At 38.7% G+C, this 57671-nt stretch carries 63 protein-coding genes and 1 pseudogene (1 of these 64 running past the window's edge); 50 read left to right on the forward strand and 14 right to left on the reverse strand.

Annotation, left to right across the window (positions count from 1 at the left end; translation table 11 throughout):
• A pseudogene (locus tag RIB54_RS15780) lies at positions 1-600 on the reverse strand (hypothetical protein); the annotation flags it as partial.
• 162 nt (positions 601-762) lie between these two features.
• Between RIB54_RS15780 and RIB54_RS15785 the strand changes: the two are divergent.
• From RIB54_RS15785 to RIB54_RS15800, 4 genes are read left to right on the forward strand one after another with little or no spacing between them, the layout of a single operon-like run.
• Positions 763-1002: a hypothetical protein gene (locus RIB54_RS15785; protein WP_350101790.1), complete on the forward strand. Its 240-nt coding sequence runs from the start codon at positions 763-765 to the stop codon at positions 1000-1002.
• The gene (locus tag RIB54_RS15790; protein ID WP_350071144.1) at positions 999-1673 is read left to right on the forward strand and encodes a hypothetical protein; all 675 of its coding nucleotides are present in this window, start codon (positions 999-1001) and stop codon (positions 1671-1673) included. Before RIB54_RS15785 ends, RIB54_RS15790 begins: the two co-directional genes overlap by 4 nt.
• Positions 1674-1720: 47 nt before the next feature.
• On the forward strand, positions 1721-3412 hold the full coding sequence (locus RIB54_RS15795) for a 1-acyl-sn-glycerol-3-phosphate acyltransferase (protein ID WP_350071142.1): 1692 nt from the start codon (positions 1721-1723) through the stop codon (positions 3410-3412).
• A complete protein-coding gene (locus RIB54_RS15800) occupies positions 3390-4445 on the forward strand; it encodes an NAD(P)H-dependent glycerol-3-phosphate dehydrogenase (protein ID WP_350071139.1) in 1056 nt (351 codons plus the stop codon). The genes RIB54_RS15795 and RIB54_RS15800 overlap by 23 nt, the downstream gene beginning before the upstream one ends.
• Here the strand turns inward: RIB54_RS15800 and RIB54_RS15805 are convergent.
• The 6 genes from RIB54_RS15805 to rsmA form a co-directional block, all read right to left on the reverse strand.
• Positions 4442-4834, reverse strand: coding sequence for an HIT family protein (locus RIB54_RS15805; protein ID WP_350101791.1), 393 nt, complete (start codon positions 4832-4834; stop codon positions 4442-4444). The two genes, RIB54_RS15800 and RIB54_RS15805, sit on opposite strands and share 4 nt — an antisense overlap.
• Positions 4834-5307 carry a transcription elongation factor GreA gene (greA, locus tag RIB54_RS15810; RefSeq protein ID WP_350071133.1) on the reverse strand — a complete coding sequence of 158 codons (474 nt, stop codon included), beginning with the start codon at positions 5305-5307 and terminating at the stop codon, positions 4834-4836. The genes RIB54_RS15805 and greA overlap by 1 nt, the downstream gene beginning before the upstream one ends.
• Positions 5308-5418: 111 nt before the next feature.
• Complete coding sequence (locus tag RIB54_RS15815) at positions 5419-6261, reverse strand: pentapeptide repeat-containing protein (RefSeq protein ID WP_350071130.1); 843 nt, start codon at positions 6259-6261, stop codon at positions 5419-5421.
• A 102-nt stretch (positions 6262-6363) separates the two neighbouring features.
• Positions 6364-7296, reverse strand: a complete 933-nt coding sequence (locus RIB54_RS15820) for an NAD(P)-dependent oxidoreductase (RefSeq protein WP_350101792.1) — start codon at positions 7294-7296, stop codon at positions 6364-6366.
• Positions 7297-7308: 12 nt separating this feature from the next.
• Positions 7309-8667, reverse strand: a complete 1359-nt coding sequence (mgtE, locus tag RIB54_RS15825) for a magnesium transporter (protein WP_350101793.1) — start codon at positions 8665-8667, stop codon at positions 7309-7311.
• Positions 8655-9431: a 16S rRNA (adenine(1518)-N(6)/adenine(1519)-N(6))-dimethyltransferase RsmA gene (gene rsmA / locus RIB54_RS15830; protein WP_350101794.1), complete on the reverse strand. Its 777-nt coding sequence runs from the start codon at positions 9429-9431 to the stop codon at positions 8655-8657. Before rsmA ends, mgtE begins: the two co-directional genes overlap by 13 nt.
• A 93-nt stretch (positions 9432-9524) precedes the next feature.
• On the opposite strand from rsmA, the gene pdxA reads away from it, so the two are divergent.
• The 12 genes from pdxA (at position 9525) to RIB54_RS15890 (ending at position 18601) form a co-directional block, all read left to right on the forward strand.
• Positions 9525-10553: a 4-hydroxythreonine-4-phosphate dehydrogenase PdxA gene (pdxA, locus tag RIB54_RS15835; RefSeq protein WP_350101795.1), complete on the forward strand. Its 1029-nt coding sequence runs from the start codon at positions 9525-9527 to the stop codon at positions 10551-10553.
• A gap of 90 nt (positions 10554-10643) precedes the next feature.
• Positions 10644-11030: a TerB family tellurite resistance protein gene (locus tag RIB54_RS15840; protein ID WP_350071117.1), complete on the forward strand. Its 387-nt coding sequence runs from the start codon at positions 10644-10646 to the stop codon at positions 11028-11030.
• A gap of 87 nt (positions 11031-11117) precedes the next feature.
• On the forward strand, positions 11118-11639 hold the full coding sequence (locus tag RIB54_RS15845; RefSeq protein ID WP_350101796.1) for a YceD family protein: 522 nt from the start codon (positions 11118-11120) through the stop codon (positions 11637-11639).
• Between the two features lie 24 nt (positions 11640-11663).
• Entirely contained in the window at positions 11664-11855 is a 192-nt protein-coding gene (rpmF, locus tag RIB54_RS15850; RefSeq protein WP_155183536.1) for a 50S ribosomal protein L32, read from the forward strand.
• 10 nt (positions 11856-11865) lie between these two features.
• Positions 11866-12807, forward strand: a complete 942-nt coding sequence (gene plsX / locus RIB54_RS15855) for a phosphate acyltransferase PlsX (protein ID WP_350071111.1) — start codon at positions 11866-11868, stop codon at positions 12805-12807.
• A gap of 10 nt (positions 12808-12817) precedes the next feature.
• On the forward strand, positions 12818-13816 hold the full coding sequence (locus RIB54_RS15860; protein WP_350101797.1) for a beta-ketoacyl-ACP synthase III: 999 nt from the start codon (positions 12818-12820) through the stop codon (positions 13814-13816).
• A 50-nt stretch (positions 13817-13866) separates the two neighbouring features.
• Positions 13867-14433, forward strand: a complete 567-nt coding sequence (gene efp / locus RIB54_RS15865) for an elongation factor P (RefSeq protein ID WP_350071105.1) — start codon at positions 13867-13869, stop codon at positions 14431-14433.
• A gap of 73 nt (positions 14434-14506) precedes the next feature.
• Positions 14507-14983, forward strand: coding sequence for an acetyl-CoA carboxylase biotin carboxyl carrier protein (accB, locus tag RIB54_RS15870; RefSeq protein WP_350101798.1), 477 nt, complete (start codon positions 14507-14509; stop codon positions 14981-14983).
• A 58-nt stretch (positions 14984-15041) separates the two neighbouring features.
• Positions 15042-16394: an acetyl-CoA carboxylase biotin carboxylase subunit gene (gene accC / locus RIB54_RS15875; RefSeq protein ID WP_350071099.1), complete on the forward strand. Its 1353-nt coding sequence runs from the start codon at positions 15042-15044 to the stop codon at positions 16392-16394.
• Positions 16395-16499: 105 nt separating this feature from the next.
• Positions 16500-17153: a hypothetical protein gene (locus tag RIB54_RS15880; RefSeq protein WP_350101799.1), complete on the forward strand. Its 654-nt coding sequence runs from the start codon at positions 16500-16502 to the stop codon at positions 17151-17153.
• Positions 17143-17583 (forward strand): GNAT family N-acetyltransferase, encoded by a 441-nt coding sequence (locus RIB54_RS15885; RefSeq protein WP_350101800.1) that lies wholly within the window; start codon positions 17143-17145, stop codon positions 17581-17583. Before RIB54_RS15880 ends, RIB54_RS15885 begins: the two co-directional genes overlap by 11 nt.
• Before the next feature lie 73 nt (positions 17584-17656).
• Positions 17657-18601 carry a hypothetical protein gene (locus RIB54_RS15890; protein ID WP_350101801.1) on the forward strand — a complete coding sequence of 315 codons (945 nt, stop codon included), beginning with the start codon at positions 17657-17659 and terminating at the stop codon, positions 18599-18601.
• Here the strand turns inward: RIB54_RS15890 and RIB54_RS15895 are convergent, their stop codons facing one another.
• Positions 18602-19171 (reverse strand): DUF3109 family protein, encoded by a 570-nt coding sequence (locus RIB54_RS15895; RefSeq protein WP_350101802.1) that lies wholly within the window; start codon positions 19169-19171, stop codon positions 18602-18604.
• 166 nt (positions 19172-19337) lie between these two features.
• On the opposite strand from RIB54_RS15895, the gene RIB54_RS15900 reads away from it, so the two are divergent.
• The 26 genes from RIB54_RS15900 (at position 19338) to RIB54_RS16025 (ending at position 47153) form a co-directional block, all read left to right on the forward strand.
• Positions 19338-21590, forward strand: coding sequence for an ATP-dependent helicase (locus RIB54_RS15900; protein ID WP_350101803.1), 2253 nt, complete (start codon positions 19338-19340; stop codon positions 21588-21590).
• Between the two features lie 15 nt (positions 21591-21605).
• The gene (locus RIB54_RS15905; RefSeq protein WP_350070625.1) at positions 21606-22286 is read left to right on the forward strand and encodes a DUF4290 domain-containing protein; all 681 of its coding nucleotides are present in this window, start codon (positions 21606-21608) and stop codon (positions 22284-22286) included.
• Positions 22287-23597, forward strand: a complete 1311-nt coding sequence (gene murA, locus RIB54_RS15910) for a UDP-N-acetylglucosamine 1-carboxyvinyltransferase (RefSeq protein ID WP_350101804.1) — start codon at positions 22287-22289, stop codon at positions 23595-23597. It begins immediately after the preceding gene.
• A 66-nt stretch (positions 23598-23663) separates the two neighbouring features.
• On the forward strand, positions 23664-24482 hold the full coding sequence (locus RIB54_RS15915) for a mechanosensitive ion channel family protein (RefSeq protein ID WP_350070631.1): 819 nt from the start codon (positions 23664-23666) through the stop codon (positions 24480-24482).
• An 81-nt stretch (positions 24483-24563) separates the two neighbouring features.
• On the forward strand, positions 24564-26810 hold the full coding sequence (locus tag RIB54_RS15920) for a M28 family peptidase (protein WP_350101805.1): 2247 nt from the start codon (positions 24564-24566) through the stop codon (positions 26808-26810).
• Positions 26811-26889: 79 nt separating this feature from the next.
• Complete coding sequence (locus RIB54_RS15925; RefSeq protein WP_350101806.1) at positions 26890-27426, forward strand: YfiT family bacillithiol transferase; 537 nt, start codon at positions 26890-26892, stop codon at positions 27424-27426.
• Between the two features lie 9 nt (positions 27427-27435).
• Positions 27436-28983, forward strand: coding sequence for a sensor histidine kinase (locus RIB54_RS15930; protein WP_350101807.1), 1548 nt, complete (start codon positions 27436-27438; stop codon positions 28981-28983).
• A gap of 6 nt (positions 28984-28989) precedes the next feature.
• Positions 28990-29673 carry a response regulator transcription factor gene (locus RIB54_RS15935; protein ID WP_350070642.1) on the forward strand — a complete coding sequence of 228 codons (684 nt, stop codon included), beginning with the start codon at positions 28990-28992 and terminating at the stop codon, positions 29671-29673.
• A 127-nt stretch (positions 29674-29800) separates the two neighbouring features.
• Positions 29801-30241 (forward strand): hypothetical protein, encoded by a 441-nt coding sequence (locus RIB54_RS15940; RefSeq protein WP_350101808.1) that lies wholly within the window; start codon positions 29801-29803, stop codon positions 30239-30241.
• Positions 30242-30316: 75 nt separating this feature from the next.
• Positions 30317-31258: a beta galactosidase jelly roll domain-containing protein gene (locus RIB54_RS15945; protein ID WP_350101809.1), complete on the forward strand. Its 942-nt coding sequence runs from the start codon at positions 30317-30319 to the stop codon at positions 31256-31258.
• 70 nt (positions 31259-31328) lie between these two features.
• Positions 31329-33107 carry a tetratricopeptide repeat protein gene (locus RIB54_RS15950; RefSeq protein ID WP_350101810.1) on the forward strand — a complete coding sequence of 593 codons (1779 nt, stop codon included), beginning with the start codon at positions 31329-31331 and terminating at the stop codon, positions 33105-33107.
• Between the two features lie 64 nt (positions 33108-33171).
• Positions 33172-33951 carry a sterol desaturase family protein gene (locus RIB54_RS15955; RefSeq protein WP_350101811.1) on the forward strand — a complete coding sequence of 260 codons (780 nt, stop codon included), beginning with the start codon at positions 33172-33174 and terminating at the stop codon, positions 33949-33951.
• Positions 33948-34361, forward strand: coding sequence for a hypothetical protein (locus RIB54_RS15960; RefSeq protein ID WP_350070657.1), 414 nt, complete (start codon positions 33948-33950; stop codon positions 34359-34361). The genes RIB54_RS15955 and RIB54_RS15960 overlap by 4 nt, the downstream gene beginning before the upstream one ends.
• A 25-nt stretch (positions 34362-34386) precedes the next feature.
• Positions 34387-35223, forward strand: a complete 837-nt coding sequence (locus RIB54_RS15965; protein WP_350070660.1) for an alpha/beta hydrolase family protein — start codon at positions 34387-34389, stop codon at positions 35221-35223.
• Positions 35224-35260: 37 nt separating this feature from the next.
• Positions 35261-35701, forward strand: coding sequence for a peptide-methionine (R)-S-oxide reductase MsrB (gene msrB / locus RIB54_RS15970; RefSeq protein ID WP_350101812.1), 441 nt, complete (start codon positions 35261-35263; stop codon positions 35699-35701).
• Between the two features lie 5 nt (positions 35702-35706).
• Positions 35707-36603, forward strand: a complete 897-nt coding sequence (locus RIB54_RS15975) for a cation diffusion facilitator family transporter (RefSeq protein ID WP_350101813.1) — start codon at positions 35707-35709, stop codon at positions 36601-36603.
• 162 nt (positions 36604-36765) lie between these two features.
• Positions 36766-37404: a sulfite exporter TauE/SafE family protein gene (locus tag RIB54_RS15980; RefSeq protein ID WP_350101814.1), complete on the forward strand. Its 639-nt coding sequence runs from the start codon at positions 36766-36768 to the stop codon at positions 37402-37404.
• A gap of 18 nt (positions 37405-37422) precedes the next feature.
• On the forward strand, positions 37423-38295 hold the full coding sequence (locus RIB54_RS15985; protein ID WP_350101815.1) for a pirin family protein: 873 nt from the start codon (positions 37423-37425) through the stop codon (positions 38293-38295).
• 98 nt (positions 38296-38393) lie between these two features.
• Positions 38394-38786 (forward strand): hypothetical protein, encoded by a 393-nt coding sequence (locus RIB54_RS15990; RefSeq protein ID WP_350101816.1) that lies wholly within the window; start codon positions 38394-38396, stop codon positions 38784-38786.
• Between the two features lie 75 nt (positions 38787-38861).
• A complete protein-coding gene (locus RIB54_RS15995; RefSeq protein WP_350101817.1) occupies positions 38862-39320 on the forward strand; it encodes a DinB family protein in 459 nt (152 codons plus the stop codon).
• A 153-nt stretch (positions 39321-39473) separates the two neighbouring features.
• A complete protein-coding gene (locus tag RIB54_RS16000) occupies positions 39474-39929 on the forward strand; it encodes a MaoC family dehydratase (RefSeq protein ID WP_350101818.1) in 456 nt (151 codons plus the stop codon).
• 1 nt (position 39930) lies between these two features.
• Positions 39931-40902, forward strand: coding sequence for a GSCFA domain-containing protein (locus RIB54_RS16005; RefSeq protein WP_350101819.1), 972 nt, complete (start codon positions 39931-39933; stop codon positions 40900-40902).
• A gap of 209 nt (positions 40903-41111) precedes the next feature.
• Entirely contained in the window at positions 41112-43211 is a 2100-nt protein-coding gene (locus RIB54_RS16010; RefSeq protein WP_350101820.1) for a thioredoxin domain-containing protein, read from the forward strand.
• A 5-nt stretch (positions 43212-43216) separates the two neighbouring features.
• Positions 43217-45727, forward strand: coding sequence for a replication restart helicase PriA (gene priA / locus RIB54_RS16015; protein WP_350101821.1), 2511 nt, complete (start codon positions 43217-43219; stop codon positions 45725-45727).
• A 132-nt stretch (positions 45728-45859) separates the two neighbouring features.
• Positions 45860-46471, forward strand: coding sequence for a hypothetical protein (locus tag RIB54_RS16020; protein ID WP_350101822.1), 612 nt, complete (start codon positions 45860-45862; stop codon positions 46469-46471).
• Positions 46446-47153, forward strand: a complete 708-nt coding sequence (locus tag RIB54_RS16025; RefSeq protein WP_350101823.1) for a DUF6048 family protein — start codon at positions 46446-46448, stop codon at positions 47151-47153. Before RIB54_RS16020 ends, RIB54_RS16025 begins: the two co-directional genes overlap by 26 nt.
• 6 nt (positions 47154-47159) lie before the next feature.
• On the opposite strand, the gene surE is transcribed toward RIB54_RS16025, so the two are convergent.
• From surE to RIB54_RS16040, 3 genes are read right to left on the reverse strand one after another with little or no spacing between them, the layout of a single operon-like run.
• Positions 47160-47930, reverse strand: a complete 771-nt coding sequence (gene surE, locus RIB54_RS16030; RefSeq protein ID WP_350101824.1) for a 5'/3'-nucleotidase SurE — start codon at positions 47928-47930, stop codon at positions 47160-47162.
• Positions 47927-48565 (reverse strand): hypothetical protein, encoded by a 639-nt coding sequence (locus RIB54_RS16035; protein ID WP_350063294.1) that lies wholly within the window; start codon positions 48563-48565, stop codon positions 47927-47929. Before RIB54_RS16035 ends, surE begins: the two co-directional genes overlap by 4 nt.
• A gap of 3 nt (positions 48566-48568) precedes the next feature.
• Positions 48569-49786: a bifunctional 3,4-dihydroxy-2-butanone-4-phosphate synthase/GTP cyclohydrolase II gene (locus RIB54_RS16040; protein ID WP_350101897.1), complete on the reverse strand. Its 1218-nt coding sequence runs from the start codon at positions 49784-49786 to the stop codon at positions 48569-48571.
• Positions 49787-49943: 157 nt separating this feature from the next.
• On the opposite strand from RIB54_RS16040, the gene RIB54_RS16045 reads away from it, so the two are divergent.
• From RIB54_RS16045 to ppgK, 5 genes are all read left to right on the forward strand, one after another.
• Entirely contained in the window at positions 49944-50525 is a 582-nt protein-coding gene (locus tag RIB54_RS16045; protein WP_350101825.1) for a YdeI/OmpD-associated family protein, read from the forward strand.
• Between the two features lie 87 nt (positions 50526-50612).
• A complete protein-coding gene (locus tag RIB54_RS16050) occupies positions 50613-51125 on the forward strand; it encodes a nuclear transport factor 2 family protein (protein ID WP_350101826.1) in 513 nt (170 codons plus the stop codon).
• A gap of 29 nt (positions 51126-51154) precedes the next feature.
• Positions 51155-51616: a nuclear transport factor 2 family protein gene (locus RIB54_RS16055; RefSeq protein ID WP_350101827.1), complete on the forward strand. Its 462-nt coding sequence runs from the start codon at positions 51155-51157 to the stop codon at positions 51614-51616.
• Complete coding sequence (locus tag RIB54_RS16060) at positions 51616-51993, forward strand: nuclear transport factor 2 family protein (RefSeq protein WP_350101828.1); 378 nt, start codon at positions 51616-51618, stop codon at positions 51991-51993. Before RIB54_RS16055 ends, RIB54_RS16060 begins: the two co-directional genes overlap by 1 nt.
• A 38-nt stretch (positions 51994-52031) precedes the next feature.
• Positions 52032-52778: a polyphosphate--glucose phosphotransferase gene (ppgK, locus tag RIB54_RS16065; RefSeq protein WP_350063300.1), complete on the forward strand. Its 747-nt coding sequence runs from the start codon at positions 52032-52034 to the stop codon at positions 52776-52778.
• A 94-nt stretch (positions 52779-52872) separates the two neighbouring features.
• Here the strand turns inward: ppgK and RIB54_RS16070 are convergent, their stop codons facing one another.
• Together RIB54_RS16070 and RIB54_RS16075 are read right to left on the reverse strand one after the other, a co-directional pair.
• Positions 52873-55506, reverse strand: a complete 2634-nt coding sequence (locus tag RIB54_RS16070; protein ID WP_350101829.1) for an ABC transporter permease — start codon at positions 55504-55506, stop codon at positions 52873-52875.
• Positions 55507-55509: 3 nt separating this feature from the next.
• Positions 55510-55833, reverse strand: a complete 324-nt coding sequence (locus RIB54_RS16075) for a PadR family transcriptional regulator (protein ID WP_350101830.1) — start codon at positions 55831-55833, stop codon at positions 55510-55512.
• A gap of 176 nt (positions 55834-56009) precedes the next feature.
• Here RIB54_RS16075 and RIB54_RS16080 point away from each other — a divergent pair, with 176 nt between their 5' ends.
• From RIB54_RS16080 to RIB54_RS16090, 3 genes are read left to right on the forward strand one after another with little or no spacing between them, the layout of a single operon-like run.
• A complete protein-coding gene (locus tag RIB54_RS16080) occupies positions 56010-56225 on the forward strand; it encodes a hypothetical protein (protein ID WP_350063303.1) in 216 nt (71 codons plus the stop codon).
• Positions 56226-56227: 2 nt separating this feature from the next.
• On the forward strand, positions 56228-56773 hold the full coding sequence (locus tag RIB54_RS16085; RefSeq protein WP_350101831.1) for a GNAT family N-acetyltransferase: 546 nt from the start codon (positions 56228-56230) through the stop codon (positions 56771-56773).
• Positions 56763-57233, forward strand: a complete 471-nt coding sequence (locus tag RIB54_RS16090; protein WP_350101832.1) for a hypothetical protein — start codon at positions 56763-56765, stop codon at positions 57231-57233. Before RIB54_RS16085 ends, RIB54_RS16090 begins: the two co-directional genes overlap by 11 nt.
• 328 nt (positions 57234-57561) lie before the next feature.
• Here the strand turns inward: RIB54_RS16090 and RIB54_RS16095 are convergent, their stop codons facing one another.
• A protein-coding gene (locus RIB54_RS16095; protein ID WP_350101833.1) for a tetratricopeptide repeat protein crosses the window boundary here: on the reverse strand, positions 57562-57671 show its 3' portion. 382 nt of this gene lie beyond the right edge of the window; 110 of the gene's 492 nt are visible here — the last part of the coding sequence; the start codon falls outside the window, past its right edge — the gene reads right to left on this strand; the stop codon is at positions 57562-57564.

Genomic DNA, 57671 nt, shown 5'->3' on the forward strand with positions numbered 1-57671 from the left:
GTCACCATCAGGGTCATAGGCGCCAGGATTATGGTAAAAGGCCACGTTAGGGCATGCCCTGTCAATTGGTGGAATGAGTAGCACAGGCGTGTTGTTGCAGCCTAAAAAACTATCTATATTGATTTCCGTCTCTATGTAAAAAGGTGTATCAATTGAATTACCATTTTCTATATTTAACACACCGTCATTACGATTTGATTCCACATAGCTAATAGTAAACTTGCCCGTAGAGCCATAAGTATGTCGAATAGTAAATGCAACTTTAGAGACATCCAAACCCAAATCCTCGTTAAAGGTTTCACTTCTTGTGGTGCCATCTTCGTTATAAAAAAGATGAGTGTTATTTGGAATTTCATTGGGTAAGCGAAAAAATTCATCCGGATCATTTTCATCACCAAACCTTAGCTCACCACTTCCAAATTTTGCATTACCAGTTTTGCTATCTGTATAGACAATAATTGTAATATCAAAAGCTAACCCACTGCAGTTGACCCTTTTAACAATAATTTCACCTGCACGTAAATGGGTGGCATTTACCTGGGTCGAAATGCCCAAAGCAGCAAGCAGCACAGCCGCAAAAATTAATCTAATGTGTCTCAATCTTTTTTTCTTATAATTCTAATTATAATACTTGTCTGATTTCTGATTCGATATTTGACTACTAAAAATAATCAATAAGTCACAAACGACCTTTATTTTTCCTGAGTATAGCAAAAATCATGCTCAATGATAACTATTTTTGATACTTCATAAATTTCAAGAATGAGAGTAATCAAAGAAATCAATAAACCCAACTATCGGATAACCGTTTTCAACTGGAACGGCAAATATCTTATCAAATTTGAACAGGGTGATTTGGAACAAACCTTCAAAATTTCTGAATTCGATGTGGCCAATGAGGAAGACATTTATGCTTTGTTAACCGATGATTTTAACAATGAGGTGGTGAAAAATTTCAGATCAATGAATGATATAATCAATAAGCATTTCGAACCGTTATGACCTTCAATCAAGATGAAGAATTAATTGCAAAATGCTTTTTAGATAAAGAAGGTGATGATAAAAACATAAGCTATCTAACTTCAACAAGCCTGCATGTTATTTTAAATAATAAGACTTATTCATTTTTCAACTACTGGATAAAGAATATTGGATTCAAACAGAAGAAATTCCTCATTCCAATAGTGTTGGGTGGAATAGCCGGGCCATTAGCTGCATTGGGCCTGTTTCAATACTACTTAAACCACTGGGTAATGTTGAGCATCATGATGGCAGCCATATTCTCTATCTATTATGGCATTGAAGGTGGACTGGCACTTTGCATTGAAACTCCCATCAAGGAATATGATTTATTTATAAAGAAAACAACTCCACAACTAAAGGCATTTATTGCATTTGTTAGCAGCTCTTTATCAGGTAATGAAATTGGGTTTTACTTTAAGATCGGCAATCAAGACTGGGATGAAGCCAATAGTTTAGGATATTATGTGCCCCCATCAAGGGGTATTATACTTAGTAATAGCAAGCCTTCTAAAGAAGAAGGAAAAGTAATTTTAGAAATATTACCTAAGGAATTGACTTTTGAGATTAAATATAAGCTTGATAAGAATGAAAAATTAGTGCCTGTGGTCTATGAAAAAATTCCTTTAGGTCAAATAAAAAAAATCGGTTAACCCTATTCACTTCTTTCTGTTATCTTTGACGTTCTAACTTATTCTAGATGAAGCCTAAAGGCACCGAAAAGAAAAAGAAAAAAACCTTCAAACCCATTCTTTCTGGCACTCAGGAGTGGCCTGTTGTTCAATTAAGCAAAAACAGAAAGCTGTTTATTGAGAAGGTTGTAGATGAAGCCTTTTCAAAAATTATAGCCGCTAATCCTAAAAGAAACGAACTTAGAGAGGAACTAGAAACTACACTCTATCGAGAACAGCTCAGGATCAGGCAAAACCCCTGGAAGGTTGATCCCGAGGATGAGAAAAGGTTTTGGAATAAAATAAAAGATGAACTAGTAGACCTAGTAGGCAATGGCAACCATCGCGAAAAGGAAGAAGAGCTTCTAAAAAAGATTTTACATCGGTATGCAGATGAAATAGCAGGGAATTTCAGAAAAAGCAGGTATCGACTCGCAAGGGAAATTATAAAATTTGGCTTTGCCCGACTGCTAAATGCCACAAGGGTAAAAAGGTTTGGAGCATTTTTCAGAAATGAATATTCTTTAAATGACAAAATACAGATAGTAGGAAAAGCCAAACAAGTTAGGAAGCTTGCTAAGATTGGTACCGTAGTAATGGTACCTACTCATTTCAGCAATCTTGATTCTATTCTTATAGGGTGGATAATTCATGTTTTAGGCTTACCGGCCTTTATTTACGGTGCAGGCCTTAACCTGTTTAACATTAAGATATTAGCCTATTTTATGAATAGCCTTGGGGCTTATAAAGTAGATAGAAGAAAGAAGAATCCTATTTATTTAGAAGCATTGAAAACCTATTCCAATCTTGCTATTCAGGAAGGTGCCCATAGCCTTTTCTTTCCAGGAGGTACACGATCCAGATCCGGACAAATTGAATCTTCACTTAAACTGGGTTTATTAGGTACGGCAATGGAAGCCCAACGTAAGATTTTTATGGATCACCCTAATAAGGACGGAAAGAAGATATTTATAGTACCCGTTACCATAAACTACAATTTTGTGCTTGAGGCTCCCATCTTGATCAATGAATATTTGGCAAGTAAGGGGCAGGAAAGATACTATGTAGAAAGTGATGCCTATTCTTCTTCTTATAACATGATCAAGTTTATGATCAAATTCTTCACCAAAGGCTCTGATATATCTGTTTCTATTGGTCGTGGCATGGATCTGCTCGGAAACTACGTTGACGACAAAGGAAATAGTATCGACAAGCATGGCAGGTTTATTGATACACGTGACTACTTTATGAGCAATGGGCAGCTCACTGCTGATCTTCAAAGGGAAGAGGAATATACTGTTCGTCTCTCAAAAACAATAGTTAAAGAATATCATAGAATTAACAGGGTCTTCGCCAGTCATCTGGTGGCATTTGTGGCGTTCCAAATTTGGAGGAAAAGGTTTGAAAAGCTCGACCTTTATGACTTTTTAAGGCTACCAGAGGAAGATCTTTACATAAGTTACGATGAATTTTATAAGTCATTTAGTAAAATAAGACAAGAGGTTTTCAAGCTTAAGAAAAAGAAGAAAGTTAATATAGCGGCACATTTAAAAAACCCTATAGATGAAGCCATAAAATTTGGTATTGACAATGTTGGCATGTATCACAGCAGAAGGCCGCTGCTCTTGAACAAAAACAAACAAATCATCACCAAAGATTTAAGTACGCTGTATTATTATCACAACAGAATGGATGGTTATGACCTCGAAAAATACATCTAAAAAGCCCGTTGGGGTTATTGGTGCCGGGAGTTTTGGTATGGCCATAGCGAACATACTTGCACAAAATAGTGAGGTATTGCTCTATGCTAGAGACCCGGAAGTTATTAATAAAATTGCGACAAATAAGGAGCATCGTGGTCAAAAAGTGCATACCAACATTACTGCTACTGGCGACTTAAGTTACATTGCAAATACGTGCGATATACTTTTCCCAATTGTGCCTTCGTCTGCATTTCGGGAGATGATGCAGCAGCTTTCACCCTACCTTCATCCATACCACATTCTTATCCATGGCACAAAAGGTTTGGATATAGAATTAGGAGAAGGGGAAACCTTGGACAACATAAAAATATTGAATAGAGAGAATGTAAAAACCATGAGTGAGGTCATCATGGACGAAAGTGTTGTGATAAGAGTAGGGTGTCTTGCGGGACCAAATTTAGCCAAAGAGCTGGCTGCGGGACAACCGGCCGCTACGGTTGTTGCCAGTCATTATAATGAGGTAATAGAAGCTGGCCAACATTTATTAAGGAATGACTTTTTTCAGGTTTATGGCAATCAGGATTTGATCGGTATTGAACTTGCAGGTGTACTCAAAAACATTATTGCCATAGCTTCTGGAATACTCAGTGGACTTAACCTTGGAGAAAATGCCAAGGGTCTTTTGATTAGTCGCGGTATGATTGAGATGATTTACTTAGGCAAAGCCATGGGAGGAGATGTTGAAGCCTTTGTAGGGCTGGCAGGAATAGGAGATTTGGTAGCTACATGCAACAGTACACTTAGTCGTAACTTTACTGTTGGAAATAGACTCGCCAAAGGGGAAACTCTAACTGACATCATCGCTAGCATGGATGAAGTTGCTGAAGGAGTTAACACCATTAAAATAGCCAAAAAGATAATTGACTACCATAAAGTAAGAGCTCCAATAACTGAAGCCCTTTATGAGGTTTTATTTGAAGGTCTTCCTGTAGAAAAGGCAATCCAGCTCTTAATGAGATATCCTTACAATGTAGATATTGATTTCCTTTAAAACGCAGCTTTGATTTTCTCAGCTACATCAGCCAGTTCATTAGCTGACGGATTTAGTTTTGGCCTTGAAAAATTGATATCATCCATAATATTTAATGGCACCAAATGAACGTGGGTGTGAGGCACCTCTAAGCCAATTACTGCCACTCCCACCCTCTTGCATGGTACAGCAGCCTTCACAGCTTTGGACACTTTTTTAGCAAAAGTTATTAAGCCCTGCAACTCCGAATCTTCGAGGTCAAAAATGTAGTCAACTTCCTTCTTTGGAACTACAAGGCAATGTCCCAACACTAATGGATTAATATCTAAGAAACTTATAAAGTTATCATCCTCGGCTATGATATAGCCTGGAATTTCCCTATTAATAATTTTGGTAAATATTGAGCTCATCAGATTCCTATTTCAATGATTTCAAATTCTATATCTCCGCCCGGTGTTTGAATTTTAGCTTTGTCTCCAGCCTTTTTGCCCAACAAACCTTTACCAATAGGCGACTGTACAGAAATTTTACTTGCTTTTAAATCTGCTTCCTCTTCAGAAACCAGTGTATATGAGAAAGTAGCTCCGTTCTTATTATTCTTGATTTTTACCTTTGAAAGTATTGATACTTTAGAAGTGTCAATTGTACTTTCATCCAATACTCTGGCATTTCCCACAACTTCTTCAAGTTGAGCAATTTTAGCTTCTAAATGTCCCTGGGCATCTTTTGCAGCATCATACTCCGCATTCTCACTCAAATCGCCCTTATCTCTTGCTTCCGCTATTTGCTTAGCTATATTCGATCTTCCCTTAGTCTTCAGCTCATTAAGCTCATTCTTCAACTTATCTAAACCTTCTTTGGTATAGTATGCAATGTTTCCCATAAAAATATATTTCGCTATAAAAACAAATAAACGGCCACAGAGTAACCGTTTTTTCTATTATTTATCCATTTGAATTACAAATGTAATTGATTCTGACTGAATGCCAAAAACCTATTTGCCTACAAGCTCTGGAATATTAGTCTTGATTTGATTTAGTATTTCTTCATCAAACTGTGCCAAATACAACGTTTTGGCCTTGGTCAATTGTTCCAAGGTAAGTCCTTTTGCCCCTCTCAAATCTGCTTTATATAAACTGGCATTTTCAAAATCAGCTCCAGTCAGATAACAACCTCTTAGGTTCGATTCCATCAAAAAGGCATTCTTAAAATTAGACTTAATTAAGAAGGCATTTTCCAGTTGAGCCTTGATTAAATAAGCGTCTTTAAAATTGGCACCACTGGCATAGGCTCCTTTCAAATTGGCCTGATTTAAATTTGAATTTTCAAGATTGGTCTGATTCAGTCTTGTATTTTGCAAGTTAGTCTCTATTAAAAAGGCATTGGAAATATCTGACGAATTTAAATTGGAACCACCAAGATTAACATAATTCAAATTTGTTCTTGAAAGATGGCAGTTAACCAGGTTAATTTCATTAATGCCATGTCTGTTAAGCCTTTTAATATTACCTACTGTTCTAAAAGCCGCTTCTTCAGATTCCCACAATCGGAAGTCATCAATCTCATCTTTATAAGTCCTTATTCGCTGGCGTACCTCACCATTTTTATTTAACCAAAAGATGAGGATACCAATAACTGCAATATCGAAAAGCATACCGTGAGCCTCTGCCATAACCTGAGCAAAGAATAGGTCAAAATCCTCAAGGTAGTATTTCAGACTGAAGCTAAGTACGATAACGGCAAGTATAGCAAGGACAATAGAAGAAGTGAGAATAGGTTTCTCTATAATCGAGTTGATGTACTCCTCTAACTTCTTTTTCTTATTCTCCTTAATCATTAGTGTTTATCCGGAACGGCCAATAATCTATATTACTAAAAATGAAGAACATATTAAAGCGTAATTTAAATTATGAACTACATATAATTTACTTTCAATCATTTAAGCAGAAATTTCAGTTTTCAATTTGTCCACCAAAACCTCATTTATTCGTTGATAAGATTCATATGACCATCCTGCTACATGTGGTGTCAGGATCACATTATCAAAGGAACTTAGCTTATCGAATGTTATTTTTTGATTTTCAGTAAAGGTATTCAATTTTTCATTCTCAATTACATCAAGTGCCGCTCCCAACATTCTTTTAGAAGATAAGTGATGTATGATTGCCTCTAAAGATGCAACTTCCCCACGTGATGTGTTTATGAACCATATTGGTTTTTTAAATTTTGATAGAAATTCATCATCTATCATAAATCTGGTTTCTTCTGTCAACGGAACATGAACACTTAGAACATCAGCTTCCTCAAATATCTCACTTAGTTCCACCTGCTCTATTCCTTCACAACTTATACCATTCTTATATTTATCGTAAACTATTACCCGGCACCCAAAATGGACGATTTTACTTGCAAAGGCTTCCCCCATAAACCCATAGCCTATTAGGCCTATTGTCTTACCTAGAATCTCATGACCACGGTTTCCTTCTCTATCCCATAGCATTGCTTTTACTTCTTTGTCAGACTTTACAATATTATTTAGAAGTGAAAAAAGCAAACCAACAGTATGCTCAGCCAAGGCATTTCTATTACCTTCCGGTGCATTAACAATTTTTATCGCCCTTGATTCTATGTAATCCACGTCCAAATTGTCAATGCCAGCACCAGCCCTACAGATATATTTTAAATTATCTGCGTACTTCAGTAACTCCTTATTGACAAACACCTTGCTTCTAACCACAACCCCGTCATAACCAGCTAATTTTTGAGCAACATCCTCTTTTTTAATATTAGGCTTATAATCACCTTTAATTCCAATGCTGTTAAGTAATGGAATAAGACTGCTGTGCATCTCATCTATTATTAGGAAATTCAAAATTTGAAGTGTTTAAAGTAGTAGATGAACAATATAAAAATAAATAGCCAGACCAAGCAGGTCATTAGTTGTAGTTATAAACGGGCCAGAAGCCAAAGCTGGGTTAAATCCCAGTTTATTAAGCAGTAGCGGTGTAACCGTTCCAAGAAATGAAGCTATTAAAACAACAAAAAAAAGGGCAAGTGAAACAACAAACGACAATGTATTCGGCCCTCCAGTAATTATATTAAACCCGTAAACCAAACTTGCCAGCACAAGTCCATTAATTAGGGCAACCAAAAACACTTTAAGGAGTCTTCTTATCATCCCACCGCTAAAAGCTGATGGGTTAGCTAGACTTTGAACAACAATGGAAGAAGATTGAATTCCAACATTTCCACCTGTTGCCTGAATAAGTGGAATGAAAAATGCTATAGCAGTGATTCTTAATAATTCCTTCTCAAAAACACCTATAAACTTAGCACTAATAAAACCACCCAACACCCCAACGATAAGCCATGGTAGTCTTGCTTTTGTTAAATCCCAAATGCTGTCATCTTCTTCAACATCACCGGCAATACCTGACATCATCTGTCTTTCTTCGTCAGCCTGCTCAGTAATAACATCTACAATATCATCAATAGTAATTCGTCCCAGCAATTTATTCTGAACATTTACAACAGGTACCGCCTCAAGGTCATATTTACGCATGATCTGAGCAACCTCTTCTTCTGACAAATAGGTTTCAACAGTTACCAGGTCCGATTCATAAATATCAGATATCAAAGTATTGTCTTCAGCCAGAATAATCCGTTTCAACGAAACTCTTCCCAACAAACAGTCCTTATCATCAACAACATATACGGAGTATAACTTCTGCACATGCTCTGCCTGCTTTCTGATTTGCTCAATACACTGAATAACAGTCCAGTTAACATTTGCTTTGACAAGCTCTTTGGCCATTAGACCACCGGCAACATCCTCGTCATAACGAAGCAGATCCAAGATATTAGCCTCCTTCTCTGAGTTGTCAATACCTGCCAGAACCTCTTCCCTTTCTTTAATTGGGAGTTCATTAAGAATATCAACAGCATCATCAGAATCAAGGTGATTGACTATCTCAGATATTTCCTGAGTTTGGAAAGACCGAAGGAACTTCTCCCTTACATCTTCATCAAGATCATTGATTATCTCTGCTCTTAATTCAGGGGTTAAAACATCTAATACATACTTAGAGTCTTCAGAATTAAACTCATAAAGCAATGTGGAAATGTCAGCAGGCTTGATACCCTCCAGAGATTGTACAATGAAGTTAACATCCTTCTCACTAAGTGCCTGTTGAAAGCGCTCACGAAATTCGTTAGTTAGTTCAAATTGAATTAATTGCTCCACTTTGTTATTTCATTGGTAAGGCCTACAAATTCATTAACAGATAATGTCTCAGCCCTTCTATTCAGTAATTCCAGCTCAGTAATCTGTAGGGGCAAACTTAGAGGTTTTAATGCGTTGCGCAATGTTTTACGTCTGCTTTGAAACCCTTGCTTAATAACCTTCTTAAACAGCACTTCATCACAGTCTAATTTCGCAACATTATTGCGCCTTAGGCGTATTACACCCGACCTGACTTTAGGCGGTGGGTCGAATACATGTGCCTCTACATCGAAAAGATAATCGAAATCATAATAAGCCTGAAGTAACACACTTAAGATGCCATAATCTTTATTGCCAGGAGGCGAAGCCAGCCTTTTGGCTACCTCATATTGTAGCATGCAAACAACAGTATTAACCCTGTTTTTATTTTCCAGTACTTTAAAAAAAATTTGAGATGAAATATTGTAAGGAAAATTGCCAATTATATCAAACTTATCAGTTTTAATATAGTCAAGTTTTTTATGTAAGAAGTCTCCATAATGTATGCGGGATGAAAGATGAGGGAACTTCTTGATTAAAAAATCTATAGACTCCTTATCCAGGTCAATAAGAGTCAGTTGATCTGGATAGCTTTCAATAAGGTATTTTGTAAGCACTCCAGTACCAGGTCCTATTTCCAGGATATCTGCTTTAGGATCTGTATCAGAAAGCGCCCTGACAATATCTGAAGCAATCAGTTCATCAGTCAAAAAATGTTGTCCCAGATGTTTCTTGGCTCTTACCATCCATTTTCATTAATTAGAAAATACTTTAACTTGCACCACTATTAAGAGAAGTGAAAAAGCTTTACAAAATAGCCAGTAAAGTTATTAAAAATAATGAGCAGTCATTCAACAGCTATGGATAAACCCAAAATAGGTATAACGATAGGAGATATTAACGGGATTGGCCCCGAGGTGATAATCAAAGCCTTAAATGACAATCGTATTCTTAATTATATGACACCTGTCATTTATGGTTCTACCAAGGCCATTTCATATTACAGAAAAGCATTTGATTTAGATGATTTCAATTACACACATTACAGAGATAATAAATTCACCAACAGCAAAATAAATATTGTCAATTGTTGGGATGAAATGATAGAAATCAATGCGGGCAGCGTGACACCTGAGGTTGGTACAGCTTCCTTTAAAGCTTTGCAAAAAGCTGTAGAGCATTTGAAAGAGGGACTTATTGATGCAGTAGTTACAGCGCCTATAAATAAGAATAATATTCAGTCCGAAGATTTTAAATTTGCCGGTCACACAGAGTACTTCACCGAAAACTTTAATGGCAAAGACAGTCTAATGTTCCTGGCAAGCGAAGACCTTAAAGTTGGTGTCGTTACGGGTCACATTCCACTAAAAGATGTTAGTCAAAGCATTACCAAGGAATTGATCATTAAAAAACTAAAAATCATGGAGGAGTCACTTCGTCTTGATTTTGGGATTTCTAAGCCAAGGATAGCTGTTTTAGGGCTCAACCCCCATGCCGGTGAAGAAGGGCTTTTAGGATCTGAAGATGGCAACGTGATAAAGCCTGCCCTTGACGAGCTGAAAAATAAAGGTAAGCTAATTTTTGGCCCATATCCGGCAGATGGCTTTTTTGGCAAAGGAGAATATAAAAAGTTTGATGCGGTATTAGCAATGTATCATGATCAGGGTTTAATACCATTCAAGACCCTGGCATTTAATAATGGTGTGAACTTTACCGCAGGCTTATCTATTATAAGAACATCTCCGGATCATGGCACCGCTTATGACATAGCTGGAAAGAATGTAGCCAATGAAAGCTCCATGAGAGAGGCTATATTTATGGCATATGATATTTTCAAAAACCGCTCAGAGCAGAAAAAAGAGAGCTGAGGCGCTATTATTTACCATATATATGCTATTCTTACCGCTATTACTAAATTATTTACAAATCTTTTAACTTTACCCACAAGGTTTAGAGAAATGGATATAATCACCCGGAAACAACTTAATATACTCATACAGCTTGCTGTTTCGGACAAGCATTTTTCAAATCTTGAACGTGACAGAATATATGAGATAGCTCGTAAAAAAGGTTTTCCCCAAAGTGATGTAAAGGAGCTTATACTACATCCAGAGCCTATAGGCACGTTTGGCGCATTGTCCGACAATCAAAAATTTGAATACCTTTTTGCCTGCATTGATCTAATGTTAATTGATCAAAAGATATTTGATGCAGAATTAAATTTCTGTAAAGACATAGCCATAAAGCTTGGCTTTAAGAAAGACGTTGTTGAGTTTATGAGAGACGAGATTTACAAACATCAAAGGGATGATCTTCAGAAGATGGTATTAAATGAATACACTTAATACCCATTACATTCAAAAAGCTTAGAAGTTATCTTTTAATATTCAGATTTATCTTATTAACTTTGCACCCTAATTTGGAGAGAGGCTATGCGTGTGCTAGACAGATTCAACATTGACATCTACAAACTTAGTAATGCTACTCATCAATACGATTTCGAATTTGATGATACATTGTTTGGCGAATTTGAAGACAGTTTTGTTGATAAAGGAAAAGGCAAAGTAAAAGTAACTCTTGAAAAAAACGAATCGTTCATAAAGTTGACGATGACAATAGATGGAAGCATCGAACTCCAGTGCGACAGAAGCCTGGATTTGTTTGACTTTCCTCTACATATTGAAACAAGTATCATCTTCAAGTACGGAGAAGAAGAGCAGGAATTAGATGACGAGATTGTAATTATTACTCGTGATCGACAACGCATAAATCTGGCTCAGTACATATACGAATTCATTGGCCTTGAAGTACCAATGAAGAAGTTGCACCCAAGATTTGAAGATGAAACTGGTGACGATGAATTGATATACAGTAGCGAAAAAGACAATGATGAAGGTGAAAACAAAAGTACTGATATCGATCCTCGTTGGGAAAAATTAAAAAAATTGAAATAAAAAATTAAATTAAAATAGAATACGATGGCTCATCCTAAGCGAAAAATCTCAAAATCGAGAAGAGACAAAAGAAGAACTCATTACAAAGCTGAGGCTAAGACTCTTGCTGTTTGCCCTACAACCGGGGAGTTTCACTTACCACACAGAGCATTCTGGTTAGAAGGAAAACTTTACTACAAAGGTAAAGTTGTAATGGAGAAAGAAGTTCTAGCATAAGCTTTAGCTTATGAAGATTGCACTAGATGCAATGGGCGGTGACTTTGCCCCTGACTGTACTGTTCAGGGAGCGGCTCTTGCTGCCCAAGAATTACCAGATGGCACCTCTATCGTTCTGGTAGGCCAAGAAGATGTTATAAACGCCAAGCTCAAAGAGTATAATATCACCTCTGATAAATTAGAAGTTTATCATGCGGATGAAATTATTGAGATGGGTGAGCACCCAACAAAGGCATTATCACAAAAACCCAACTCCAGCATAGGTGTTGGGTTTGGTTTGTTAAGGGCTGGGGCAGTAAAAGCATTTTCAAGTGCTGGAAATACTGGCGCTATGCATGTTGGCGCTATGTTTACCATAAGGGCTGTCGAAGGCGTAATTCGCCCTGGTATTGCGGGGTTTATGCCTAAGGAAGATGGCGGTTTTGGTGTAATTATGGATGTAGGTGCTAATGCCGACTGCAAACCAGATGTGCTGTTGCAGTTCGGGCAGATAGGTGCACTATATGCTAAACACGTATTCGAAATTGACAACCCTAAAGTTGGGCTAATGAACTTAGGAGAAGAGGAACAGAAAGGAACTCTTCTGACTCAAGCCGCTTATCAACTTTTCAAGATAACCAAAGGCATAAATTTCATTGGAAACATTGAGGGTCGTGATTTATTCAACGACAAAGCTGATGTTATTGTGTGTGACGGGTTTACAGGAAATGTCATTCTCAAAATGGCCGAATCATTTTTTGATCTACTTCAGGCCAGAAAAATAAAAGATTCTTATTTCGACAGGTTTAATTATGAAGCTATTGGCGGAAGTCCTATCTTGGGCGTCAATGGCAACGTGGTCATTGGTCATGGAGTTTCTAGCCCTATGGCAATTAAGAATATGCTTTTGCTATCATTAAAAATGGCAGAATCGAATATTCACCTGAAGATTAAAGAAAAATTTGAAGAATAAAATTTAAACTATGGCTAAAATAAAAGCCGCAATCACGGGTGTGCATGGCTATGTACCCGAATATGTTCTTACTAACCAGGAGTTAGAGACAATGGTCGAAACTAACGATGAATGGATCACTTCAAGAACAGGAATCAAAGAAAGAAGAATATTAAAAGGCGAAGGTAAAGGCACATCAATCATAGGGATTGAGGCTGCAAAAGGTCTTCTTGAAAAAACCAATACCAATCCTGAGGATATAGACTTGGTAATCTTCGCTACCATAACACCCGACATGGTGTTCCCAGCTACTGCCAATCTGGTCTCAGCAGCTATAGGTGCTACCAATGCATTTAGTTTTGATATGGGGGCAGCATGTTCAGGTTTTATATATGCATTAACAACGGGCACTCAATTTATTGAGTCGGGCACGTACAAAAAAGTTTTGGTGCTTGGTGCAGATAAAATGTCTTCTATCATAGACTACACTGACAGAACAACCTGTATCATTTTTGGTGATGGTGGTGGAGCTGTCTTATTAGAACCTAGCACCGATGAGAACGGTATTATAGATGCTATTCACAAAAGTGACGGTACAGGGGCTGAATTTTTAAAAATGAAAGCCGGGGGAAGCGCATATCCAGCTACTCACGAAACTGTAGACGCCAAAGAGCACTATGCACGTCAGGACGGTGCCACTGTTTTCAAATTTGCAGTAACCAATATGGCCGATTACGCTGCCAAAATAATGGAGCGCAATCAGCTAACAGCCGATGATGTGGATTGGTTAGTCCCCCATCAGGCCAATAAGAGAATAATAGACGCCACAGCGAGTAGAATGGGCGTTACAGAAGATAAAGTAATGATGAACATTGATAAGTATGGAAATACTACCAGTGGCACCATTCCTTTATTATTGTGGGATTATGAGAAAAAGTTGAAAAAGGGTGATAACCTTGTTCTTGCCGCCTTTGGAGGTGGTTTTACATGGGGATCGATCTACCTCAAATGGGCTTACGATGCCAAGTAGCAATTGTATTTGTTAAACGTATTAGTAACTTTATTTTTAAATTATAACTCATGGCAACAACAGCCGATTTTAAAAACGGTCTATGTTTAGAATATAACCACGACTTGTATACTATCGTGGAGTTTCAACATGTAAAACCAGGTAAAGGGCCTGCTTTTGTTAGAACAAAATTAAAAAGCCTTACATCAGGCAAAGTAATAGAGAATACTTTCTCAGCAGGGCACAAAGTTGTGACTGCTCGAATAGAAAGAAGACCTCACCAATATTTATACAAAGACGAGCTGGGCTACCATCTAATGGACAGCAGTACTTTTGAACAAACATTTGTTCCTGAAGGCGCAATTGAAAACGCTGACTTAATGAAAGAAGGTCAGGCAGTTGATGTGCTTTATCATGCTGAAAAGGAAGAGGTAATTGGTAGTGAACTTCCCCAATTTGTGGAACTGGTAGTAACCTATACAGAGCCAGGATTAAAAGGTGATACTGCAACAAATGCTACTAAAAAAGCTACATTAGAGACGGAGGCGGAAATAAATGTGCCATTATTTATCAATGAAGGTGACAAAATTAAAATTGAAACTACATCACGCTCTTATTACGAGAGAGTGAAAGAATAATATTGCTAACCACAAGGTCAGTTAATTAGACGCAACAAAATATTGAACGAACCTTATTAAACTTGAACACAAAATGAAAACAAAGGAAATAAGAGATCTCATAGACTTTATATCTGCTACAGGTCTTAACGAAGTAAAGATTGAAACAGAAGAGCTAAAACTATCTATAAAAAGAGAGCCTGATGTACAAAACAGAATCGTTGAGGCAAGTGTAGCTCCGGCTGCAGCTCCGGCACCAGTTGCGGCAGCACCCGCAAACCCGACTCCTACCGCAGCTCCAGCTCCTGCTGAAGCATCTGCATCAAGCAAATATGTTGAGGTTAAATCCCCAATGATTGGAACATTCTACAGATCTCCCAACCCTGACTCCCCTTCATTTGTTAATGTTGGCGATAAGATTGAAAAAGGACAGCCGGTATGTATCATCGAGGCTATGAAGCTTTTCAATGAAATAGAGTCAGAAGTGTCGGGGACAATTGTGAAAGTTGTTGCTGAAAATGCTTCTCCAGTTGAGTATGATCAAGTACTATTCTTGGTTGACCCTTCATAATTTTTCGATCTGAAAAAGATCCTATTTAAACATCGGTAACCTTTAAATTCGAAAGATTGTGTTTAAAAAAATATTAATAGCCAATAGAGGCGAAATTGCACTTAGGATAATCCGTACCTGTCGTGAGATGGGCATCAAAACAGTAGCTGTATACTCTACTGCCGACAAGGAAAGTTTGCACGTTAGGTTTGCAGACGAAGCAGTCTGCATAGGTAAAGCTCCCAGTAAGGATTCATACCTGAACATTCCTAATTTAATTGCAGCAGCCGAAATAACCAATGCTGATGCGATACATCCTGGCTATGGTTTTCTATCTGAAAATGCTGAATTCAGTGCTGTCTGTGCTGAATACAATATCAAATTCATCGGTGCCAGCCCTGATATGATCGATAAAATGGGTGACAAGGCCACAGCCAAAGCAACCATGAAAAAGGCAGGTGTGCCTACTATACCTGGTTCGGAAGGGCTTTTAAAGTCTATTGAAGAAGGAAAGAAGATCGCTGCCAAAATCAAGTATCCCGTTATACTAAAAGCAACTGCCGGTGGCGGTGGCCGAGGTATGCGTATCGTGAAAGATGAAGCAGGATTTGAGAAGGCATGGAATGATGCTAAACAAGAGTCTGGTGCAGCTTTTGGAAATGACGGATTGTATCTTGAGAAGTTCGTTGAAGAACCAAGACACGTTGAAATACAAATTGTTGGTGACAGAAGAGGTAAAGCTTGTCATTTATCTGAGAGGGATTGCTCTATCCAAAGAAGGCATCAAAAGTTGCTTGAGGAAACACCATCGCCAGTGATGGATACTTTTAAGAAGTTAAGAGATAAAATGGGTGAAGCTGCTGTTAAGGCTGCTGAAGCTATTAAATATGAAGGTGCTGGTACTGTAGAATTCCTTGTTGATAAAAATGGTGACTTCTACTTTATGGAAATGAATACACGTATTCAGGTTGAGCACCCTATCACCGAAGAGGTTACTGATTATGATCTTATTAAAGAGCAAATTAAAGTAGCTGCAGGCATCACTATTTCTGGAAAAAACTACACACCAAACTTATATGCTATGGAGTGTCGAATCAATGCTGAAGATCCTGCAAATGGATTCAGACCTTCTCCAGGAAAAATTACCAACCTCCATATGCCGGGTGGTCACGGTGTAAGAATTGACAGCCATGTTTACGCTGGATACACCATTCCTCCAAATTACGATTCAATGATTGCCAAGCTTATTGTAAGTGGCCAATCAAGAGAAGAAGTAATTACAAGGATGAAAAGGGCCTTGAGTGAGTTCGTTATTGAAGGTATAAAAACAACCATTCCTTTTCACTTGAAGTTAATGGACGACAAGAAATTCCAGTCTGGCCAGTTTACTACATCCTTTATGGAAACTTTCGATATGAGTGGAATTGAGTAAGCATACTTAAAATTATATTCAAAAGCCCTGACTCTGCATCAGGGCTTTTTTGTTATACATCAATACATTGGCGATATATTGCCAATTTTGTAATTTGCCGGTTGTATGAAATATCTCGTTGCACTTCTTTTAGGCTTACCCGTAATGCTCAATGCACAAGCTCCTGATAGGTATTTGTTTGCTGGCGTAAATGCAAATACCTACAAAGGTGATATGGGTGATTTTAATCAATGGAACGCTGGATTTCATGCAGGTATTCAATTCAACAAAAAGAAAAAATTAAACGGAGCAATACAGTTAACTTTTGGCTCTGTTAGTGATCAGCAAAATGTTGAAGAAAATACGCAGATATCACAACCTGCAGGGCCTAACAACTATTTTAAAAGCACCTTTTTTGCTATCAATTATGAGGTTCACTATAATATTATTAAAACCTCAAAATGGCTGCTCTACATCAGCCAGGGTGCTGGATTTATAAGATATACTCCAAAGGACGAATCTGGTAAAAAATTGGAAGATCAGCCAGGCACCAGAGCAGAACAGGAAAGCTATAGAAGCTCTTCTTTGATGCTGCCTTCATCTATTGGTGGAGCTTACTTTCTTAAAAATGAAGTTGGTATAGGCATTCAAACAACTTTCTACAATCCTTTAACTGATTATCTGGACAATATATCTGAACTAGGAGATTCAGGTAATGACAATATATTGAACCTGAAATTTAGCATTTACCTCCCCCTCGCTTTGGCAAATGAAAATTAGACCCTACTCTCCGGATGACAAGCAAATACTGGTAGAACTCCTAAAGCTTAATATTCCTGACTACTTTGCCCCCGAAGAGCTCAATGATTTTGAAGAATATTTAGAGAACCATCTGGAATATTATTATGTAGTAGAAGATAGTCATCATATTGTAGGTGCGGGTGGCATAAACACTACTGACAGAGCAGATACCGTTCGCATTTCATGGGATTTTTTTCATCCTGAATCCCAGGGACATGGTTTTGGTTCTGAATTGTTGAACTACAGAATTGAAACAATAAAAAAGATGAATACCGTGAAGGTCATAGAAGTCAGGACATCCCAATTAGCTTATAAATTCTACCAAAAGTCCGGGTTTGAACTAATGGAAATCAAAAAAGACTTTTGGGCTGCAGGATTTGATCTTTACAAGATGAAACTTTCCACATAGAGATTTACTTTTATTTATCGTTGAACCAACTTATATTGAAAGCGTTAAGTCTGTAATATTCAGGGTTTTATTGATGGAAAATATATCTGCATGGTTAGGAAGGATTAGTCGTTTTGGAGTTAAATCTGAAAATGAAGACGACATTAGCCGTAGGGTTGTATTTTCAAATGTTATTTTCATTTCGCTGCCTGTAGTCTATATCATTTTCATGATTATAGATTTAGAATCGTATTTGATTCCTATTTCACAACTACGCTTCGATCAATTTGTAGTTCCCATTGTAATTTTAATTTGTTTCTGTGGTCTTTATCTTAATAAAAAAGGAATAACTACATTAAGCAGGGTCCTATTTATCATTGTCTGGCCATTACTATTACACCTTATCCCCATCAAACTTCTTTTTTCTCCCTCCGATTATATGTTAGCCTATCCTTTCGGAATAGTTTTTCATGGACTACTCATCCAGCTAATGTTTTCATTTAAACATGAGAAGGTGCTTTTTTCTTTGTTTATGCTTATCAATGCTATAGGAATGATATCCTTTCCTGCATTGCTTGTTTATTTTGACTCTGACAATGACATACCACGGGCTATTGTCAATTACAGATACTACTTCTTCGATGGAATCCTCTATTGGCTATTGTTCAACTTAGTGATATTCTACATTATGCATATTATAGAATCCAATATTCAAAGGATTAATGATGCCAAACTTCTTATAGAAAATCAAAAAGAGGAACTAGATTCTATCAATCAAAACCTTGAGATGCTCATTGAACAGCGCACAAAATCACTGCTGGAGCAAAATAATAAATTACAAAAGCATGCCTTTTTTAATGCGCACTTGTTAAGAGGTCCTTTCTGTAGGATCAAGGGGTTGGTTAACCTTCAAGAGTTGAGTTCAGAAAAAGATGATCTGGATGCTATAAAAGTAAGACTTGAAGAATCATTAGCTGAACTCGATAGTCGACTGCATGAAATTCAAAGGATGGTGGAAACAAATAGTTCGGACATTTAACTAATCCTTCTCTGACTCAATCAACTGCACCAACTCATTATACCACACTTGGCCATATTTTCTGATCAAAGGCTCTTTCAAAAATTTGTAGACCTCTACTCCAAGTTCCTTTCCAAAACCACAGGCCGGACTACAGATATCCCAGCGGTCATAATTTAACGCTTCAAACTCATCATATTTTCTCGCTCTGATCGGGTAAAGGTGACAACTGATAGGTTTTTTAAAATCAGTTTTACCATCAAGATAAGCTTGCTCTATACCGCATTTCAAAATCCCTCTGTTATCGTATATGGCATAAGCACATTCCTTACCACCAATCGTTGTGGTTGAATACTCTCCGTCTTCATCCAGGACGTATTTTCCCTGTTCATTAATTGCCGCTTTGCCTTCTTCAGAAAGGTAAGGCGCCACGGCATCATAAATCTTGTCAAGAATAGGTAATTCATCATTCTCTAAAGGAGCTCCCAGATCACCCTCAACACAACAGGCACCCTTACATTTCTCCAGGTTGCAAACAAAAAACTGCTCCTTGATATCATCAGACAATATTACTTTCCCATGCTCGATCATAACTGCAAAAGTAGGCCTTTTAAATCAATGTTTTAAACCTCGAAGTAACAGGTCTATTGCGAATGATTTTTTCCATTTTAAAATCTCCTCTCCTTTAGAACTTAGTCCATTTATGAATTAACTTTACCCTCTTGAAATACAGAAGGATTGGGATTAATTTGATAGGATGGATTATTTAGATAGCCTTAACGAACCTCAGCGAGAAGGCGTTGTCAATACCGAAGGCCCCACCATGCTTATTGCCGGTGCGGGATCAGGAAAAACAAGAGTACTTACTTTCAGAATTGCCTATTTGATACAACAAAAAGGTGTTGATCCATTCAACATTTTGGCACTTACATTTACCAATAAGGCCGCCAAAGAAATGCGTGATAGAATTGAAAGTGTAGTTGGTTCAGACGCTCGTAATTTATGGATGGGAACCTTCCACTCAGTATTTGCCCGAATCTTAAGAGCTGAAGCTGATAAAATAGGCTACCCAAGCAACTTTACTATCTATGATGCTGATGATTCAAAATCACTCATCAAAACAATAGTTAAAGAACTTAACCTTGACGACAAGGTCTACAAGGCTAATGTTGTTTTCAATAGAATTTCTGGAGCTAAAAACAGGCTGATTTCATGGCGCGAGTATAACAACAACCCAATCTATCTGGCTGACGATGAAAGCAATATGAAGCCAGAGTTGGGCAAGATTTATCAGATTTATTGTCAGCGGTGCTTCAAAGCCGGGGCTATGGATTTTGATGATTTATTGTTCAATACCAATGTTCTTTTTAAGGAGCATACTGATGTATTGAACAAATATCAACAGCGCTTTCAATATGTGATGGTTGATGAGTTTCAGGATACAAACATCTCACAGTATTTAATCACAAAAAGACTGGCCGCTGTACGCCAAAATATTTGTGTGGTAGGTGACGATGCTCAAAGTATTTATGCCTTCCGTGGTGCCGACATTCAGAATATCCTGAATTTTGAAAAAGACTACCCTGACTTACGAATAATCAAATTAGAACAGAATTACCGCTCTACCCAGACCATAGTTAAGGCTGCTAATTCGGTTATCTTCAAAAACAAGGCGCAACTTAAAAAGAACGTCTGGACCGATAATGATGAAGGAAACCTTATCGAACTACTTCGTGCCAATTCAGACAATGAAGAAGGCAAACTTGTGGCCTCCTCTATTTTTGAAGAAAAAATGCAGCATCAATTAAAAAATAGTGATGTTGCTATCCTATATAGAACTAACAGCCAGTCCAGGGCTATAGAAGAGGCACTGCGAAGGATGAACATTAAATATAAGATTGTTGGTGGTCTTTCTTTCTATGCCAGAAAAGAAATCAAGGACTTAATGGCCTACATGAGGTACGCGCTCAACACCAACGATGAGCAATCTTTAAGAAGGATCATTAATTACCCTAAAAGGGGAATTGGTGATGCCTCAGTAGATAAAATTGTTGTTGCTGCCAACGACCAGGGACTTGACCTTTGGGTTGTTCTTGAGAATATCAATTCGTTCCTGCCAGGTAGGGCCGCCAATGCCATTGAAGATTTCGTCAGCCTAATAAAAGGTTTCCAAATTGATATAGAAAAAAAGGACGCTTACACAGCTGCCAGTGAGATAGCCAAACGCTCTGGCTTAATGAAAGACCTTTATGAAGACAAAACTGTTGAAGGGTTAAATAGATACGAGAACGTACAGGAATTGCTTAATGCTGTCAAAGAATTTGTAGATGATCCTGAAAAAGAAGACAAATCTTTAGGTTCGTTTTTGCAGGAAGTAGCACTATTGACAGGCGTAGATAATGACAAAGATGAAGACAACGATAAGGTTACTTTAATGACCATTCACATGGCCAAAGGCCTTGAGTTTAAAAATGTCTACATCGTAGGAATGGAAGAAGATTTGTTCCCTTCGCAAATGATGCTCAGCAGCCGTGCTGATCTGGAGGAAGAACGAAGATTATTCTATGTAGCAATCACCAGAGCAGAAACCAAGCTATTTCTCACCTATGCATTGAGCAGATATCGCTTTGGGAGGCTTAAAAATTGTGAACCTAGTAGGTTTATTGACGAAATTGATCCTAATTACATAAAAGTTAACGAGCGCGCAAAAGTGACCGAATCGGTTAACACTGCAGGTTATGCCAAGAGCTTTGTTAGTGGTATGAAAAAGACCACAGCTTCTCAAGTTGTAAAGTCCAAATCTAACTACAAACCTCCTGCAGACTTTCAACCAAGTGATACTTCAGGTCTCGAAAAAGGAATGAAGGTAGAACATCCTAAATTTGGATACGGCATGGTTGAAGCCATAGATGAATCTGGTGCAAACCGCAAAGCCAAGGTCAATTTTGATGACTTTGGTGAAAAAACATTATTACTTAGTTTTGCTAAACTTAAAATACACCCGAATTAAGGGTTAAACACACCTATGAATAATATTAAAACTCTGGAGTACAATACCAATCAGGAGCCAATTATACTTAAAGAGTACGGCCGAAATGTACAAATGCTCGTTGAATATTTGAGATCAATACCTGATGTTGAAAAAAGAACTGAACAAGCCCACACACTAATTGAATTGATGAAACAGGTCATGCCTTCTCTTAAAGAGGCTAATGAGACCAACCAAAAACTTTGGGACGACCTTTACATTATGGCTGGCTTTGATATAGAATTGAATGGGCCTTATCCTAAGCCTGAGCCTGAGGTTTTAACCAAAAAACCCGAACGTGTTCCTTACACTACCAACAGAATAAAATATAAGCACTACGGAAGAAACTTAGAGCTACTGGTATTAGAAGCTATCAAAAAAGAAGACCCTCAAGAACGGGAAGATGCTATTATTTACATAGGTAAATTGATGAAAAGCTTCTATGGAAGTTGGAACAAAGAGGTAATTGATGATGCTGTTATCCTTGAAAACATGCAGACCATTTCTGGTGGCAAGCTAAACATAGATTTGGAAAAGGTTAGAGAAGACAATTTGTTTGAAAGGCTTTACAAACCTAAGCGCAAACCTAATCGCGAAAATGAAGAAAGGGATGTTAGGGGCAGAAACAATAATAGAAATCGTAAAGGAGGCCAAAGACAACAGCGCAGAAGAAATTAAATGAGTTCATTCAAGATTCAAGGAGGCACCAAGCTTAAAGGCGAAATAACTCCTCAAGGTGCAAAAAACGAAGCATTACAAATTATAGCAGCAGTACTTTTAAGTGCTGAACCTATAACAATCAATAAAATTCCTAATATCAGAGATGTCAATAAGCTCATTGAGCTAGTTGGTGATCTTGGAGCAAAGGTTGAAAAGCTTGGCCCTGAAAGTTATAGGTTCACTGCCAAAGACCTTGATGTTGATTTTCTTGAAACTGATGAATTCAAGACCAAGGCCGCTTCACTTAGAGGATCAATAATGATCCTGGGGCCACTATTGGCCAGATATGGTTATGCAAAAATACCAAGACCTGGTGGTGATAAAATAGGGAGAAGAAGACTTGATACCCACTTCCTTGGATTTGAGGCCCTGGGTGCCAAATTCAACTACTCGGCCAAAGACGGTTTTTATAAAATAGATGCTTCTGATCTTAATGGTAAATACATTCATCTTGATGAAGCTTCTGTAACAGGTACGGCTAACATACTTATGGCGGCAGTATTGGCTAAAGGAACCACTACCATTTACAATGCAGCTTGCGAGCCTTACATTCAACAGCTTTGTAAAATGCTCAACAGCATGGGAGCTAAAATTTCAGGCATTAGCTCTAACCTTCTTACCATTGAAGGGGTTGAAGAACTTCATGGCACTGAGCATACCATGCTTCCCGACATGATTGAGGTAGGTAGTTTTATAGGACTTGCAGCAATGACCCAATCTGAAATTACAATTAAAGATGCTGGTGTAAAACACTTGGGGCTTATCCCCGGAATTTTTCAAAAACTCGGAATAAAACTCGAAATCAAAGGAGATGATATCTATATCCCTGCTCAGTCAAGATATGAGATTGATACTTTTATTGATGGGTCAATAATGACGGTTGCTGATGCCCCGTGGCCTGGATTTACTCCTGATTTATTAAGCATTGTACTGGTAACGGCCATTCAGGCAAAGGGCACGGTGCTGGTTCACCAAAAGATGTTTGAAAGCAGGCTCTTCTTTGTAGATAAACTGATAGATATGGGTGCTCAGATCATTCTTTGTGATCCGCATAGGGCTACCGTTATTGGCCTTGACAGAAAGCAACCCCTGAAAGGAATAAAAATGTCTTCTCCTGATATCAGGGCTGGGGTCTCATTGCTAATTGCTGCACTATCTGCAGAAGGTGAGAGCATCATCTCCAATGTAGAGCAGATAGATAGAGGCTACCAAAATATTGATTCACGATTAACTGCATTAGGTGCTAAAATCGAAAGATTAGAACAATAGGTTTTATCTTTTGTTTTCAAGCTGATTTAATTTATCTTTTACATTCAACTTTAAATCAACTTAAACATGGAAATTTTGGAAAAAGGCTCAGACTACATGATGACCTATGCCATTGAATATGGTATTCCGTTAATGAAAGGCTTAATCACATTAATCATTGGTTTATGGGTAATTAAAGCAATCAGAAGATGGGTTAGAAAAGGATTTGCTAAAAGCAACATTGATGCTTCACTGCAACCATTCCTGATTAGCTTAATATACAATACCTTACTGGTGCTTTTAATACTTACTGTGCTAAGTACTTTAGGCATCCAAATGACCTCTTTTGTAGCTATTATAGGTGCTGCTGGTTTAGCTATTGGTTTGTCCCTGCAAGGTACTCTTCAAAATTTTGCCGGAGGTGTGATTATATTAATTATGAGACCCTTTAAAGTTGGTGACTTTATTGAAGGTGGCGGACACACAGGCACGATTAAGGAGATACAGATTTTTAACACTATTTTGGCCACTCCTGATAATAAGAGAATTATAATACCTAACGGTGGCCTGTCCAATAGCTCCATTACCAACTATTCTGCTGAAGATAAAAGAAGGGTTGATATGGTATTTGGTATTGGCTATGGTGACGATATAAAGAAAGCAAAGGATATCCTTATCAAACTTGTAGAGCAAGATCAGAGAGTTTTAAAGGAACCAGCCTACAGAGTTGACGTAGCCAGCCTTGGTGATAGTTCTGTAAATTTTAATGTGAGACCATGGGTGGCCACAGCCGACTATTGGGATCTGTATTGGGATTTTCAGGAGAAGGTTAAACTTACTTTTGATAAAGAAGGTATCTCTATCCCATTTCCACAAAGAGATGTACACATTTACAACGAGAAGTAAATATTAATATTTTTTTACAGAAAAGCCGTTTCGATATAACTTCGAAACGGCTTTTTTATTTACGAATGTTTAATTTACGGTATGAAAAGAAAATACCTGCTTACCGGAATATCCTTTGCATTCCTGATTATAGTTACTCTTATTTCATTTAATCAGCTTTCTACACCGGCACCTGCGCTACCTGGCTATACACCTGACAGCTACTCAGCATACCGCGCACTTGAGCATCTCAAATTTATTGCAAAAGAACCGCATAGTGAGAATACTACTGGCCATAAGCATGTAAGAAATTACATTTACGATCAGTGTAAAAAGCTGGGTCTGGAAACCAAAGTACTATCTCAAACCGGGCTTAGAAGTTGGGGCAGAAGAGGTGTAAGGGCAGGCAAAGCCATGAACGTTTTGGCAAAACTAAAAGGAACAGACAATACAAAAGCTTTGCTGGTGATGGGGCATTATGACTCTCAACCCAACACCCCAGGAGCTTCAGATGATGGTGCCTCAATAGCCTCGATGCTGGAAACCATGGAACTGCTTACTAAGCAAGGCCCTTTAAAAAATGACATCTACTTCCTAATGACCGATCTGGAAGAGGTTGGACTGTTGGGCGCTGAAGCCTTTGTCCACTCCTATCCGGAATTAGATGATATCGGAATGCTGATCAATTTTGACGCAAGAGGCAATACAGGCATCAACTTCACTTTTGAAACCACTTCAGAAAACGGCTGGATCATCAGGGAATTTTCAAAAGCCGCTGATAAACCCATGGCCAATGCACTTGCTTATGAGATCTATAAACTTATGCCTAACGGAAGTGACTTTACAGAATTTAAAGACACGAGCATCAGTGGTTTGAATAGCGCATTCATTGAAGGATATGCCTACTACCATAGCCCTGCCGACACATGGCAAAATATTGATCTTAGTACACTCCAACATCAGGGTGATTTAATGTGGCAAATGGTCAATCACTTTGGTAATGCAGACTTAACCAATACGAAAAAAGAAGATGCTATCTTCTTCAGCATACTTGGTCAGCTTATTATTTATCCTGCAAGTCTGGATTGGCCTTTGATAATTGTAGCTATCATACTTTTTGCAATGACTCTGATGTTCTTGAAAAAGAACGGCTCGGTTCAATTAATCGGTTCGTTAAAAGGGCTTGGGCTTTATCTTCTTATAATACTTTTTAGCCTTGGGTTGGTGTGGGCATTCAATGCGCTAATTCTCTGGATGAATCCTAATTACAGCAGCTTTTACGGCAATAATTTCTACAATTCCAACATCTACATCTGGACGGTAATAGGAGCATGTTTAATGGCTCTCGGGGTTTTCTCAAAGTTCGTATTCCAAAAAATATCCACTTTCGAGTTTCTACTTGGAGCCCTATTTATTCAAATCATTCTAATCGTTGTACTTAAGATTTTTGTTCCTACCGGAGCTTTTATACTTTATGTGCCACTAATTGTCAACAGCATTATCATCCTGCTTTCATGTTTGAAACAAAAAGCAGAAGACTCAAATGCACCGTTTTTAATCATTGTTTTGCCATTATTGCTCTGGGTGCCCTTTGTTTACTTTCTATTTGTGGTTTTTAGTTTTTCAATACCATACGCATGTGCATTTTTTGTATTAATACTTATTCCATATTTAGTGCCTTTAATGAAATGCTGGGCTCAACTTAACGCTTATTCAATCCTGATTTTGGGGGTATCCATGGTAGCATTGTCATTGGCCATAGGGCAACTTACCTCCTCTCCTTCTGATGAGTACCCCCAACAGACATCTTTATTTTATGGTTTGGATTTAGATAAAAATCAAGCATTCTGGTTTTCACGGCAAGAAAATAAAGATGAGTTTGTTTCTAAGTTTATAAGCAGTGACGAACAAGGAGATATTAATGAAATTTATCCGGTAGCAACAGCGAAATACTGGAAGGAAAAGGCTCCTGCCATAATACCTAAGACCGGTCATATTGAAGTAATCTCAGACACTACTATCAATGATATCAGAAATTTAGAATTAAGAATTACACCCGGCAAAGGTGTAACTTCTTTTGAATTAATTTTAGAAGAAGGTAGCATCTCAAAGGTTGACAACAGGGAGGTGAAAAGTGATAGTAGTTTCTATCTTAACTACTTTGGCCCACAATCCACTGGTTGCTCTATAATAGTAAAAACTAGTGCAGACAAATTAAGCGCCACATTTATTGAATCAAAAATGGAGATAGATAAAGGCTTATTCATCCATGATCTGCCATCAGATTACATCTTTGCTCCAGGTTATATGAGTAACAATATGCTGATCAAACAAACCATAGTACTGTAAATAAAAAATGAAGGATATATCAATCACATGTATGAGAAACTCCGTTATAAGGCTCATTATATTATCAAACTATTAAAATATGGATTTAGAAGCTCTGCGTTACCCAGTTGGGAAATACCACTATCCTGAAAAAGTTGATGGTCAACTTAAAAACGAATGGATTAATGACATAATTACCTTTCCAGAAAACCTTGCGGCAGCTGTTAAAGGCTTGAGCAAAGAACAGTTGGAATGGGTTTACAGGCCAGAGGGTTGGACCATCAGACAAGTTGTTCACCATTGTGCTGACAGTCACTTAAATGCAATTATCAGATTCAAGTTGGCACTAACAGAAGACAACCCAACCATCAAGCCCTACCTTGAGCATCTGTGGGCTAATCTTGCCGACTATCATAATGATATTGAGGATTCTCTTCAGCTGCTGACAGCACTTCATAAAAAATGGGGAACTATTATCACCAACCTAACAGATTCTGAATTAGCCCGAACCTACATTCACCCAGAGCATGGCAAAACTTTTAATCTGAAATTTACAATCGGAATGTATGCATGGCATTGCAGGCACCACTATGCCCACATACTGCAAGCCATAGAGCATAAAGGAACTTTCAATTAATATTTTCTCATGAACACTACGAGAAGGATAGGTTTAATCTTATTGCTGATATTTTTACTGCCAGCACTGTTCTTCTCTGCCTATGAAATAACCACCCTTAATCGTGACGAGGCGGCTATAAAGGAGATTTACGAGAAACAGCTGGAGGCCATACTTTTCTCTGCTAATCAGTATTCTGATGACATTCTGAATAGCTGGATTTCCAAGATTGAAAAAGGCCTGATTGCTGACGATAAAGAGCAGGGCGATGCCACAATAAAAGACCTTTTGGTTTTAAATGAGTCCATCATCTCACTATTTACTTACGATACCTTAAAAAAGGAGGCTAACTGGTTAATCCCTGTCGATGAAGATTCTGTTGAACTAAAAGCCGATATGGTCTTTGGTGAACAGCAGCCATTAATCAGGCAACTAATGATCTTTGAGAAAAGTGGATTTCAGAAAGTTGAAGCCATTAGATTAAATACAATTGACGATTATACTGCCCTTATTTTTAAGCCTAGAAACCAGCCCAATATTCCGGTAATTGTAGGCCTGGTGATCGATCCTGCATTTTTTATAGAAGACATATTGGGGCCGAAGCTTCAGCAAATAGCGCAAGATAAATTTGCCATTTCTGCCGGCAGAGCGGATGTTGGCCGTGTAGTTTACGCCACCTACGACTCATCAACCCAGGCTAATATTCAGGAAATGATGATCAAGGATTTGTGGCTATTACCCAATTATTATCTTGGTATAGGCACAAGAGGCACCTCTATTGAAAGCATCATAAAAGAAAGGACAACCACTAACCTGTACCTGATCCTATCTTTAGATGTTATATTGATCCTTGGTGTGGTGCTGGTGTTTAGAAATGTTAAAAAGGAAGTTCAGTTAGCACAAAATAAATCTGAGTTCATCTCAAATGTATCGCATGAGATAAGAACACCCCTGGCACTTATCAGCATGTTTGCCGAAACGCTGGAAATGGGGCGCGTGCCGAGTGAAGAAAAGAAAAATGAATATTATTCCATCATTAGTAAAGAGACACAGCGGCTAACCAATATTGTAAACAAAATCCTCAATTTCAGTCAAATGGATGCCAGTAAAAAAGAACTGGTGTTTAAACCATTGAACCTATCTGAGTTGGTTGGGGAAGTACTGACCACCTATGAGTTTCATTTGCAGCAACAAGGCTTTCAACTGACAACTAATCTTGAGGATAATATAATTATCAATGGGGATAAAGAAGCTATGATGGAAGTGATGATAAACCTTATCGACAATGCCATAAAATATAGTGAGTCAGAAAAGCAAATTGAAGTCAGGGTCTCTAAAGCTCATAATCATGCTTTGCTCTCGGTAAAAGATTCTGGCATTGGAATCCCAAAAAGTATTCAAAAGCAGATTTTCGAAAAGTTCTATCGGGCACCAACGGGGGACCTGGCCAAAAAACAGGGCACTGGACTTGGGTTGGCACTGGTGAAACAAATTGTTGACCTTCATCGTGGGAAGATAGAAGTGCAAAGTGATGAGGGCAAAGGTTCTACATTTATTATTCAATTACCTGTATCTTAGACTACTATGGCAAACATCCTGATTGTAGAAGACGAACCAGCAATGCAGCTGGGACTTAAAGACAACTTGCAGTTTGAGGGTTATAATGTAACTATAGCTTCTGATGGTCAAACAGGGCTTGACAAAATTCTAACAAACCAATTTGACCTCGTGCTATTAGATGTGATGCTTCCAAATATGAGCGGATTTGATGTTTGCAAGAATGCCCGATCCAAAGGAATAGACACACCTATTATACTATTGACTGCTCGTGGCGAGGAGATAGATAAAGTACTGGGACTTGAGCTGGGGGCAGATGATTATATGACCAAACCATTTAGCGTCAGGGAATTGTTGGCAAGAATAAAGGCAAATCTTAGAAGAACGGGAGCATTATCAAAAAAGGATGAAGTTATTAACCTGGGCAAGCTTACCATTCAATTTGATGCCTATAGTGTGAGTTCAACAGATGATGATGACATCAAGTTGTCGCACAAAGAATTTGAGATTCTTAAATACCTGTATGAAAATAAGAACAAAGTAGTTTCCCGGTATGACCTTTTAGAAAAAATCTGGGGCTATGATGAGCAGCCTACCACTAGGACGGTAGATAATTTTATAGCCCGACTACGCCAAAAAATTGAAGATGATCACAATCATCCCACGGTTATTCTTACCGTTCATGGCATCGGATACAAGCTATTAACCTGATTATTACACACTTTACATGACTTGTTACAATTTGTTACAAACCTTTACCAAGGTGTGACATCATTGACATGCCTCCTCCCGTTTTTTGCATTGTAATCGATAATTAAAAACACAAAACAACAACGTCATGAAAACTCAAAAAACAATTTTAGCAACATTGGCACTCGTATTGGCCAGCACTTTCTCATTTGCTCAAACCATTAACAACAATTCAGAGGTTAGGGTATTACCACATCACGAAAGCGGACTTTTACGTCTTCTTTACAGCGGGGAAAATCAGGAAATGGTAACAGTGAAATTTTACAGTGGTAATGCCCTCCTTTTTAAAGACAAGGTTCAGGCCGACAAATACGAGAAAGGGTTCATCAAACATTATGATCTTCGTAAATTAGGCACCGGTGATTTTAAGGTAGTGGTGGAAACATCAGGAAAGTCTACAGGTTATGCTTTCAGCATTGACAGGGAAAACAAAATCTGGGCAGAATACTGGAACCAATACACTTCTGACACTAGCAGAATTGCCAAACTTGAAAAAGAAGATAAAGCAACACTTGCAAGCGGTAACTAATATTTTGTTTGACCCTTTCAACCTTAAACTAAAACACACTTGAGAAAACCATTTTTAATTATATACCTAATGGTTATGTTTTCGCAACTCTCCAATGGCCAGTTGATTGACCTCAACGGCTATTGGAAGTTTGCGATTGGTGACCAACGCAACTGGTCCAACAGAAATTTTGATGATAGCAAATGGGACGAGATCAGAGTTCCAAGACCATGGGAAGATCAGGGCTATCATGGGTTTGATGGTTTTGCATGGTACCGAACAAAATTTGATGGCACCAAGCTTGATAAAGACCAGAGCTTCTACCTGAACCTGGGCTATATAGATGATGTGGACGAGGTATATATTAATGGTGAACTGATTGGCTTTTCAGGCGCTATGCCTCCCCAATTCAAAACTGCCTTCAACTCCGAGCGAAAGTACGTTATCCCTAAATATTTGATAGATTATAATGGCTCCAACACCATAGCAGTTCGTGTTTATGATGTTACTCAGGCCGGGGGTATTATTGATGGTGATGTTGGTATCTACTCTGTTTCCTCAGTTACCCCTATGTATTTAGACCTCAGAGGAGTTTGGGATTTTGCCATTAGCAGAAACGGCAGCAAGCCCTCTGCTGATACCGAATGGGATCGCATTTTAGTCCCATCACACTGGGAAGCCCAGGGCTACAGACGGTATGATGGCTATGCATGGTATAGGAAGACCTTTACGCTCACCAAAGAAATGTATGAAGATGAGCTGGTACTAATACTTGGCAAAATTGATGACTTCGATGAAGTGTACATAAACGGTAAGCTGGCGGGTCAAACAAGAGACAACAGACGTGTGGGATCAAGTACCTCTTACTCAAAATACCGGATTTATTATATTCCAAAAGTGCTGCTAAAACCAACCGGACAAAATCTAATTGAAGTGCTGGTGGAAGATATAGGTATAGACGGGGGAATATATTCAGGACCCATAGGAATAACCACTAAAAAATCATTTGATAAAATGTCCAATCAGTTCGATTGGTAACCTTTTTTGAAAATCTGAGTAAAACAGAGCTTAAAGCTTATTAATTTTACTTTTCTCAATATAGATTTTCATGAATCAGGTTGCGTTACAAAAAGTTGTAGTTGCTGTCTTACCATTCGAAGACCTTACAGAGAAAGGAGATCTTAACTACTTTCTTCAAGGTCTTGTAGATGATTTAATTGTTGATCTCTCAAGGTTCAACTCCCTTAATGTTATCTCTCAACATACCACTTCACAGCTGGATATTGACAGAAATTATGAACAGGTCAAATTACTTGGCATCGACTATCTGATTAAAGGAAGCTTTCGCTCCTTCAACGATAAAATCAGGTTCAATATCCAATTGATCAATGCTTTAGATAGAGGAGTTGTATTTGCTGGCAAACATGAGGAAACCTTCGAGAGCCTTTACGAGCTTTATGATAATATTGCCCAGCAAATCGTAAGTGTGATTGAGCAACAAATAAATATTAATCTTCTTCAGGTTGCCTCAAAAAAACCTACCTCAAAACTAGAAGTATATGACCTTTGGCTAAAGGGCATGAGTGAGGTAAAGAAGGGAGGTATTAAAAATGACCTGAAGGCCCGTGAATATTTCAATTTGGCAATAGAAAGAGACCCGACTTATGCCAGGGCTTATACCGGTCTTTCCCTATCCCACTTCAATGAATGGAGCTGTCAGCTATGGTCGAGATGGCAGGTGAGTCAGGATGGGTCGCATGATTATGCATTGAAAGCTGTAGAACTTGATGAAAATGACTATATCGCCCTCACTGTTTTGGGCAGGACTTATTTATATCTTGGTGAGTATGAAAAGGCGGAATACTGTCTTGAAAAGGCATATCAAATTAACCCCAATGATGCCGATAATATTGCACTGATCACTACAAACCTGGTTTTTGCTGGGAATCTGGAACAGGCAGAAAAACTGTACCTCAAAGCCATAGCACTAAACCCATTAAATCCGGAAGATTATATACCAGTTGGCACTGCATTATATCTGGAAATGAGGCAGTATAAAAAAGCAATTGATCTAGCCCTGGCCTTAAAGTATGAAGCTGTCTGGGTTGATTTTCCTGTATACATAGGAGCGGCATATTATCATCTTCATGATCTGGAAAATGCTGAAAAGTGCTGGCGTCAGTACCTGGAAAGGTTTGAGAACAAGATCAACAGTAACAGCAAGGATGTGGAGCTGGATGCCACTTCATGGGTTCTGGAGGTTAACCCTTTCAAAAAACGCTCACCACTCCATTCATTTATAGAGTACATTGGTAAAAGGCCGGTTTCTAAGATTTCAAACGAGCAGGAAGAAGCTACGGGCAATTCTTTTATCTCAAACAAAAATGTATGGGAGATCAGCTATCAAAATAAAAAACTGATTATCCCGACTATCAAAGGTCTGAATGATATCGCAAAACTGGTATCTAACCCGGAAAGCCCGATAAGCAGTATGGATTTGATGGGAGCTCAGGTAAACGAAAAAGGCATTGATGTTATTGACCAACGCGCCAAAGCGGAATACCAGCAGCGCCTGATCACCATACAAAACCAGATTGAGGGAGCAAAAGAGGCTTTTGATAATGCATTATTGGCCAATCTTGAAGATGAATACGATAGCCTCCTTGAGTATCTTTCAGGCGCCATGGGACTGAACGGTAAATCAAGAAAAGCCGGAAGTAGTAATGAGAAGATTAGATCAGCTGTGACGTGGAGAATCAGAAGTGCCATAAAAAAAATAAATGAGGGGCACCCCGAACTGGCGCGTCATCTTTCAAATTCAATAAAAACGGGTACAGATTGTATTTATCAGCCCGAAGAAAAAGTGCAGTGGCTGGTAGTTGATTAATTGCAAACTTCCACTGTAAGTTTAAAACTTACGCATTAGGGTAAACAAATAACAACATACAATTATGGAATCATTACCTACTCCACTGGAGCTATTGCTGGATCCGGTTTCTCTTATTATTATCGGTATTTATATGTCATTGTACCTATGGGAATCATTTTTTCCTCGGCAGAAATTTCCCAAAATTAAATATGCTACATTGCGAGGAATAACCGCCTTTGCAGTCTTCTTCTACCTTAGCTCCTATCTCCCAATATTTACTGATAGCTATTTAGCGAGTCTGCAATTGGTAGATTTATCTACTTTACCCACTGCAGTTCAGGTATTGATAGGATTATTCTTTTACCAATTCCTGCTCTACTTGTGGCACTATTCCATGCACAGGTCTGACAGATTATGGAAAATTTTCCATCAGATGCACCATAGCTCAGAAAAACTGGACATACCAAGTACATACTATTTCAGCCCGATGGATATGATAGGGTTTACAATTTTGGGCAGCATATGTTTCGCGTTGATCATAGGGTTGTCTCCCGGAGCAATCACCATTGTGCTAGTTACCCTTAATTTTTTAAGCATTTTTCAGCATGCAAATATCAAAACCCCGCAGTGGGTTGGATATCTGATACAGCGCCCTGAGCAGCACGCCATTCACCATGCCAGAGGTGTACATCAATATAATTACTCGGATTTTCCTGTTTATGACATCCTTTTCGGAACCTTTAAAAACCCAAAAGAATATCAGGGTGAAGCTGGCTTTTATGATGGCGGGTCTGGTAAGGTAGTGGACATGCTAATGTTTAAAGATATTGCTGCTGCCTATGAAAAGTCGAAGCAATCATGAAAAGCCATTTTGAAATCTCTGACGAGGAATTCGAAGAGCAATTTGCAGACTGCATCCTTGAACCATCACTGTTTACACATGAGGCTCATTTAAGGCTTGCCTATATTCATATTAAGAAATATGGGCAAGTGATGGCCGTTGAAAATATCTGCACTCAGATTAAAATTTTTGACAATTGCTTCGGTGATGGCACAAAATTTCACATGACCGTCACTATTGCAGCAGTAAGAATGATCAATCATTTTATGAACAAACAGAAGGGTTTAAGCTTTGAAGAATTAATAGCAACCTACCCAAGGTTAGTACATTCTTTCAAAGAGTTGATAAGGCAACATTACAGCTTTAATGTTTTCACTGATGGCGAAGCCAAAAAGAAGTATCTTCAGCCAGACTTAAGGCCCTTTAACTAGCTAGATTAAATCCGTATATTTTAGTATGGAAATAACCCTTACGACAGAAGATCAGGAGCAGCTCGCTTGTACTGTATTAAATCAGTCGGGGGAGAACGGAATTATTATAATTGCTCCTGCTGTTGGGGTAAAGCAGCAATTTTACAAACACCTGGCTGCATATTTTACAGAACAGAATTATACCGTTTTAACCTTTGATTACCGCGGCATTGGTGCTTCGTCAAAAGTGAAGAATGCAAGGGAATGCACCATGTACAACTGGGGATTGAAAGATCTGACCGTAGCAATAGAACATGCCTACCAGCTATCAGCAGGTAGGCATTTGTTTTTGATAGGGCACAGTGTGGCCGGTCAGCTTTTCCCCCTTGCTAAAAACAACCATAAAATAAAACGTGCCTATTTTGTTGCATCTCAAAACCTCTCCTCCTCTAACTGGAGCGGAAGGCATCGGGTGTTTGTCAATATATTCTGGCACTTACTTATTCCTACCTTTACCACACTTACAGGTAGTCTACCGGGTTTTACCTTTGGTGGTGGTCCTACCCTGCCAAAATACATAGGCAGAAATTGGGCTGAATGGGGTAAAAATCCGAAAGGTGCAGAAGGTGCTATTGAAAATGGTACAACACTTTATCAAAATGTAAAAACCCCTTCAAAGTTTATCGCTATGGCTGATGACCTGCTCCTGGCCCCGCCAAAGGCCGTGGAAGTTTTATATGATTCTTACGGATCTGAAGAATGTGAATATCAAAAAATAACACCATCGCAGCTCAACATCAAAAATATAGGCCATTTCAAATTCTTCAAAAAAGAGATGTCACCACTATGGAAAGATATTGCCTTGTGGTTTAACAAAAACTAATTCGTGATTGCCACTGTTATCCTCTAAATTAGCAATCATGAATTGGGAAGACGTAATCAATTATGCCAAAAAAGGAGCCCCCGCTCCCAGTAGAGTGGTGAAGAAAACCGAGCAGGAATGGAAAGACCAGCTCACCCCTGAACAATATAGAATAACCAGGCTAAAAGGCACAGAAAGAGCTTTTAGTGGTGAACTTTGTAATGTTTATGATGAAGGTAAATATGAATGCACCTGCTGTGGAGAGCCGTTGTTTGACTCTTCCATAAAATTCAACTCATCCTCTGGCTGGCCAAGTTTCACTGAACCAATAAAAGACAATGCCATTAAATATGAAATGGATAAGTCTTTTGGAATGACGCGTGTAGAAGTAATGTGCAATGTTTGCGATGGGCATTTAGGTCACGTATTTCCAGACGGACCTAAACCTTCTGGTTTAAGATACTGTATCAATTCTGAATCTATAAAGTTGAGTAAGTAGCAAGTATGGCTGAACACCATCACGACCACGGCCATCACCACCATCATGGAACAGGCAATATAAAAGTTGCCTTCTTCCTTAACCTTGCTTTTACCATCATCGAAATCATTGGTGGCCTTTTCACCAATAGCATGGCCATTTTATCTGATGCCTTGCATGATCTTGGTGATAGTATTTCACTAGGACTTTCTTGGTACTTTCAAAAAGTATCGCAAAAGCATAAAGACAAAAAATACTCCTATGGCTACAAGCGGTTTTCATTGGTAGGTGCCTTGGTCAACTCCATTATCTTATTTGTAGGTAGCATTTTTATTTTAACCGAGACCATACCCAGAATTTACAATCCTCAAACACCGGACGCACTGGGCATGATCTGGCTGGCCATTTTAGGCGTGGTTATTAATGGAGCAGCAGTATTTCGTTTAAAGAAAGGCGAATCTATTAATGAAAAAGTGGTCAGTCTGCATCTGTTGGAAGACGTTTTAGGTTGGGTAGCCGTACTTATAGGCGCGATAGTCATGTATTTTTATGATCTACCCATCATTGACCCTCTCTTGTCATTGGGCATTGCTTGCTTTATTCTTTTCAATGTATTCAAAAACCTAAAATCGGTATTCAAAATTATTATGCAAGGTGTGCCACAAGATACTAACCAGAAGAAAATAAGAGCATTTCTGGAAGGTCTTGATGGTGTTGAAAATATTCATGATCTGCACATTTGGTCCATGGACGGCCAGTATAATGTGCTTACTGTCCACATTGTAACTAAGCAAAATCTGCAAATGGAGGCTCTTATACCGCTAAAGCAGAAAGTACACGAAGAACTTAAAACTTATGGCATCAATCACGCCACACTGGAGTTTGAGACCAAAGGTGAGAAGTGTGTGCTGGAGGATTGTTAGAAACTTACTTGAAAACTGTCATCTCATATAAGTTTTCTTTCAGTTAACTTTCAAAAAGTTATTCAAATACTGAAGTGAAGATCAATTTCATCTTTTTATTATTGGCCCTATTGGCCGAAATTATAGGTACTGTAGGCGGCTTTGGTTCTTCAGTATTCTTTTGTGCCTATTGGCAACTTCTACTTCGACTTTTATTCCGTCTTAGGCCTCACAGCCATCTTTCATTTATCAAGTAACCTGAGCAAAATATTCCTTTTCAAAAATGGGCTGGACAAATCACTACTCCTCTACATTGGTCTCCCTTCAGTAGTTTTTGTAATTATTGGTGGCTACCTGTCCAAGCTTGTGGACAGCACCTTTTTAGAAATCTTTCTGGGTATTTTCCTGATAGCGCTTAGCTCATTGTTCCTCATCAAAAAGAACCTCGTCATCAAAGCCGGGAAAAGAAACTCCTTTATTGGTGGCAGTCTGTCCGGACTCTCTGCCGGACTGCTAGGAACAGGTGGCGCTATTAGAGGTCTTACAATGGCGGCCTTTAGCCTTGAGAAAAGCGTGTTTATTGCCACTTCTGCTTTTATTGATTTTATGATAGATTTCTCAAGAACTTTTGTCTATTATCAGAATGGATACATCCATAATCATGACCTCATTTACGTTCCTTTTCTTTTTGTAATTGGCCTAGTAGGCACTTATGCTGGTAAAAAAATATTAAAATTCGTTCCTCAGAATTCTTTTAAAAGGCTTTCATTAATTTTAATACTGCTGATTGGTATTGTTACTATTGTGAAAATATTGTGGTAGTTAAAACTAGCTAGAATTATGTCAAATACAGATTTAATAATAGAAGAGCGCAGCCGTGACATCGGGGATTTTATGGTGGGTCGTCTTATTCCTTTTAGAAAGAAAAGAATGGTAGGCCCATTTATTTTCATCGATCATATGGGGCCAGCCACCATTGGCGATGGAAAATATATGGATGTAGATCAGCATCCGCACACCGGGCTATCCACCCTCACCTATATGCTGGAAGGCGAGATTGTGCATAAAGACAGCGTGGGCTCAGATCAGCTGATTACTCCCGGCTCTGTGAATTGGATGACTGCCGGCAAAGGGGTGACCCATACAGAGCGCACTCCAGAACACCTTAGAGTGACAGCGACCTCCACCATGCACGGCTACCAGATATGGGTGGCACTGCCCAAGCATTTGGAAGATATGGAGCCCTCTTTTCACCACATTGATGCAGACCAATTGCCGCATTGGAAAGATGGTAAAACAGCATTCAGGCTAGTGGCTGGTGAAGGGTTTGGTAAAAAATCTCCTGTGCCTGTGCACTCAGAATTGTTTATGATAGAAATCAAGACTGAAGAAGATTATGCCTTAGACATCAACGGGCAGTTGGATGGTGAAATTGGTATTTGCATTGTGGAAGGTAGCATACAGGCCTGTGAGCATCATGTGGAGGCTGGTAATATGCTGGTTTCTAAAATTGACAATCAGTGTGCGATAGAAATAAAAGCTGGCTCGCATTTGCTGTTATTTGGTGGCAAACCCTTTGAGGAAGAGCGGTTCATCTATTGGAATTTTGTAGCCACCAGTAAGGAAAAGCTGGAAGAAGCCAAACAGCGCTGGCGCAATAGGCAATTCCCTAAAGTACCGGGTGATGGTACTTATGTGCCAATGCCGGAGTAGTGGGTGGTATAAATTTGTTAGATTAGGTGATAATTAAAAATAACATGCACTCGGGTTATTGATAGCCGGGTGTTGGGAGTCATGGCAGAATGCAGAAAATGAAAATACAACTTTTAATAGCAACTTTATTAACAACTCTTTACGGCTGCCAAACAGACATCGAACTGGCTCAATTGATTGATCAGAACTCGCCAATCATTCTAACTGTGAGGTCGACCAACGGTCAACTAAGTGACTTTCGAAAAGACACAATTTTGGTCAACTCAGACAAATGGCAAAAGCTGGTGCAATTTACCAATAACAACACTGCTGACTGGAAATCAACACCTGCTTCTTATATCTCAGACTTTTATTTACAACGGGGCAACTTCCGACTTTTGGGTTGGAAGAACGGAACTTCTGTCGTTATCGATTTTAACGACTCGGACGGTCAAACGAAGCAACTTATGCGAACCACCAAACCTGGAGAACTCAACTTCTTGATAGAATAAGTAACAGACCCCGCTATTCCAGATTTGCACTCAGAAATAAGAAAGGAAATAACTTTCCCATTGAATATAAATTACATGCAAAAAGAAAAGTTAATCAGTCTGTTTGAAAAGCTTTATGATGGCTACCCTTGGCTGGGGGTGAGCATTAAATCTACTTTACAAGACATTACAGCGAAGCAAGCTTCCACTAAATATTTAGCCAACTGTAACTCCATTTGGGAAATCGTAAATCACCTTATAAGTTGGAAAATCAATGTATTACTAAGGTTGCGAGGTGAAGTGATCACCACTCCTGACAACAATTACATTGAGGAAATAACCAATACCTCCGAAGAAGCCTGGCAAGCAACTATTGGAAGATTGGAAGAAGCCCACCATAAATGGCTGGACTATTTAAAGGCCTTTGATGAACCAGATTTTGACAAAACCTACCCACCCAATGGCATGACTTACTATGAGCACGTCCATGGTATTATTCAGCATGATGCCTATCATTTGGGACAGATAGTGCTGCTGGCAAAGGGCATTAACTGATTATATTTTGTTGACGAGGCAAAGTAATTGAATCCCACTAGTTGGATTAATGGGGAAAGCAAAAATCGATATGGCGCAATGCCTTATCCCAACATTCCTCAATAAAAACTTGTAACAACTGCCCCCACCTGTTACTTTCACAGAAAAAGAATTATGATTGTAATAAGTAGCTTTAAAGAATTTGAAGAATGGTTAGGCAAGGAAATGGGCGTTTCTGACTATCACAAAATCACCCAGGATCAGATTAACTTATTTGCCGATGCCACGCTTGACCATCAATGGATACATACTGACCCGGAGCGTGCTTCACAAAGCCAGTTTGGTAGCACCATCGCGCATGGTTACTTGACCTTAGCCATTACCCCTCATTTGTGGAAGCAAATTGCAGACATAAGAAATACCAAAATGATGATCAATTATGGTATTGAGAAGATGAGATTTAATCAAGCTGTAACTGTTAACAGTGAAGTGCGCCTTAAGGCCAAACTAGCTTCCCTTATGGATCTCAGAGGCATTACCAAAGCACAACTGGATATTGAATTGGAGATCAAAGACAGCAAGAAGTCTGCTTTTACAGCAACTTTAGTTTTCCTTTACCATTTCAATTAAGATGTTTCGCACCGAGTTGCATATTGAGCCTTCTGCCAACAAGATAGGCCTCCACTCTCCTATTCTTACCATAGGCTCATGCTTCTCAGACAATATTGCCAGCAAGCTATCCGATAATAAGATAGAAGTGCTGGCCAATCCTTTTGGTACGGTTTATAACCCCATCAGCATTTTCAAACTTTTGGGAAATGCATGCAAAAAGGAGCATCCAAAAACATCAGAAGTTGTTGAGAATGATGGCCTTTTTGCGCATTATGACTTTCATTCTTCATTTTCAAAATTGAATGAGGCTGAGCTTACTACTGCTATTAACAAAGCTGTGGATGACACTCATGAATTTCTAAAAAAGACCGATTATCTAATTATCACTTTTGGTACTGCATTTGTCTATGAACTTGATTCAACAGCCGAAGTAGTAGCCAATTGTCATAAGGTACCGGCTAAAAATTTCACTAAAAAATTACTGACGCAAAAACAGGTTTTAGAGGCCTTTGAAGAGGTCTATCAAAGACTGATGGATCTAAAACCTGATTTGAAGATCATTATCACTGTTTCCCCGGTCAGGCATATCAAAGATACTCTTGCTTTAAATAGTGTAAGCAAATCAACACTGCGATTGACCTGCCATACTTTGGAAAACCAATACGATAATGTCGCCTACTTCCCGTCCTATGAGTTGCTTATGGATGACTTACGTGATTATAGGTTCTACAAATCTGATATGCTCCACCCCTCTGCAGAAGCTCAAGATTATATCTGGAGTAAATTTGCACCAACCTATTTTGATGATCAGACACAGAGTTTCATTAAAGAATGGGTTAAAATTAAAGCAGCTATTGATCATCGTCCATTCAATCCAGCCTCAGAAAAGCATCAGCAGTTTATTAAGGCCACAATTGAAAAAATTGAGCTGCTCCCACAAGAAATTTCTTTCTCTGAAGAGCTTGAAACGCTGCGGAATCAGCTGCTATAATAGGACTTAATATCCGGAATGATTGTCATTTTGAATCCCGATTTATCTGGCAAGAAATCTCCCAATTGATCAAGGAGACTTCTCACTTCACCGTGTTCCGTTTCGAAGAGACGATTTAGTTTATTGTATTTATTACTCATGGAAAATATCTTAAGAAATTAACGTCTCTTGACAGCATTTACCTTCAATACTTGGTAGTTTTACTATTGATGCGCAGCACCATAATCTTAATATTCATCAGCCTATCTTTTAGCTGTTCTAGAAACGAAGAAACAGACATGCAAACTGAACATAAAACTCCAAATCACCTTATTAATGAAACAAGTCCTTACCTTCTTCAGCATGCCTATAATCCCGTAGAATGGTATCCATGGGGTGAAGAGGCGCTGAAAAAAGCTAAAAAGGAAGACAAACCAATCTTAGTAAGTATTGGCTATTCTTCATGCCATTGGTGCCATGTTATGGAGCGCGAGTCGTTTGAAAATGACTCCATTGCCGAGATAATGAACAAGTACTTTATCAACATTAAGGTGGACCGTGAGGAACGCCCGGATGTTGATCAAATCTATATGGATGCTGTACAGGCCATAGGTGGTAATGGTGGTTGGCCTTTGAACGTTTTTCTGCTGCCTGACCAAAAGCCATTTTATGGTGGTACGTATTTTCCTCCTTCTGGCTGGACGCAGCTCTTGCAAAATATAGAAGTGGCGTTTAGAGATAAGCGTAGCGAGTTAGAAGGCGCAGCCAACACTTTAACAAATGCACTGTCTTCCAGCGATCTGGAAAAGTATAATCTGAATCCTGAAAAGTCAGAGTTTCAATTGAGTGAAATTGACAGCATGTATGCAGTTTTTTCTAAAAGATTTGACACTGCACTGGGTGGCATGGACAGGGCTCCAAAGTTTCCAATGCCAGGTAGCTGGCAGTTTTTATTGAATTACTATGCTACCTCTAAAAATGAAACAGCACTTGCACAGCTTAAATTGACGCTAGACGAAATTGCCAAAGGCGGAATTTACGATCAGGCCGGTGGTGGCTTTGCACGCTACTCGGTAGATGCCAAATGGCTGGTGCCACATTTTGAAAAAATGCTTTATGACAATGGTCAGCTGGTAAGCTTGTATTCCAACGCCTATAAATTGACCAAAAGCCCGCTTTACAAAAGTGTGGTTTATCAAACGATAGACTGGCTAAAAAGAGAAATGACAGACGCTTCTGGCGGTTTCTACGCAGCGCTGGATGCTGATAGTGAAGGTGTCGAGGGCAAATTTTACGTATGGACAAAAGAGGAATTTGATGAAATAGTTGGAGAAAATGCTCAAATAATGGGCGCATATTATAACATTTCAGAAGAAGGCAATTGGGAGCATGGGAATAACATACTGCACAAGAAGTTGTCTGATCAGGAGTTTGCTGACACTCATGGCATAGCATTAGATGAACTTGAGCAATTGGTAGATGAGACCAACAGTCTCTTGTTATCAAAACGAACTGAACGCGTACGTCCCGGATTGGATGACAAGGTGCTTGCATCCTGGAATGGTCTCATGATTCAAGGATTAGTGGATGCTTATGAAGCCTTTGGAGAAAAGGAATTTTTAAATCTGGCTGTTACCAATGCCAATTTCATTGTAGACAAGATGATATCTGATGGTCAGCTAAAACGTACTTTTAAAAATAATAAGGCCACTATAGATGCCTACCTTGAAGATTATGCTTTTGTCATTCAGGCTTTTACCTCTCTGTATAAAGCTACCTTTGATGAAAAGTGGCTCCAGCATGCAGATGGTTTAATGAGTTATGCCAATGCCAATTTCTTCGATACTAAGGAGCAGTTCTATTATTTCACTGATAATGAATCAGAAGCTCTTATTGCTAGAAAAAAAGAAGTTTTTGACAATGTAATTCCAGCTTCAAACTCTCAAATGGCCATTAATCTGTACATTTTAGGCACACTCTTAGACAACGAAGATTATCTCAAAAAATCAAAGCATATGTTGTCTTCAATGTCATCTTTGGTTTTGGAAGAACCCAATTACACCTACAACTGGGCCATTCTATATGAAATGATGGCTTATGGAAATGCTGAGGTAGCCATAGTTGGTAATGAGGCTGAACAAATAAGAGCCCAGTTTGCACAACATTTTTATCCTTTCAAAATATTGATGGGTACCACAACCGAAAGTCAGCTACCCTTAATGGAGTACAAGACTACGGTTAATAACAAAACCACTATTTATGTTTGCTACAACAAAACATGCAAATTGCCGGTCAATAGTTTTGAAGAAGCACTTAAACAACTAAAGTAAATTTCTTGAGCCAGCTGGAATTAAATAGTAATGCAGAAGAAGCACGTCACACTTACTTTGTTGATGTAATTCTGCCTGTTCCTATTCCAAAGATGTTCACCTATCGTTGCCCATTTGACCTTGAGGATTTCTTGCAGATTGGTGTAAGGGTTATTGTTCAGTTTGGGCACAGAAAAGTACTGACAGGCATAATTGGAAAAGTCCATGAGCACCCACCTGAAAAGTATGAGGCCAAGTACATTCTTGATGTTCTGGATCAGTCGCCAGTAGTTTTTCCACAGCAACTTAAAATGTTTCAGTGGATTGCTGAATACTACATGTGCACCTTGGGCGAGGTGCTAAATGTAGCCTTACCTTCAGGACTAAAACTGAGCAGTGAGTCTCATGTGCAGATTCATCCTGATTTTGACATGTATGAGTCTGTTTATGACTTTTCTGACAAGGAAGAGTTGCTCATTGAGATACTTAATAAAAACGAATCGCTTAGCTACAGTGATATTGGCAAAGCACTTCAGCAAAAAAATATATTCTCCATTCTCAAGTCATTGGTACAAAAAGATGCCATCATTATTTATGAGGAGATAAGGGAAAAGTACAAGCCTAAGAAAGAAAAAAGAATCAGGCTTAATAGCGAATATTTAAAGGAGGGGGCTTTAGAAGCTGTTTTTGAATCCTTGTCCAAAAAGCCAAAGCAAGAAGAAGTTTTGCTATTTTACCTTCAGCAGGTACCTATTTACAAAAAGACAAAGCTTAATGAACAAGGTATTCCCAAGAGTCTTTTAGCTGCTGACTTATCGACATCAGCCATTAAGACGTTAACAAAAAATGGAGTTCTAGAAGAATTTGAAATTACCATTTCCCGTTTCCCTGACGATGATCAGGAAACCAAGCCTGTACATCTGACTGAGATTCAGGAGAATGCCAAGTCTGATATTATTGAAAATTTCAAAACTAAAGATACTGTCCTGCTTCATGGCATAACCGGAAGTGGTAAGACAGAGATCTATATTAGCCTCATTGAAGATGCTTTGGCAGGCCGTTCGCAGGTGCTTTACCTGTTACCGGAAATAGCATTGACCACACAAATTGTTACCCGTTTAAAAAAGGTGTTTGGTAATAAGTTGGGTGTTTATCACTCCAAGTTTTCTGACAATGAGCGTGTTGAGGTTTGGAATGGCGTGTTATCAGGCAGGTACCAATTGGTGCTTGGTGTGCGCTCTTCAATTTTTCTCCCTTTCGATAATTTGGGGCTTATTTTAGTGGATGAAGAGCACGAGTCTTCTTATAAGCAATATGACCCGGCACCTAGATATAATGCCAGGGATGTGGCGCTTTATATGACATCCATTCATCATTGCAAAGTGCTACTAGGTTCTGCAACACCGTCATTAGAATCTTTTTATCAGGCTAAAAGTGAGAAATATGGATTAATAACACTAAGCAAGAGATATGGCAATGCCACCCTTCCTGATTTCATCGTTGCTGACATGATCAAGGAAGCTAACAAAAAGTTGCTCAAAGGCGAGTTTTCCTCAGTGCTTCTTAAAGAGCTGCAAACCTCATTGGATAATGATGAACAAGCCATAATTTTTCAGAATAGAAGAGGGTATTCCCCCTACATAAGCTGTCAGCAATGCAGCCATATTCCTAAATGCACCAATTGTGCCGTAAGTCTCACTTATCATCAATTCAAGAAAGAGCTGATCTGTCATTACTGCGGTTACAAAGAGAAAATGCCCAATGCCTGTGAAGCTTGCGGTTCTACAGCATTAAAAACCATAGGTATAGGCACTGAAAAATTGGAAGAGGAGATAGCGTTGCTGCTTCCTGATTCTAAAGTACAGCGAATGGACCTTGACACGACCAGAAGCAAAAATAGCTACGAAAGGATTTTGAAAGACTTCGAAAATAAGGAAATAGATATTCTGGTAGGCACGCAGATGGTGAGCAAAGGCCTCGATTTTGATCATGTTAACCTGGTCGGCATTTTTGATATTGACAGAATGCTGCACTTCCCGGATTTCAGGTCATATGAGCGAACTTTTCAGCTTGCCACACAGGTAAGCGGCAGGTCGGGCCGAAGGGAAAAGAAAGGCAAAGTGGTGATACAATCAAAAGCTCCTGATTTGGTTATTATTAAGGACATTATAGAAAACAATTTTACTGCATTCTATGAAAGGGAAATTAACGAACGAGAGATTCACAAGTTTCCTCCATTCACACGTCTGATTAGTGTTATGATAAAGAACAAAGATGTTCAGCTTGCGAGACGGACTGCTCAACGCTTATCAAACATACTTATTGAACAACTGGGAGCACAACGTGTGCTCGGCCCTCAGGAGCCTGTTATTAACAGAATAAGGAACGAATATTTGATGGAATTGCTGATCAAACTGGAGCGCGGCACTATTGATTTAAAAAAAGTGAAAAGCATTCTTCAAAATGCTGCAAATGAGATTCTGGAAGAAAAAGACCTCAAATCTTCTCGCATCATTTTTGATGTTGATCCTTATTAACTAGTTCTAAGTTTAATGTTTGATGTTCTAAGTTTGGAGATTGAAATTCAAGATTCAAAGTTTAGTGTTGAGTAAGAACTTAGAACATGGAACTTAGAACTTTCAATAATTATCTTTCTATTTTTGCGGCCAATGAAAAATGCAGGCTATCTTATATTGTCAATCCTTTTAATCTCTTTTGCGGTATTGAGCTGTGCCGAGGAAGAAGAGGAATTAGAAGGTATTGAAGCTATAACTTCTGTCAAGTTTATTGATAACGATAGTCTGGCCTCTTTAAATGCGTCTAAAAGTAGTAAGAGTGCCATGGTCAAAACCATCGAAGCGCGGATTACTGCCATTGATGCAGACCCAAATAAAGGAGCGCTATTAGATGAAAAAGATTCGCTTAATAAAGTAAAATCAACGCTTAATGAGGAAATAAAAACACTTAACACCCTAATTACTAATGTCAATAGTGGTTTGGCAGAAGTATCAAGCATTAATAGTGTTCCTCCTAATGTTAAGGCTAAGAAACTCCATACCTTATATTTAAATAGCAATGATACTATCAGTAAGTATTCGATTATTATTTATGACAGACTTGATACTCTTGATTTGGTCTATGAACAGGAATTTCAATATGTTGAAAATCAATTAAAGGTTATATCCAGTGGGGTTAGGGTCAATCATCACAGCTATGATTCTGTCACTGTCTCATGTAAAAATTGTTTAAGTCACGATGCGCAACTTACAGTTTACTTTTAGTCTGGTTTTGTGCCTGTATGTAAGCAGTCTCTTTGCTCAGACTGATTCTACTGAAGTAGTAGATTCAAAGCCGCAAACAGCTGTAAAAAAAGCTCAACCTGACTCAGTAAAATCAGTAAAAATAGTGGTGAAATCTGGGCCTCAGATTTATCTTGACTATGGCAAACTCCTACTTCGTGCTACTGAATTTGAATCCAAATTTGAAGCTGGGGTTGCATATACCTTTGGTTTCAGGATACAGCCAAACTTCCAGTATGGTATTGCAACACTGGAACCTGCAACCGCTATTGAAAATGGAGAATATAAATCAGAAGGAAGCTATTGGAGAGTAGGCATTAATTATATCATCCCTTTTGACAACACCAATACTTTTTATGCGGGGGTAAAATATGGACAATCGAAATTTGAAGACTCAGGTTCCTATCTAATAGAAAGCGAATATTGGCCGACTTATACAGACGGGTTTGAACGCAAAGGCCTTGAAGCTGACTGGTTTGAGCTTGTTTTAGGTTCAGAAAAGAAAATGAGTGACAATGTCTTTATTGGAGGAATGTTTGGGCTGAGGTTTATCTACGAAAGGTCTAAGGAAGAATTTATTGACATTTACGCCATTCCTGGATACGGAAGAACTACAGATAAGAGCACTCCGTATGTTAATTTGTATGTCAAGTACCGCTTTTAGTAGTTACTAAAAGTCCCACTCTTCATTTAAATGAATAATGGCATGGTGTGCGGTTAAGTCATACTGACAAGGTACTACAGACACATAATTATTGGCAATGGCCCATTCGTCATTGTCTTCACCTTTATCATGGTTCACAAAGTTGCCCGCCATCCAAAAGTATCTTCTTCCATTAGGGTCGAAGCGCTGATCAAAATCTTCCTGCCAACTGGCATTGGCCTGACGGCAAATCTTAATCCCTCTTATCGATTCATTGCGCTTTGGCGGAAAGTTGACATTCAAAGCCACTCCTTTTGTTAACCCTTTTTCCAGCACATTTCTGGCTATCTGTTTCACATATTCACCAACATGGGAAAAATCAGCATCACTTGAGTAGTCACATAACGAAAATCCAATGGCTGGAAACCCTTCCATTGCACCTTCTATGGCCGCTGACATGGTACCACTATATAATACACTTATAGAAGTATTGCTACCATGATTAATACCACTAACTACCAAATCTGGTCTTCTGTCTTTTAAAACAAAATGTTTTGCAATCTTGACACAATCGGCTGGTGTTCCACTGCACTCAAAAGATTTTATCTCTCCAAAAATATCGCTCTTTTCCAGTCTGAGGGTATTACCAATGGTTATGGCATGCCCCATTCCACTTTGTGGGCCGTCTGGAGCCACCACCACCACATCCCCCAATTCTTTCATCAACTCCACCAGGAGTCTAATACCTTTTGATGTAATACCATCATCATTTGAAACAAGGATCAGGGGTTTACTCATTTGTCTTTTTTGTCTTCTTTATTTTCGAAAAGTGAATTGTAATACGCCACTACTCTAACAATATCCCTTCTTCTATCAGGGCGTATTCTATTGGCTTTCATATATTTCTTTATCTCAGAGTTTCTATCTCTAAGCATATGTATCAAATCCTTTTTAGACCCGAAATACCGCTGAATTTTTCCATCCTCTTTAAGAAAATAATAGGTAAAGTCTAACTCAAGTCGGCTGTAGGTACCGGCCATAGCATAGGGATTTGATACCACCTTATACTCTATTTTCTCACGGCACAGTAATGTCATAGGTCTTCCGGCTTCTATTACCTCAAACATCAATGGCGTTTCATAATCTCCACTGACCGCATAAGGTAGTGCGTAAAACTCACGGTACCTGTTTATAGTTCTATCGAAGATTTCAAAGTAAAGCACCTTCTTGGCTGACAGGGCTATGCCGGTTTTAAGGTTATCACGGCTAAATTCAACAATATCTGTCTCCTGACTGTATTTTACCTGACCCGATAAGGTGTCTCCTTCAAGCAAAACAATCTTGCCATCATGCCAAAGTTCAGAAGGAAACTCCTGTGCATAAGCACTTCCTGCAACTAAGAAAGATATAAGAATAAAAAGCTTTTTTAGCACGTATTACTTTTTAAGAATTTGGTGACCCATCTTATCCCTTTTGGTTTCAAGATAATGTTGGTTATGCTTATTTGGAGCAATCTCTATGCCTATATTATCAACAATTTCCAATCCATAACCAATCAAACCTACACGTTTCTTAGGATTATTAGATATCAATTTTATTTTTCTTATTCCTAAATCCCTAAGAATTTGAGCGCCAACACCATAGTCACGCTGGTCCATTTCAAAACCCAATTTCAAATTAGCCTCAACAGTATCCATACCTTCTTCCTGAAGTTTGTAAGCTTTTAATTTGTTGACCAATCCGATGCCTCGTCCTTCCTGGTTCATATAGATAACCACGCCCTTTCCTTCTTTTTCCACCATTTCCATGGCACCATGTAGCTGTCCGCCACAGTCGCAGCGACAAGAACCAAAAATATCACCCGTAACACATGATGAGTGAACTCTTACCATTACTGGCTCATCTTTATCCCATGTCCCTTTTACTAGTGCTATATGATTTTCGCCAGAGTTTGTCTGCTTATAAACATGCATTTGAAAATCACCGTGATCAGTAGGCATATGTACATTATCAACCTCCCTGGTAATTAAACTCTCCTTTTCGACCCGGTATTTTATCAAGTCTTGGATAGAAACAAGCTTGAGATCAAATCTCTTTGCCACATGCACAAGGTCAGGGAGTCTAGCCATAGTGCCGTCTTCATTCATTATTTCAACCAGTACACCTGCTGGTCTAAAACCGGCAAGTCTGGCAAAATCAATAGCTGCTTCTGTATGGCCTGCTCTCCTAAGCACACCACCCTCTTTAGCACGCAATGGAAATATATGACCAGGTTTGCCAAGCTCTTCAGGGTTTATTTCTGGATCAGCTAGTGCCTTTATGGTTTTAAATCTGTCATGAGCAGAAATACCTGTAGTACATCCATGGCCAATTAAGTCTACTGAAACGGTAAAAGGTGTTTCAAATGCAGCTGTGTTTTTGCCTACCATTAATTCTAGTCCCAACTCTTCACATCTTTCCTCTATTATCGGCACACAGATCAACCCTCGACCATGAGTAGCCATGAAGTTTACTATTTCAGGGGTGATGCACTCTGCAGCACAAATAAAGTCCCCCTCGTTTTCCCTATCTTCATCGTCAACAACAATAATCACTTTCCCATTCCTTACATCTTCTAAGGCTTCTTCAATAGTATTCAACTTTATCTCCTGCATGGCTATTATTAAAATCTGGCGCAAAAATAGGCCATTTGAATTAGTATACGAAACTTGCTTTGGTACTCAACAAACATATTAATGGGGATGTTCGCAAAGCTGTAAATATTATGTTTATCCTGCGATAATTTTTAAATTGTGAGCCAATTTCAATATTATGATTAAAACATTTGCCGACTATCTTAATAAACACAACTCTTACAATGACGAGCTGTTAGCGCTCAGAAAGATAATTCTGGACTGTAAGCTTAAGGAGACAATAAAATGGGGTTCCCCTGTTTACACTTCTGGAGGGAAAAATGTGGTAGGGTTAAGTGCTTTTAAAGGTTATTTTGGTTTATGGTTTTTTCAAGGTGCCTTGATCAAGGACACACATCATAAACTAATCAATGCGCAGGAAGGCAAAACCCAGGCTATGAGGCAATGGCGGTTTAATAGTATCGAAGAAATTGACGAGGGTCTGATTAAAAAATACATTCTGAATTCAGTTGAGAATTTTAAAGCTGGAAAAGAAGTTAAGCTTCAAAAGAAACCGCTACTTATTCCTGATGAATTAAAAGAAGCCATGGCTTCTGACAGCAACTTGAGTGAAGCCTTTGATAGTCTGTCACTTTCCTGCAAAAGGGAATATGCCGAATATATAGGTGATGCAAAAAGAGAGGAGACACGAAAAAACAGGTTAGAGAAAGTAATGCCCATGATAAAAGACAAAAAGGGTCTGAATGACAGGTACAGATAGCTTGTTCATCGAGCAATTCAGACCACTGGCATAAAAATATCATCATAGTTCAGCAGCAAACTTTAAATTGAAAAGAAACAGATTTTTATGAAATACCTATCAACCCTACTTTTATTATGTTTTGCTATGGCAGTAAGTGCTCAGGCCAAATACGATATCAAGAAGCCCTTTACTGATGAAAAGCTGGCTGTCTTTGAAACTATTGTCAAGTTGTTTGATGGTATGCGTGCCGGAGACAGCGTTATGGTTCACAGTGTTTTTAGAGAAAATCCTGATATTTTCACCTCATCAAACAATGCTGATGGAAAGCCAATGCTGCATAGAGGTGAACTTCAGAAGTTTCTTACTGCTGTTGGCACACCCCATGATGTTGTATATGATGAGCCCATATGGGATGTGAAAATTGAGATTGATGGCAACCTTGCAATGGTTTGGGCACCCTATGCCTTTTACGCTGGCAAAAATTTTAGTCATTGTGGTGTTGATGCCTTCTTGCTTAACAAGAATGAGGACGGGTGGAAGATCTTCCATCTGACTGACACAAGGCAAAAAGAAGGCTGTAATATTCCTGAGTCTATCAAAAAAGGGCGGGATAAATAATTTACTTCTTGTAAATCTTAACTTCAATCATGATAAGAAAAACCTTAACCCTGATACTGACATTAATTGTTGGATATTCCTACTCTCAACAGCCATCAAATGAAGACCAACTAAAGCAAGTGATAACTTCATCTTTTGACGAGGTATGGGGCATTTATAATGAAAACAATATCAAGAAATATTATACTGATGATTTTCTGCTTTTAGAAAATGGTGAAGTGTGGAACAATGATTCTATTGTCAGCTATTTCAATGATGTTATTAAAAATAACAAGAAGCTGCGCAGGGTAAATGACTTTACTTTCATTGATGTAAAAGTCACAGGTATGACTGCATGGATAGCCTATCAGTTTAATTCCGTTTTCTATAAAGGTGATAAAGTAGCAAGAAAGTCATCCTACTTGGAAAGTGCCACTGCAATACTTACTGATGATGGATGGAGATTAGATATGCTGCATTCGACAAGGACAAAGCATGAGCTTTTCGACTAATGAGTTTAGCTAAAAACAAAGAGAACGCCATAGCCTTTTATAAAACGGCTTATTATGGCGATCCACAAAAGGCAGTTGATCTGTATGTTGGTGATGTGTACATTCAGCATAACCCTGATGTGAGTGATGGTAAGCAAGGCTTTGTTGATTATTTCAACAGAATGCAGAAAGAATATCCTGACAAGTCTATTGAATTTGTAAGAGCAGTGGCAGAAGGAGATTTAGTCGCGCTACATACACATCAAATTTGGCCAGGCGATGATCAATACATTACCATGGACTTTTTCCGTTTTGATGAAAATGGAAAAATAGTAGAGCACTGGGATTCTATTCAGCAAATACCTAAAACATCAGCCAATGACAATACGATGTATTGATTTGGTGTAATTCATAGAAGTAAATACCTTTAACCCGAATGAACGTACTCGGAATTGATATAGGTGGCTCGGGAATTAAAGGCGCCATAGTAGATATTAGCACAGGCAAACTTGTCTCAGACAGGTTTAGAATTGACACTCCTCAACCATCTACCCCAGAGGCAGTAGCTTTGGTGATAAAACAAATAAAGGATCACTTTGAATGGCAGGACGATATCGGTTGTACTTTCCCTAGCGTGGTAAAAGAAGGCAAAGCCACTTTTGCTTCTAATATGGACCCTGCATGGAAAGGAATACAGATAGATGATGTGTTTAGCGATGCTTGCGATGATACACACTTTGAGGTGATCAATGATGCAGATGCCGCTGGTATTGCAGAAATGAGGTTTGGTGCTGGCAGAAACAAGTCAGGGCTTGTAATTGTAATAACCATTGGAACCGGATTGGGAAGTGGCATTTTTTATAATGGTGTACTCATCCCAAACTCAGAGATAGGCAGAATGTATGGAAAAAATGGCGAGCCTATTGAACAATATGCCGCTGATTCTGCCCGTAAAAATGAAGAGTTGGACTATGACGTATGGGGCAAACGGTTTAATAAATTCCTGAAATACGTAGAGCGCATCTACTCTCCTGATTTTATCATTTTAGGTGGTGGCGCCAGCAAGAAAATCCATAAGTTCAGAAAGCATATCAAGATAGAAACTCCTTACACGGCTTCAGAAAAACTTAATAATGCCGGCATTATAGGCGCTGCCTATAATTGTGCCGAGCATCATAAGTGATCAGTTAATTTTCTATTCGGTTCCTTTTATTGGTCTGTGGCACACAGAACAAATCAGGGCAAAGGTCTGTGTGCCACAGACTTTAGATAAAATTCTATTCGCTTCTTAAGGCATCCACAGGATTAGAAGTTCCTACCTTAATGGTCTGGAACGAAACTGTAGCTAAGGCGATAATAATTAATGTTATGCCAGGCAAAGCAAATAACCACCAACTCATATCTATTCTATAGGCAAACTCAGCGAGCCACCCATCCATAACATACCAGGAAACAGGTATAGCCAGCACAATGGCTATCAATATTAGAATCACGAAATCTTTTGAAAGCAAAGTGACAACACTACCAACAGTTGCTCCAAGCACCTTGCGCACGCTAATTTCCTTATAGCGCTGTGTTGCCATATAGGAGGCCAATCCAAATAAACCAAGACAGGCAATAAATATAGCCAGCCCTGCAAAAAGTCCAAAGACCTGCCCAAACTGCTGATCTGCTTTGTACTGCTCCTGATAATGGTCATCCAGAAAAAAGAAATCAAATGGATTACCGGGGAACTGCGCTTTCCACTCCTCCTCTATAATTGCAATAGTGCGAGGCATATTATCGGTAGTTACTTTCACTGAATAAAAATTACTGGCATTTGGGATTAACCTGAATATGAGAGGTTCAAATGATTTCTTTAAAGACTCATTATGGTAGTTTTTTACTACCCCTACTATCTGAAAAGTATCTCCCCAAAATTGTATCTCTTTCGTTAAAGCTTCATCTAAACTCTTGAAGCCCATTAACTCTACAGATGACTCATTGATAATTACAGTATTAGGGTCTGTGGTTCTCGCTTCTTCAAAATTACGGCCTGCTACCAGTTCAATATCAAAAGCCTCCAGGTATTCATAGTCACCACCAATAATTCGGTACTGTTGCGATTTATTTGGGTCTTCGCCAATCACATAAATACCTCCGGCATTCCAGTCAGGCTGACTTCCTGGTACCGAGGTAGAAGAGGTAACTACATTAATTTCAGATTGTGCAGATAGGTTGTGTTTAAATACATTCAGCTTATCAGAATACAAAGAGTCTGTAACATTTGGGCCACGGACCACAAGTGTCTGGTTGATATCCACCCCAAGATCCTGATTGCTCATATAGTTCAACTGATAGAACACCGTAGTAGTACCCACCATTAAAACCAGTGAAGTGAAAAACTGGAATACTACCATGCCTTTTCTAAGTGTCTTACCACCAGAGCTGTTTTTCAACTTACCTTTCAATATGGCCACAGGCTTAAATCCGGATAAAACAAGTGCTGGATACAGGCCAGACAGCACAGTGCCTAAAACCAAAATACCGCCAATAAGCAAAAGTATATTTGAATCAAACAGCTCAAAGGCTATCTCTCTGCCAGTAAGCAGATTAAAATAGGGTAACAACAAATAGATAAATAGTAATGAAGCCAGCAGCGAAATTAAATTTAGTATAAATGACTCTACTAAAAACTGTTTTACCAGTTGTCCTCGCATAGAACCCATTACCTTTCTTATCCCCACCTCTTTTGAGCGTTCCATAGATTTGGCCGTGGTAAGGTTAATATAGTTAACCCAGGCGATAAGTATAATAAAAAAGGCGATAATGTAGAGAAAATTTGTAGCCTGCGCATTGCCATTTGGCTTAAACTCCATCATGTAGTTAGAAGTCAAATGAATATCCGTAACAGGCTGTAGATTAAACTTAACATCACTATTAGAATTGGTTAAATTTTCGCCAATTTCTTTTTCAATCAGGGCAGGAATTTTAGACTCAAAATCTTTGTAATCAGTACCCTCTTTAAGCACAATATAATTGTAAAAACCATCCCAATTCCATTCTCCTGTCACCTCACTGTCCACCAAGTCAACAAAAGTTGAAAATGAATAAAGTACATCCGCCTGCATGTGAGATTTTTTAGGGAGGTCTTCATAAACTCCTACAATTTCAAATTCCTTGTTCCCATTATGTTCAATCATTTTGCCTAAAGGCTCCTCTTCTCCGAAATACTTTTTAGCAGCACTCGCAGAGATTACGGCTTTATAAGGCTCTTTTAGAACAGTTTCCGGATCACCCTGAATCAGCTTAATTGAGAACACCTTAAAGAAATCTTCTGAAGCATAATAAGTGGCATCTTCACGAAACGCATTCTCATTATACTCAAGAACCGCATTACTATTGGTCATAATCACAAAGCTTTCAACCTCAGGAAAATTATCCTTCAGGGTTTTTCCAATTGCTCCACATCCAGCGGCCCATTGTGTGGTTAATTCACCAAGATTGTAGCGGTCTTGCTGAATTCTGAAAATATTCTCCTTATTCTCCAAATGCTCATCATAAGATTGTTCATGCTGCACATAAGTCCAGAGTAGCAAAAAGGCAGTTATACCTACTGTAAGCCCTGAAACATTAATAATTGAGAACAGTTTGTTTTTGGTTAACGACCTCCACGAGGTCATGAGATAGTTGTGTAACATAGCTATATTGTTTGAGTTTTGACTTAGTTCATCGATTGATTTGAGACGATAGCTTCGCATAAAGCGAATGACATCGAGAAAGTATAATAACCTGGCTGCCCATAGACCTTGCTTTTCAACACGCAATTGAAACCACTCATACAGATCGCCCTGCACCTCTTCAATATAATTTTTGGAACAGTACCATTCCAAAAACATATCGGCCCATACAGGTGGTTTGTGTTTTTTCATACTTTAGAAGCCTAATTCTGGCATAGAATTCCAGAGTTTATTCCTTAGTTGTTTTGATTCGTTTAAAACTGCATGACCAGTAGCGGTAATGCTGAAAAGTCGCTTTTTGCGTCCTCCCCTTTCTGCAGTGGCTCCACCAAGTTCAGACTTTACATAACCTTTGTCTTCCAGTCTGTAAAGCACATTATGGATGGTACTAATAGTTACTGACCTGTTAGATTCCTGTTCTATCAGCTCAGCTATTGAGATGCCATAGGCCTCACCATTAAGCACAGCCACAGTCAAAAGAACAAGCTCTTCAAATTCACCTAAATAAGTTCCTTTCATAATAACATTCTTATTTGTCGGACTAATATATGCATTTTATATCATTCCTATTTGTCAGACTAATAATTCTAGTACTGATATGAGCACAAATGGTTACACTAAATCAAAGATTATCTTTCATTGCTTAAGAAAATATTTGATAACTTTCACCCTTAAGACTTAATCAACCAAACACTATGAAATTTATAAAAGGCCTCGTACTACTTGCTATTGGCGGTTTTCTAATTTATTGGGCACAAACCCATGCACCCAACAACGACTTACTTGATGCTATAAATAATGAAATAATAGGATCTTACGCACTAAGCAAGCCCATGTACTATGCCACACTAGCTGTAGGTGGTATTCTTGCCGCGCTGGGTATTTTCAGGGTTTATAAAGACACCAAATAGAAATGTCATCGGCCTACATCTTTAATTCAGAAAGGCTGGGATTTAGAAATTGGCAGGACAGTGACCTTAAGGCATTGGCAACAATGAATGCTGATCCCCGGGTAATGGAGTATTTTCCTTCCACCGTAGATGAAGTAGAAACGGCTAAGTTTATTGCGAGAATGCAGGCAGAATTTGCCAAACACAACTTTTGCTATTTTGCCGTTGACCTGCTTTCGAGTAATGAGTTTATAGGATTCATTGGGTTATCCAATAAAGATTTCGAAGCTGATTTTACACCGTGCGTGGATATAGGCTGGAGAATTGATCCTGACCATTGGGGTAAAGGCTATGCCACCGAAGGTGCTAAAGCTTGTCTTATTTACGGGTTTAACACTATAGCACTAACAAGTATAGTGTCTATGGCTCCCAAAATAAATAAAAAATCCATAGCTGTGATGAAAAAGATAGGGATGCAATTTGAAGCAGAGTTTGAGCATCCAGCATTGCTAAATGATGAGAGACTCAAGACTTGCGTGCTATATAAAATAGAAAGCAATGAAAGCTAAATTAACTGAATTCTACTTTTCAGAATCCATGAAATGGATATCGACCATAGCGCTTATTGCTGGTAATTCGATATTGATAATTTATACTGATTACAACTACTTCATAACCATATCACTGCTATTCATCCCTTTTCTGTTTACCTCAAAATATGAGATAAGCATAGATAAAAGTACTTCTGTCATTGAAGATACTTTTAGCACCGTGGGCATTAAAATTAAATCGGATAGGGTTGAGTTTAAGCAGTTGCAGGGCATTAGGGTTGACAAGGAAAAGCAGAGCTATACAGCTAATACGCGGTCAAGGGTGAGGCAGGTCACTTTCAATGAATATACTGCTACACTGGAATATGATGGAGATAAGGTGCTTGAGCTTTCCAGAAATTCAGATTATGAGGCGTTTGCCGCCCACGTTTATCCATTTGCAGAGCAGCTGGATTTAGGTATTCGGAAGACTTATTAGCATGAATATGCCACTCCAAGAAGGTGTCTCAAAAGTTAAGCGTCATTACGAACGCAGTGAAGCAATCTCCACTTCAAAGTCTGTCCCCAGACAGACTTTCCTCATTGGGTAATTGAAAAAAAATTAGTTCTTTCGGGGGACAGATTTAGGAGGAGACTTATTAGATTTTATTAGTCGTCATGGCGGAATATAAAGGTTTACCTTTTCAAAACCTTTATTTATCCGGTATCTAAAATCTTCTAGAGAGATCCCGGAGAATTTTATTCCTTACGGAAAAGGAATGAATAAAATTTTCAGGATGACGTTACGGGTGTTTGCTTAATCAATATCAAATCTCACACTCCTGCTCTGGCAGTGGAGCGCCTAATTCTTCGGCCTTCTTCCAGTCTTTCATGGCACCTTCCTTATCGCCTTTAATACATTTAACACTGCCCCTAT

It is taken from the genome of Fulvivirga sp. (genome assembly GCF_040218215.1).
Classification (GTDB): Bacteria; Bacteroidota; Bacteroidia; order Cytophagales; family Cyclobacteriaceae; genus Fulvivirga.

What these genes read in the sequence shown, in the direction of transcription:
- RIB54_RS15805 (WP_350101791.1), bottom strand. Translation starts at nt 4,834, where the DNA reads ATGAGCTCAATATTTACCAAAATTATTAATAGGGAAATTCCAGGCTAT.
- greA (WP_350071133.1), bottom strand. Translation starts at nt 5,307, where the DNA reads ATGGGAAACATTGCATACTATACCAAAGAAGGTTTAGATAAGTTGAAG.
- RIB54_RS16070 (WP_350101829.1), bottom strand. Translation starts at nt 55,506, where the DNA reads ATGAAAAAACACAAACCACCTGTATGGGCCGATATGTTTTTGGAATGG.
- RIB54_RS15900 (WP_350101803.1), top strand. Translation starts at nt 19,338, where the DNA reads ATGGATTATTTAGATAGCCTTAACGAACCTCAGCGAGAAGGCGTTGTC.
- RIB54_RS16005 (WP_350101819.1), top strand. Translation starts at nt 39,931, where the DNA reads ATGTTTCGCACCGAGTTGCATATTGAGCCTTCTGCCAACAAGATAGGC.
- RIB54_RS15800 (WP_350071139.1), top strand. Translation starts at nt 3,390, where the DNA reads ATGACCTCGAAAAATACATCTAAAAAGCCCGTTGGGGTTATTGGTGCC.
- rsmA (WP_350101794.1), bottom strand. Translation starts at nt 9,431, where the DNA reads ATGGTAAGAGCCAAGAAACATCTGGGACAACATTTTTTGACTGATGAA.
- RIB54_RS15860 (WP_350101797.1), top strand. Translation starts at nt 12,818, where the DNA reads ATGGCTAAAATAAAAGCCGCAATCACGGGTGTGCATGGCTATGTACCC.
- RIB54_RS16050 (WP_350101826.1), top strand. Translation starts at nt 50,613, where the DNA reads ATGAAATACCTATCAACCCTACTTTTATTATGTTTTGCTATGGCAGTA.
- RIB54_RS16080 (WP_350063303.1), top strand. Translation starts at nt 56,010, where the DNA reads ATGAAATTTATAAAAGGCCTCGTACTACTTGCTATTGGCGGTTTTCTA.
- msrB (WP_350101812.1), top strand. Translation starts at nt 35,261, where the DNA reads ATGAATTGGGAAGACGTAATCAATTATGCCAAAAAAGGAGCCCCCGCT.
- RIB54_RS15845 (WP_350101796.1), top strand. Translation starts at nt 11,118, where the DNA reads ATGCGTGTGCTAGACAGATTCAACATTGACATCTACAAACTTAGTAAT.
- RIB54_RS15840 (WP_350071117.1), top strand. Translation starts at nt 10,644, where the DNA reads ATGGATATAATCACCCGGAAACAACTTAATATACTCATACAGCTTGCT.
- RIB54_RS16055 (WP_350101827.1), top strand. Translation starts at nt 51,155, where the DNA reads ATGATAAGAAAAACCTTAACCCTGATACTGACATTAATTGTTGGATAT.
- RIB54_RS16060 (WP_350101828.1), top strand. Translation starts at nt 51,616, where the DNA reads ATGAGTTTAGCTAAAAACAAAGAGAACGCCATAGCCTTTTATAAAACG.
- plsX (WP_350071111.1), top strand. Translation starts at nt 11,866, where the DNA reads ATGAAGATTGCACTAGATGCAATGGGCGGTGACTTTGCCCCTGACTGT.
- RIB54_RS16075 (WP_350101830.1), bottom strand. Translation starts at nt 55,833, where the DNA reads ATGAAAGGAACTTATTTAGGTGAATTTGAAGAGCTTGTTCTTTTGACT.
- RIB54_RS15950 (WP_350101810.1), top strand. Translation starts at nt 31,329, where the DNA reads ATGAATCAGGTTGCGTTACAAAAAGTTGTAGTTGCTGTCTTACCATTC.
- RIB54_RS15785 (WP_350101790.1), top strand. Translation starts at nt 763, where the DNA reads ATGAGAGTAATCAAAGAAATCAATAAACCCAACTATCGGATAACCGTT.
- RIB54_RS16085 (WP_350101831.1), top strand. Translation starts at nt 56,228, where the DNA reads ATGTCATCGGCCTACATCTTTAATTCAGAAAGGCTGGGATTTAGAAAT.
- rpmF (WP_155183536.1), top strand. Translation starts at nt 11,664, where the DNA reads ATGGCTCATCCTAAGCGAAAAATCTCAAAATCGAGAAGAGACAAAAGA.
- RIB54_RS15975 (WP_350101813.1), top strand. Translation starts at nt 35,707, where the DNA reads ATGGCTGAACACCATCACGACCACGGCCATCACCACCATCATGGAACA.
- RIB54_RS15815 (WP_350071130.1), bottom strand. Translation starts at nt 6,261, where the DNA reads ATGATTAAGGAGAATAAGAAAAAGAAGTTAGAGGAGTACATCAACTCG.
- RIB54_RS15895 (WP_350101802.1), bottom strand. Translation starts at nt 19,171, where the DNA reads ATGATCGAGCATGGGAAAGTAATATTGTCTGATGATATCAAGGAGCAG.
- RIB54_RS16040 (WP_350101897.1), bottom strand. Translation starts at nt 49,786, where the DNA reads ATGCAGGAGATAAAGTTGAATACTATTGAAGAAGCCTTAGAAGATGTA.
- pdxA (WP_350101795.1), top strand. Translation starts at nt 9,525, where the DNA reads ATGAGCAGTCATTCAACAGCTATGGATAAACCCAAAATAGGTATAACG.
- RIB54_RS15915 (WP_350070631.1), top strand. Translation starts at nt 23,664, where the DNA reads ATGGAAATTTTGGAAAAAGGCTCAGACTACATGATGACCTATGCCATT.
- RIB54_RS15955 (WP_350101811.1), top strand. Translation starts at nt 33,172, where the DNA reads ATGGAATCATTACCTACTCCACTGGAGCTATTGCTGGATCCGGTTTCT.
- surE (WP_350101824.1), bottom strand. Translation starts at nt 47,930, where the DNA reads ATGAGTAAACCCCTGATCCTTGTTTCAAATGATGATGGTATTACATCA.
- RIB54_RS15935 (WP_350070642.1), top strand. Translation starts at nt 28,990, where the DNA reads ATGGCAAACATCCTGATTGTAGAAGACGAACCAGCAATGCAGCTGGGA.
- RIB54_RS15925 (WP_350101806.1), top strand. Translation starts at nt 26,890, where the DNA reads ATGGATTTAGAAGCTCTGCGTTACCCAGTTGGGAAATACCACTATCCT.
- RIB54_RS16025 (WP_350101823.1), top strand. Translation starts at nt 46,446, where the DNA reads ATGCGCAACTTACAGTTTACTTTTAGTCTGGTTTTGTGCCTGTATGTA.
- murA (WP_350101804.1), top strand. Translation starts at nt 22,287, where the DNA reads ATGAGTTCATTCAAGATTCAAGGAGGCACCAAGCTTAAAGGCGAAATA.
- RIB54_RS15985 (WP_350101815.1), top strand. Translation starts at nt 37,423, where the DNA reads ATGTCAAATACAGATTTAATAATAGAAGAGCGCAGCCGTGACATCGGG.
- RIB54_RS15890 (WP_350101801.1), top strand. Translation starts at nt 17,657, where the DNA reads ATGGAAAATATATCTGCATGGTTAGGAAGGATTAGTCGTTTTGGAGTT.
- RIB54_RS16020 (WP_350101822.1), top strand. Translation starts at nt 45,860, where the DNA reads ATGAAAAATGCAGGCTATCTTATATTGTCAATCCTTTTAATCTCTTTT.
- RIB54_RS16010 (WP_350101820.1), top strand. Translation starts at nt 41,112, where the DNA reads ATGCGCAGCACCATAATCTTAATATTCATCAGCCTATCTTTTAGCTGT.
- RIB54_RS15885 (WP_350101800.1), top strand. Translation starts at nt 17,143, where the DNA reads ATGAAAATTAGACCCTACTCTCCGGATGACAAGCAAATACTGGTAGAA.
- accB (WP_350101798.1), top strand. Translation starts at nt 14,507, where the DNA reads ATGAAAACAAAGGAAATAAGAGATCTCATAGACTTTATATCTGCTACA.
- RIB54_RS15995 (WP_350101817.1), top strand. Translation starts at nt 38,862, where the DNA reads ATGCAAAAAGAAAAGTTAATCAGTCTGTTTGAAAAGCTTTATGATGGC.
- RIB54_RS15965 (WP_350070660.1), top strand. Translation starts at nt 34,387, where the DNA reads ATGGAAATAACCCTTACGACAGAAGATCAGGAGCAGCTCGCTTGTACT.
- RIB54_RS15880 (WP_350101799.1), top strand. Translation starts at nt 16,500, where the DNA reads ATGAAATATCTCGTTGCACTTCTTTTAGGCTTACCCGTAATGCTCAAT.
- ppgK (WP_350063300.1), top strand. Translation starts at nt 52,032, where the DNA reads ATGAACGTACTCGGAATTGATATAGGTGGCTCGGGAATTAAAGGCGCC.
- RIB54_RS15905 (WP_350070625.1), top strand. Translation starts at nt 21,606, where the DNA reads ATGAATAATATTAAAACTCTGGAGTACAATACCAATCAGGAGCCAATT.
- RIB54_RS15990 (WP_350101816.1), top strand. Translation starts at nt 38,394, where the DNA reads ATGAAAATACAACTTTTAATAGCAACTTTATTAACAACTCTTTACGGC.
- RIB54_RS16000 (WP_350101818.1), top strand. Translation starts at nt 39,474, where the DNA reads ATGATTGTAATAAGTAGCTTTAAAGAATTTGAAGAATGGTTAGGCAAG.
- RIB54_RS15940 (WP_350101808.1), top strand. Translation starts at nt 29,801, where the DNA reads ATGAAAACTCAAAAAACAATTTTAGCAACATTGGCACTCGTATTGGCC.
- RIB54_RS15920 (WP_350101805.1), top strand. Translation starts at nt 24,564, where the DNA reads ATGAAAAGAAAATACCTGCTTACCGGAATATCCTTTGCATTCCTGATT.
- RIB54_RS15795 (WP_350071142.1), top strand. Translation starts at nt 1,721, where the DNA reads ATGAAGCCTAAAGGCACCGAAAAGAAAAAGAAAAAAACCTTCAAACCC.
- RIB54_RS15960 (WP_350070657.1), top strand. Translation starts at nt 33,948, where the DNA reads ATGAAAAGCCATTTTGAAATCTCTGACGAGGAATTCGAAGAGCAATTT.
- RIB54_RS15930 (WP_350101807.1), top strand. Translation starts at nt 27,436, where the DNA reads ATGAACACTACGAGAAGGATAGGTTTAATCTTATTGCTGATATTTTTA.
- RIB54_RS15790 (WP_350071144.1), top strand. Translation starts at nt 999, where the DNA reads ATGACCTTCAATCAAGATGAAGAATTAATTGCAAAATGCTTTTTAGAT.
- RIB54_RS16045 (WP_350101825.1), top strand. Translation starts at nt 49,944, where the DNA reads ATGATTAAAACATTTGCCGACTATCTTAATAAACACAACTCTTACAAT.
- RIB54_RS15945 (WP_350101809.1), top strand. Translation starts at nt 30,317, where the DNA reads ATGTTTTCGCAACTCTCCAATGGCCAGTTGATTGACCTCAACGGCTAT.
- RIB54_RS16090 (WP_350101832.1), top strand. Translation starts at nt 56,763, where the DNA reads ATGAAAGCTAAATTAACTGAATTCTACTTTTCAGAATCCATGAAATGG.
- efp (WP_350071105.1), top strand. Translation starts at nt 13,867, where the DNA reads ATGGCAACAACAGCCGATTTTAAAAACGGTCTATGTTTAGAATATAAC.